Source organism: Buttiauxella sp. (assembly GCF_035271705.1).
Lineage (GTDB): Bacteria > Pseudomonadota > Gammaproteobacteria > Enterobacterales > Enterobacteriaceae > Buttiauxella.
This window is the reverse complement of sequence record NZ_DATERI010000166.1, coordinates 1-52289: the sequence shown is the minus strand read 5'-3', so window position 1 is coordinate 52289 and position 52289 is coordinate 1. Positions and strand designations below refer to the sequence as shown.

Here is a 52289-nt window from a genome sequence, read left to right as displayed (position 1 = left end):
CTCTTTACCCGCGACGACGGTAGAGACGATGTGGGCATTCTTCCACAGGTAATCACGCACTTTAGCGAGCAGGGCGGCGTCTTCAGAGAAACGCTCCATCAGAATGTAGCGCGCGCCGTCGAGGGCGGCTTTGGTGTCCGCAACGCCTTTGTAAGCGTCGATAAATTTCGCCGCTTCGGTATCGGGATCGTGGGACGGCTCGTTCCACAGCAGGTCGGCCAGCGGCTCAAGACCCGCTTCAATCGCAATCTGCCCACGCGTGCGGCGCTTCGGTTTATACGGCAGATAGAGATCTTCGAGTTCGGTTTTGCTCAGGGTGCCATTGATGGCGTTTTCCAGCTCGCTGGTCAGCTTGCCCTGTTCGCCAATGGATTTGAGGATTGCCTGCCGACGTTCTTCCAGCTCGCGCAAATAACCCAGGCGCGTTTCCAGGTTACGCAGCTGCGTGTCATCCAGACCACCGGTGACTTCCTTACGATAGCGTGCAATAAACGGCACGGTATTGCCTTCATCCAGCAGGCGAACGGCAGCATCCACCTGTTCGTTTCTGGCATGAAGTTCACTTGCAATAATGCGGCAGAGAGAATCATTCATCATGGGTTTGTCATCTGGTGAATTCAAAATTTCAGGGGATAGTTATACGGATTGAAGGGTAAAAATACCAGCCACAGCACCTTGTCGACGAGGAATCGGACAGTTCTGTTGTTGGCCTGTGGCCTATTTCTACCCTTCATACTTCAAGTTGCAGATGTGTTGGCTGCTCTCGTTCACCCGAATCACTTACCAGAGTAAGGTCATCGGGATTCTCGCTATTACCACCTTTCTGCATCTTGAATTATTTGGGTATCACATACTCGATTTCATTGATATACCACTGGGCTTCACCCGCTGGAGTTTGTACCACAGCCAGATCGCCCACTTCTTTTTTCAGTAGAGCTCGGGCCATAGGGGAGTCGATAGAGATGTAATCTCTGCGCCCAAAGATTTCGTCGTACCCAACGATGCGAAAACGCAGTGTATTTCCTTCATCATTTTCAATCTCGACCCATGCGCCAAAAAACACTTTGCCTTCTTGTTGTGGCGAATAGTCGACAATCTTTAATTGTTCGAGGCATTTTGTGAGATAACGCACTCTACGATCTATTTCTCGTAGTCTTTTTTTGTTGTACTGGTAGTCGGCATTTTCACTGCGATCGCCAAGACTTGCCGCCCAGGTAACCTTTTTAGTCACCTCTGGACGCTCTTCTCGCCACAAAGTGTCCTTTTCTTGTTTTAGCTTTTCATAGCCTTCACGGGTTATTAATGGCGTTTTCATCATCAAGCCTTGAATGGGTAGCACAATTAAGGTGATTTAAACCGAAATATCAGGGTGATGGCAATCCCGGAGATTTGCGAATCGGCTCATTTTTTGGTTAAAAAGAGTCTATAACCATCTGTTTAATATGCTTTGTAACAATTTCGACTAGAATATATACCAGATTTAACTGGTCGTAACCTCGCAGTTTTTTAAGAATACGCACTCACTGTTCGAGCCTTTGGGAGTATAAGAATGCAAGAGAACTATAAGATTCTGGTCGTGGATGACGATATGCGCTTACGTGCGCTGCTAGAACGTTATCTCACCGAACAAGGCTTCCAGGTCCGTAGCGTTGCTAACGCAGAACAGATGGATCGCCTGCTAACTCGTGAGTCCTTCCATCTGATGGTGCTTGATCTGATGTTGCCGGGCGAAGATGGCTTGTCTATCTGCCGCCGTTTGCGCAGCCAAAGCAACCCAATGCCAATTATTATGGTCACCGCGAAAGGCGAAGAAGTTGACCGTATCGTTGGGTTGGAAATTGGTGCTGACGACTACATTCCTAAACCATTTAACCCACGCGAACTGCTGGCCCGTATCCGCGCGGTTCTGCGCCGTCAGGCTAACGAACTGCCAGGTGCGCCTTCTCAGGAAGAAGCGGTTATCGCCTTTGGTAAATTTAAACTGAACCTCGGTACCCGTGAGATGTTCCGTGAAGATGAACCTATGCCATTAACCAGTGGTGAATTTGCGGTGCTGAAAGCACTGGTGAGCCATCCGCGCGAGCCGTTATCACGCGATAAACTGATGAACCTGGCGCGTGGTCGTGAATACAGCGCGATGGAACGTTCTATCGACGTGCAGATTTCTCGTCTGCGTCGCATGGTTGAAGAAGACCCTGCACATCCACGCTATATCCAGACCGTTTGGGGCCTGGGCTACGTATTCGTGCCGGACGGTTCTAAGGCATGAAGCGAGTCCGCTTCTCCCCCAGAAGCTCGTTTGCCCGCACGCTGTTACTGATCGTTACCTTGCTGTTTGTCAGCCTGGTGACGACCTATATTGTGGTGTTGAACTTCGCTATTCTGCCGAGCTTGCAACAGTTTAATAAGGTTCTGGCTTACGAAGTTCGTATGCTGATGACCGATAAACTGCAACTTGAAGATGGCACGCAACTGGTGGTTCCGCCTGCGTTTCGGCGTGAAATCTACCGCGAGTTGGGGATCTCTTTGTATTCCGATGAAGCGGCGGAAGATGCGGGGTTGCGCTGGGCGCAGCATTACGAATTCCTCAGTCATCAAATGGCGCAGCAATTGGGTGGCCCAACAGAAGTTCGTGTTGAGGTTAACAAGAGTTCGCCCGTTGTCTGGCTGAAGACGTGGCTGTCGCCAAATATCTGGGTTCGTGTCCCACTGACTGAAATTCATCAGGGCGATTTCTCGCCGCTGTTCCGCTACACGCTTGCGATAATGTTGCTCGCGATTGGTGGTGCGTGGCTGTTTATTCGTATCCAGAACCGACCCTTGGTTGACCTCGAGCATGCCGCTTTGCAGGTCGGTAAAGGCATTATTCCGCCACCATTGCGCGAATACGGCGCCTCAGAGGTGCGTTCGGTTACCCGTGCTTTCAATCATATGGCCGCCGGTGTGAAGCAGCTCTCCGATGATCGCACGCTATTAATGGCGGGCGTCAGCCACGATTTGCGTACACCACTCACTCGTATTCGTCTGGCAACAGAAATGATGAGTGCAGAAGATGGTTATCTCTCTGAGTCGATTAACAAAGATATCGAGGAGTGTAATGCGATAATCGAGCAGTTTATCGATTACCTGCGCACCGGGCAGGAGATGCCATTGGAAACCGCCGATCTTAATAGTGTGTTGGGTGAAGTGGTGGCTGCAGAAAGTGGCTATGAGCGGGAAATTGATACCAACCTTCAGGCGGGCGAATTGCTGGTTAATATCCATCCGTTGTCCATCAAACGTGCGGTAGCCAATATGGTGGTGAACGCCGCGCGATACGGCAATGGCTGGATCAAGGTAAGCAGTGGCGGCGAGCTAAACCGCGCCTGGTTCCAGGTAGAGGATGACGGCCCAGGGATTAAACCCGACCAGTTGAAGCATCTGTTCCAGCCGTTTGTACGCGGCGATAGTGCGCGTAGCACCAGTGGCACCGGTTTGGGGCTGGCTATCGTGCAGCGTATTATCGACAACCATAATGGCATGCTGGATATCGGCGCCAGCGAACGCGGTGGTCTGCGGATAAGGGCTTATTTGCCGTTACCGATGAAGAAATCTCCTCAACCTCTCAGTAGCGAGAGGGAATAAAAAAAAGCCCTCTCGTTATTGAGAGGGCTTTAAACTTTCTAACGCCTGGGCTAATTAAATCTTCGGCCCTGCGCTCACCAGCGCTGCACCCGCAGGGGTGTCAGTGTATTTCTCAAAGTTTTCGATAAACAACTTAGCCAGTTGTTCTGATTTTTGCTGCCACAGTTCTGGGGACGCATAGGTTTTACGTGGGTCCAGAATGTGGGAGTCAACGCCAGCCAATGCTGTCGGAACGGCAAGTCCAAAGATCGGCAGTGTGAAGGTTTCGATGTCGTCCAGCGAACCATCCAAAATCGCATCAATAATCGCGCGCGTGTCTTTGATAGAGATACGTTTGCCTGTACCGTTCCAGCCAGTGTTAACCAGATAAGCCTGAGCGCCCGACGCCTGCATGCGTTTCACCAGCACTTCTGCGTACTGCGTTGGGTGCAAAGACAAGAAGGCGGCACCGAAGCAGGCTGAGAAAGTTGGAGTCGGTTCCGTCACGCCACGTTCAGTACCCGCCAGTTTAGCGGTAAAGCCCGACAGGAAGTGATACTGCGTTTGATTTGCCGTCAGGCGTGAAACCGGAGGCAGAACACCAAATGCATCAGCGGTCAGGAAGATAACTTTGTTAGCATGGCCCGCTTTAGAAACAGGTTTAACGATGTTATCGATATGGTAAATCGGGTAGGAAACACGGGTGTTTTCGGTTTTAGATGCATCATCAAAATCAATCGAGCCGTCGTCGAGAACGGTTACGTTTTCCAGCAGAGCATCACGGCGAATCGCGTTAAAGATTTCCGGTTCAGCTTCTTTGGATAAACGAATGGTTTTCGCGTAGCAACCCCCCTCGAAATTGAACACACCGTCGTCGTCCCAGCCATGTTCGTCATCGCCAATCAGGCGGCGTTTTGGATCGGTAGAAAGCGTGGTTTTACCGGTGCCAGACAGGCCAAAGAACACCGCGACATCACCTTCTTCACCTACGTTTGCTGAGCAGTGCATAGAAGCAATGCCTTTCAACGGCAGCAGGTAGTTCATGATAGAGAACATACCTTTCTTCATTTCGCCACCGTACCAGGTCCCGCCAATCAGTTGCACGCGTTCGGTAAGGTTAAAAGCGACGAAGTTTTCAGAATTCAAACCCTGCTCTTTCCATTGTGGGTTAGTGCATTTCGCACCGTTCATCACCACAAAGTCAGCTTCGAAGGTTTCTAACTCTTCGTCAGTAGGACGGATGAACATGTTCTTAACGAAATGAGCTTGCCAGGCCACTTCAGTAATAAAACGCACGGAGAGGCGGGTGTCTGGGTTTGCACCGCAGAAAGCATCAATAATGAAGAGGCGTTTACCAGAAAGTTGCTGGGTGACGAGGCCTTTCAGATGCTGCCAGGTCTCTTCACTGAGCGGTTTATTGTCGTTTTTGCCTTTGCCATTATCCGCCCACCAAAGGGTATCGCGCGTTGTAGCGTCACGGACAATGTATTTATCTTTTGGGGAACGTCCGGTAAAAATACCGGTATCAACAGAAATCGCACCGAGATTTGTTTCTATGCCGCGCTCAAAACCTTCCAGATTGGGATCTAATTCTTCGTGGTACAAGGTGTCGTAATCAGGGTTATAAATCACTTCACTTGCGTCATGAACTCCATAAGCCTTGAGATCTTGCGGGGTTATACCTTTAACTCGCATTTCACTACTCCTTAGCCAATTTGTACTGCTTGAGATTGTAGGGTTGTTTATTGGTTGTTAACCGCGACACCTATCATAGATTTGAGTATCCACTTGAATCTATCGCGCGGAAAACGCTGTGAATCGAGTCACAACGGGGGGAGAGTATGGCAGGAAATACTAGCAGGACAGGGATAATGTTCTGGAAATGTTAAAAAATAGTGCGATTAACGGACGGGGTGTGATTTAACACTCAAATATCAGATAAATGAAAGTAGAAGTGCCCTTCCATATGGGGAAGGGCAAAAAGTAATCAATGAACTTGCGGATTTGCCGGGGAGGCATTGTTGCGGATCTCAGCAATGTCCATTGCATTGAACACGTAGTGGCTGCCGCAGTAATCACAGTTCATGTCGATATCACCGTCTTCTGCAATGATGTTATTCACTTCTTCATCAGGCAGTGTTCTTAGGGCATCGGCACAGCGCTCACGTGAACAAGTACATTTAAATTCGACCATCTGCGGTTCGTAAAGTGTCACTTCTTCTTCGTGGTACAAACGCCACAGCACATCGTTGGCTGGTAACGTCAACAATTCTTCAGCCTTAATGGTTTCAGTCAGGGCCGCCAGGTGATTGAAATCATCTGCCTGAGCATCTTGCGCTGGAAGAACTTGCAACAGCATGCCGCCCGCAGCGGGTTTGCCGTCAACATCGCCGGTACGGATAAACAGACGTGTCGGTAGCTGCTCGGAACGTAAGAAGTAATCCTCCAGACAGGCTGCCAGAGTATCACCTTCAAGCCCAACTACACCTTGATAGCGCTCGCCTTCAGCCGGAGTAATCGTGATAACCAGATAGCCGTTACCCACCAGAGCTTTCAAATCCGCATCGGCAGGAATGTCACCTTTAAAACGCGCGACACCGCGCATTTGCTGGTTATTATTGCCGTTAATCACGGCAAGGTTCATTGGGCCATCACCCTGCAATTGCACGGTAATGTCACCATCAAATTTGAGGGTCGCAGTCAGCAGGCTAGTGGCGACCAGCAATTCACCGAGAATCGTTTTCACCGGGGCTGGGTAATCATGGTTTTCCATGATGTGCTGCCAGGTATCAGAAACCGTTACCAGTTCACCGCGGACGGCGAAGTTTTCAAACAGGTAACGATGTAATTGGTCTTGTTGAGCCATAATTTTCTCTCATGCATATGACAGCTATACCCGTCATCTTTCAAGTTGCAGATGTGTTAGCTGCTGTTGCTCACCCGAATCACTTACTTGAGTAAGCTCATCGGGATTCACTCGTTTGCTGCCTTCCTGCATCTTGAATTCTATTGGGTCTATTCGTTGCCACTGTGTTTAAATTTCATCAAATCACGACGCTCTTTTTTATCGGGGCGACGGTCGGGGTGGGGCATTGTCAGCGCATTCAGCTTGCGTGCCAGCGCCACTTTTTCCCGCTTAGTAATACTTTCTTCTGTCTCTTCATACAGCTGCGAGGCATCTGTGGCCGGGCGGCGTTGCTCGTTGATTGCCAGTACTTTGACGGTTTTCTCGTCATTGCCCTGACGTAGCGTCAACATGGCGTTCAGCTCAACGATTTTACTCGGCTTACTACGTTGGCCGTTGTAATGCACCTTGCCGCCTTCTACCATTTCCCGGGCAATCGCACGGGTTTTATAAAAACGCGCGGCCCACAGCCATTTGTCGAGACGTACACCTTCAGACGATTTTTCTTTCATCACGACTCCTTAAACATCAACTTCGGGAGTAGTCGGCGATAGTCGTTCAATGCCGGATGGCGTTGATAGGTTTTGTCGGCCTGGCCCGAATCGGGATTGGTCACGCCCAGGCAATAGCGAATGCCAAATTTTGCGGCGGAATCCAGAATCGGCTCGCTATCATCTATAAACAGCGTTTTTTCAGGTTCCAGTCCGGTATGTTTAGCAACAGCTTGCCACAACCGCTGATCTTCTTTAGGATAACCAAATGTGTGGGTGGAAAGTAATAAATCAAGGTGCTGAGCTAAACCGGTGTGTTCGAGTTTGACAGCCAGATTATGGGGATGCGCATTGGTCAGCAAAATACGGCGCTTACCGCAGGATTTCAGGGCGTCGAGGAACGGGACGGTATCTTCACGTAGTACCGCGTTTGGCCCTTGTGCGGTGGTCATCGCACAAATATCCAAACCCAGACGCTCACTCCAGTAATCCAGACAGTACCAGTTTAGCGTATGTTGCACGGCGTGATATTCCCGGGCGATCAGCTGATGTGCTTCATCAAGTGGAATCGCTCTTTGCTGGCTGACGCTTTCTGGTACCAATTTCTGCCAGAAGTGATTATCGAATGCGAGATCCAACAACGTGCCATCCATATCCAGCAAGACGGTATCGACATCTTGCCAGGCTATATCAATATGCATAGGGTTCGGGCCTGATAATAAAAGAAACTGCGTGACAGGTTAGCACAACCTGACACGCGAAGTTTAGAACAGCGGGCGTACAGCGGAGATCGCGGTAAGTGATGGATTCATGCAGTTGTCATAGTACTGCTGGATTTGCACCAGACGGTTGCGATTGCGGCGATAACGACGAATGGCCAGCGCACCGTTGACGAGCAGGCAAACAATCATGCTGATAAGCAACACAGTGGTACTGATATAACTCCACAAACTGCTGCTGTCCGGGACTCGATGCAGGGAAATATGCTTGGTACCGTTCGCATCCTGACGAATGCCGGTAATAATCCCTTCGGCTTTGAAAGGTGTTTTGAGGAGCATTTCGGCTAGCCGCTGGAACTCAGTCCATTGCTCTTGCGCCGGAATATCGTACAACGGAACGGGCGGTAAGGGCTGGTCCACCAGGTCGCCACCTTCGTCACTAATAATCACATATCCACCAGGTGCTGGGCTATTGAGAGCCTGTGCCGCGCGAGATGTTTCACGGACAATGAAGGGTGCCGTCGATGTGGTAACCAGATTGTCCAGCGACTCGGCACTGACTGGACGCAGCAAAACATTCACACCTGTGAGTTTTCCTGAATCCGCTTTTTTGGTCAGCGTATCCCAATCTTTAGTATTGCCCAGGTTCACCAACGCATTTTTCAGACGGATACATTCGTCATCATTGGTGCAGAGCGCCTGAGTTTTCAGAACAATACCGGCGAAATCATCCAGCAACACCATGCCTGATTTCTGAATGGCGCTGCGTAGCTGTGGGTTAACTTTTGAATCATCGCTGGTTTGCGGATGGATTTGCCCACCGACTGCCTGCGTCAACGCCGCGGCTTTATCTGTGATATCTGAATCCGGTACCGGCAGAGGCTGGGCGGTATTCCAGATAATTTGCGAACAGTCGAACGGCGTAAACGGGTAAGTCTGTCGCGTGCTGTAGGTATCTGGCGTGTGGATATTACACATACCCGTGCCGTTGACTTTTAACGTGTCACCCACTGTGAGTGTTGTTTTATCGAGCTCAGCCACTGTCTTTGCTTCGATAGTTTGCGCACCCGCCAACCAGGACATACTCAGTTTGAGTGGCATTTCTAACGGCACCCAGATTGCCAACATCGTCAGCACCAGTAAACTTCCAGCTGCAATCACCAGATTGCGCACCCAATGCTGAATAGGGAAGTTGCGAACTTCGTCATGCAACGAAAGAAAACGCCCCTGGCGAAGCACTTGGCGGTCGAGATAAATATCAATATCTGTTTTTTGGCCAAGATCCTGATTAACGTATGGTTGCCAGTGGGCGGGGTAGATCAGGTCGATTATGCCTAACGAGATATTGTTAATCTGCTCTTGATTAGATTCACCAAAAAGCCCCCAACGTTTTGGGGTGCCGCGCAAACAGTGAACTTCACGCAGTGCATTTTTTGCCGGAGGAGCAAATAAACCCCACAGACTCGCGGCCAGCAGCATAAAGGCGCCACCCACTAACCAGGGTAAAACGACCGATGGAGTCACCAGACACAAAAACAGCATCACAAATGCCACACAGATGAGGATAGCCTCGCGTAATCCATCGGGGCGGCTTAGCGCGTACTCTTCAGGTGTTTCCTGACGGATGTTCAGCAGCTCTATTTGTTCGCTTTCTTCGCCACGAATCGACGCCTGGCTATGAGGGCTCTTTTCCAGAGCGAAACCAAAGTTTTCACTGCTGTAGTCGATAAGTGTATGCCCGTTAAGGGAAATCACTAACGGCATGGATTCAGTACGAATCAGCTCAACGTAGTTATCGTTGGTAATGTACTGTTCCCAGAATGGAGGAAGATGCACCTCTACAGAATCGAGGTAGTAGCGCCACTTATTGGGATCGTCTGTGGATAAGCCATATCGGGTGATGGAACGGGTAAGCGAGAGCGCAGTGTTACTCAGCGCATTGAGGACCAGTTTGGTCGGCGCAGCACTGGCGCCAGAAGGCCCTACGATATCCTGGGTGCGGGCTAAAGAATCGATATAGTTTTCAATAGCGACACGTTCATCAGCGGTCAGCTTACGCGAGGTCGCGCCACTAAAAGATTGTGCTTGTGAGGCACGACTGCGTAAACGCAGGCTTCGCCAGATTAGCCACCCCGCAATTAAGATGCAGGCCAGCATAGCAGCTAAAAGAAGTAATAAGGTGCTCATGCTTTCCCCATCAAACACTCGTTTTTTTTATTAAAACGTAGCAAGTTGCACCCCGTACAGCATTCGGGCGTTCACTTACCCAAATCGCTTAACTACCTAAGTTCATCGAGACTTGTTCTCTTGCTGCCTCGCTGACACTCAAATTATGTTGGGCATAGAAGTAAATATCGGCAACTATGGCATCAATCTTGAGATATTTTTTTGCGCATAGACTGCTGTAACATAATGTTAGCAAAGCGACTTTGCGAGAAATATCAGCAAATTCCTATTTCAATTGCAACCTATTGACATGTAGCAGAGACTTTGAAAAATCATTTAAAGTTACAGGAATGTAAATAATATCGAATGTTCGTTGCGTGAGATATGTGGCATAACGCACAATGACGTACCTGCATTTACTTTTAGCCCAGCCACGATGAGTAAACCCTTACAAAAACCGACCATTTTACATGTTGAAACCGTGGCCCGTTCACGGCTGTTTAATGTCGAAACGGTGGACCTGGAATTTAGCAACGGTGTGCGCCGTGTCTATGAAAGGATGCGCCCGTCTGCGCACGAAGCTGTAATGATAGTGCCTATCATCGATAACCATTTGATTTTGATCCGTGAATACGCGGTTGGAACCGAATCCTATGAGCTTGGGTTCTCTAAAGGGTTAATCGATCCGGGTGAGACTGTCTTTGAAGCAGCGAATCGCGAGCTGAAAGAAGAGGTAGGATTTGGCTCTAATCAACTGACCTTCTTGAAAAAGTTGACGATGGCGCCCTCCTATTTTTCCAGCAAAATGAACATCGTTATTGCTGAAGATCTCTATCCTGAATCGCTGGAAGGTGACGAACCAGAAGAGTTGCCGCAAGTCCGTTGGCCGCTGGAATCGCTACTTGATTTGCTCGACGAAGAAGATTTTAGCGAAGCGCGAAATGTGAGTGCGCTTTTCTTGGTACGTGAATGGCTTAAAGAGAAGGGGCGTTTGTAAACCCGTTGATACAAGCATACCCAAACAACTTCAAGCTGCAGGAAGGCGGCAAGACCATCAGTCCCCAGGAACATAGATAATCATGTGACTGGGGCGAATGGGTGTTGCCAACTCATCTGCAGCTTGAAAGGCGACGGGTATATTAGAACAATTCGTGGCTTTCGCCGTTATCAATTAGCGTTGTACCCACTTCATGCACTGCTTGCTGTGTCGGTTGGGTACCTTCAATAAAGAACTCCGGACGACTACTCCCGCCATTGGCCAATTGCCCGGTATAACGGTCAATATTTACAGTGACGACGCCCGGTGGTGGTGTTAACGGTTCTTCCGGTACTCCTTCCAGAACAGCTTTCATAAAATCATCCCATGCAGGCTGAGCACTCTTTGCTCCACCCTCATAACCTGAGATTTGATCTTTAATCGCACCTGATGCGGATGTCCGTCCAAGGTCACGACGATGGTCATCAAAACCAATCCATACGGATGTCACGACACCCGGCCCGTAGCCTGAGAACCATGCGTCTTTTGAACTGTTGGTGGTACCTGTTTTGCCGCCAATATCATTCCGTTTCAGGTCACGGCTCGCACGCCAGCCGGTGCCTTGCCAACCGGGTTCGCCATAAATATTGGAGTTAAGCGCACTTTTGATCAGGAATGCCAATGGCGTGTTGATGACGTGCGGTGCGTATTCAGGCGGGCTGCTCTGCGCAACCAACTCGCTGTTCGCTTGTTCAAGCTTTGGCATTGGAACGTTGGCGTTCTGTTGTCCCTGAGACTGCGCGACGTCTTCGACATCCTGGTTTTCCAGCACGTTAGACTTCGGCGTGTCGCCGTAAATCACGGGGATATCACAATCCGGGCAGGCGACTTTCGGTTTCGCTTCAAAGATAGTGCCACCGATTTCATTCTCAATTTTTGAGATGTAATACGGGTCTACCAGGAAACCACCGTTAGCCATGACAGAATAACCGCGAGCGACTTGCATTGGCGTGAATGAGGCTGAGCCTAATGCCAGGGATTCGGTGTGAACAATGTTCTGCGCAGGGAAGCCAAAACGCTGTAGATATTCAGCCGCGTAGTCAACCCCCATCGCTCGCATCGCACGCACCATCACCACGTTCTTCGACTGGCCAAGACCCTGACGCAATCTGATTGGACCTGCATATTCTGGCGGTGAGTTTTTCGGACGCCAGTCGGAGCCCGCGCCCGCATCCCAGCGCGAAATAGGCACATCGTTCAGCACGCTCGCAAGCGTCAGGCCCTTATCCATCGCCGCGGTGTAAAGGAACGGTTTGATGTTGGAGCCCACCTGACGTAATGCTTGGGTGGCTCGGTTGAATTTGCTCTGATTGAAGTCAAAGCCACCAACCAACGCTACAACGGCACCGTCGTGTGGATTGATAGAAACCAGCGCGGAGTTCACATCCGGAACTTGCCCAAGCCACCAATTTTCATCAACTTTACGCACCCAGATTTGTTGCCCCGTTTGCACGACATCCGTCACTTTGCGTGGCGTTGGGCCTTGCGCGGTGTCTGAACGATATGGGCGCGCCCAGCGCATACCATCCATATCGATGGAAACGGCGCTACCGTCAGCCATCAATGCAGTCGCTTCTAATGGGGTTGCCTGGGTAATCACGGCAGGGAACAGCGGGCCGTAAGCGGGAAGATTCTTTAACGAATCGACAATCTTAGTTTTTTCCCACGGCGTTTCGCCCACTTTCCACAGCGCATTAGATGGGCCACGGTAACCATGACGCATATCGTAATCTATGACGTTATTGCGTACAGCTTGTTGAGCGGCTTGCTGAGTTTTACGCGTGATGGTGGTGTAAACCTTATAACCATCTTCGTAGGCTTTCTCGCCATAACGCGCCACCATATCCTGACGCACCAGCTCAGAAAGATACGATGCAGAGAAGGCGATTTCTGGGGCGTGATAGTTAGCCTCAATGAGCTGATTACGCGCTTCGTTGTACTGTGTTTGGGTAATATAGCTTTCGCTCAACATCCGCGATAACACGACATTACGACGAGAAACGGCACGTTCCATTGAGTAAAGTGGGTTAAAGGTTGACGGTGCTTTTGGCAAACCAGCAATGACCGCCATTTCGCTCAGCGTCAGTTGATCAATCGACTTACCAAAATAGACCTGGGCCGCGGCACCGACACCATATGCGCGGTAACCGAGATAAATCTTGTTGAGGTATAACTCGAGGATTTCATCTTTGGTCAGCAACTGCTCAATACGAATCGCCAGGAACACTTCTTTTATCTTACGAGTCAGAGTGCGTTCAGGGCTCAGGAAGAAGTTACGTGCCAATTGCTGCGTGATGGTACTTGCACCTTGAGATGCATGACCAGAAAACAGTGCCACACTGGCAGCACGGAAGATCCCAACAGGATCAACACCATGGTGCTCGTAGAAACGGCTATCCTCGGTCGCAATAAAAGCTTTCACCATAACGGGTGGGATTTGATTGAGCGTCACTGGAATACGGCGCTTCTCACCGTATTGAGCCATTAACTCACCATCAGCGCTATAAACCTGCATTGGGATCTGGAGCCGCACGTCTTTAAGCGTGGCGACATCAGGCAACTGCGGTTCAATAAATTTGTAGAGCCCGAAGATCGAGCCTGCTCCCAGCAGAATGCAACATACTGCAAGGATTAATAAATACTTTACGAACTTCACCTTAAATTTCCCATTACGTTTCCATTGGGCAGTTTATAAACAACCGCGCGGTAGTATAAAGGCAAGCCAGTGGCATTGGTATGGCATTTTCCTCGCAGGGCGATAAGGAGATCGTAATCATGATGTTCGCAACCTGGCAAATAGGCCTGGATATTCAACATGAAAGCATTCGTGCTGTGGCTGTTCAACGTCAGCGGCAAGGATGGCAGCTTCGGCATTGGTGGCAACTCCCCTTGCCCGAAGGAACCTTTCGCGACGGCTTGTTAACCAATGCTGAAGCATTCACTAAAGCTATGCTGGACTGGCGAAAAGAATTGCCGGTGCGCCATCAATTACGTGTTTCTTTCCCCACTCAGAGAACATTGCAACGCCCCGTTCCAGCCCCTGATAAACATCTGGCTGAATCTGCAAGTGAAGCGTATATCGCATCAGCAACCGCCCGGCAGCTGCAAATGACACCGGCGCAATTGTGCTGGGATTATTTAGCGTCACAAGATGTTGCTGACCCGCATCTGATCATAGCTGCGCGCCAGACAGATGTCGCCGCGTTGATAAAAAGTCTGGCCGCGGTAAAGCTCTATCCGGCCACGCTGACTCCAGGGGCGAGTGCATTACCGCTACTTATTGCACCGTGTCATTTGGAGAAGTGTGAGTATCTAGTGCATCGCGAAGGGAATCACTGGTTGTGGGCGTCTACCGAAATAACGCCACGCTGGGGATGGGCTGATACCCATACCGTGCCAACGATTATCGATTTTTGTCAGCAATTTAAAACCGAGCCGGAGAGGGTGGCACTGAGTTTCGCGCAACCGGAGTCACAGCCGGCGGGTTTTTTACCGTTGGATGCTTGGTCTGCACTATCACGCTTTCAACCACCATTACCGCGCCATGGTGGGATGTTTACGGTTGCGATAGGGCTGGCAATAGGCAGGGTGTCCCGATGAACGTACTGATTAATTTGCTGCCCTGGCGCCAGACACTACGCCAGAAGAGGGTGCGCCATTGGAGTGTCTTACTTGCTCTGGTTTTAATACTCGCACCGCTTTTAACAACAGGTTGGCGGCTGTTATCGGTATGGAAATTAAGCCAGCAGCAGACTCAACGTGAATACATGGCAAATATGCTCCCCGCATTGCAGTCCCTCTATCAGCAACGGTTGGGCTTAGATGAGCTGCGAAGAAAACGCCTGCGGTTGCAGCAAATTCGTGATGGGCAGCAACAGGCCGTGCAGATATGGGAGCAGCGATTGATCCGGCTGGCAGGTGGCTTACCTACTGGAGCCTGGCTGTCTTCTCTGAGCCTGCAAAAGGGGCGAATTGAGATTAAGGGGCACGCGACTGAGCTGGAAGACATGCGGAGGTTCGAACAGGAGCTCGCTCAGCTTGACGGTATTGCTGAAGTTAAGGCTGGCGCGCTTGAGCATGAATCACAAGGTGGATTTGGCTTCGGTTTCACACTCACGCTGTCTGAGGTGGTAAATGCCCTGGCTAATTGAACGCTGGTTGAGTGGGGCGCGTTGGGTTCGCGTCGTAACCTTTGCTTCCATAACCAGTATGGCCACGCTTGCCGCGGGGCTGTTGCTGTTACTGCCGCAGCACTCTCAAATTCAACAGCTGCAAGCGAACAGCGAGCAAATGGGTCAACAACTGGCGGAGTTAAGACACAAAATTCGGCAATTGACTGCACTTGAACAACCGATTTCCCCGTCGAATCCACCGTTGTTTTCCGTGACTGAGTTTGTCAGGCAAGCGGGCGGGCAATTAGTGAAGTGGCAGCCTGACGATAAAAGCGCTGTTCTGAACATACTGGTTCCATGGGAAAAACTGCCGGAATTATTCATACGGCTCGCTGAATATCGGATTGTGGCAGAACACTCGTTCACCATTACGGCACAAGGGGAGTTACTCAATCTGGTGCTGACCATGGAGTTTACCGATGATTCGTAGCATGGGTGGGTTGATATTGCTGGTCATCTCCTCGGCTTGGGCTCTACCTCCAAACCCGTTTCAGCCACATATTTCACCTTGCGACAGTCTGGCTGCCCAGCTTGGGAGTTGGGGACTAAAGGGCGTTATCAATTCAACTGAGACCAGCACGGCTTTGATGCTCAGCCCGCAAGGTGCATGGCGGCGAATTAAGTCAGATAGCGAACTCTTTAAAGGTGTGCAGATTGAAAGTGTGGGTGAGGGATTCGTCGTCGCAAAACTCGACCCTGGCTGCCCACTCTCTTCTTACCGCTGGGAAATCAAAGGAAAAGTACATGCAATGGATGCGGGCATTACTACTGACGCTGGTGCTGCCAATCACCAGCCAAGCCGATAAAGGTATTTCACTGGTGCTTGATGACGCACCCATAACCCAGGTGTTGCAGGCGCTGGCTGAAACTCAACACGTTAACCTGTTGATTGCCCCCGGAGTTGAAGGGGTGTTGTCGCTAAACTTAATCAATGTGCCGTGGAAACAAGCGTTTCAACTGGTGCTCAATAGCGCGGAGCTCAGCCAACAACGGGACGGCAACGTTATACAAATTCAGCCTAAGGCTCGCCAGCGGGAGCAGCAAATGCTAGCGATGGAACAGCGCAAACAACACATCCTCAATCAACCGATTTTGCAGCAGGTATTTGCCCCTCATCATGCCGAGGTTGAAGAGTTAGCCGCTGCGTTGAAGTCGGCAGGAACTAAACTGATAAGTCCCTTAGGCTACATCACGGTGGATAAACGAACTAACCGATTGATTGTGCATGATAATAAAGATGTGTTGAAACAGGTCGGTGCCTGGATTGCTGAAATGGATTTACCGATTGGGCAGGTCGAGATCGAAGCCCATATTGTGACCATCAACAAGGATAAGCTGCGTGAACTGGGCGTGAAATGGTCAACGGCGGAGCAAACCGGAGAAAGTAAAATCTATCAACCCACAGGAATCTCGGCCGATCTCTCAGTCGCAAGTGCGACGACAAAAATCGGCTTCAATATTGCCCGCATTGATGGTCGAATGTTGGAACTTGAGCTTTCAGCTCTGGAACAACAGCAACAACTGGAGATTATTGCCAGCCCTCGCTTGATGGCGGCGCATCAGCAGCCTGCCAGCATTAAACAAGGTACTGAGATCCCTTATCAGGTTTCTAGCGGTGAAAGTGGGGCAACTTCAATCGAATTTAAAGAGGCGGTTCTGGGGATGGAAGTGACGCCAACTATTCAGCCGTATGGCAACATTCGTCTAAAACTACGTATCAGCCAAAACATGCCGGGCAAAAGTATTCAGCAGGCTGATGGCGAAGTGTTGGCGATAGACAAGCAAGAGATAGAAACTGTGGTTGCCGTGAAAAATGGCGAAACCCTCGCACTGGGCGGGATTTTCCAGCAGCACAACAAAGACAGTAGTGATAGTGTCCCTCTGCTGGGCGCACTACCTCTAGTCGGTAGTCTGTTTCGCCATGATGCTAAAAATCATCAACGCCGAGAATTAGTGGTATTTATTACACCGCGGCTTATCCCTGTTCCGTAGTATTTTCGTTCAGCGGAGTGGAGTTTTTTTTTGAAACAGTGTTCAGGTGTTTGACGGCGGAGAGGAATTAGCTTACAAGGTGTACCGTTTCGAGAGGCTGGTTGCACAATACTTGTGACAGATAACCCTGATTGATGCATTTTCTTCTTCATGAGAACGCTGGGGAATATAATCGGTTGCCAAACTACCTTGAGTATTGAGATAATTTTCAGTCTGACTCTCGCACTATCGCATATGAGGTTTCAGTTCATGTCCCGCTGCACCTGGTTTTAACAGGGCGGGTTTATCATCAACGAATTGTCTTAGTAGTACCGAAAAAATGGCAGAGAAACGCAATATCTTTCTGGTTGGGCCTATGGGTGCCGGCAAAAGCACTATTGGGCGTCAGTTAGCTCAGCAACTCAATATGGAATTTTTCGATTCTGATCAAGAGATTGAGAAACGTACCGGAGCTGATGTGGGCTGGGTATTCGACGTTGAAGGCGAAGACGGCTTCCGCGATCGCGAAGAAAAAATCATCAACGAACTCACTGAAAAACAGGGCATTGTGCTGGCAACTGGCGGCGGCTCTGTGAAGTCTCGTGAGACCCGTAACCGTCTCTCCGCCCGTGGAGTTGTGGTGTATCTTGAAACCACAATCGAAAAACAGCTTGCTCGTACACAGCGTGATAAAAAGCGCCCACTACTGCAAGTTGAGACTCCACCGCGTGAAGTTCTTGAAGCATTAGCTCAAGAGCGCAATCCTCTTTATGAAGAGATTGCTGATGTGACGATTCGCACTGACGACCAAAGTGCCAAAGTGGTTGCTAACCAGATTATTCATATGTTGGAAAGCAATTGATTCTGGCTTAATCGAAAAAAACGCCTGCGGGCTAAGCAACATCAAGGTGGACTTCGCGTTATGGAGAGGTTAACAGTCACTCTCGGGGAACGTAGTTACCCTATCACCATTGCTGCTGGGTTATTTAGTGACTCGGCATCTTTTGGGCCGTTGAAAGCTGGCGACCAAACGATGCTGGTGACCAATGAAACCCTGGCGCCGCTCTACCTGGATAAGGTGCGTGGCGTGCTTGAGCAAGCGGGCGTTAAAGTCGATTCCGTCATCCTTCCGGATGGCGAACAATTTAAAAGCCTCGCAGTATTAGACACTGTCTTTACCGCGTTGCTTAAAAAGCCACATGGTCGTGACACGACACTCATCGCCCTTGGCGGCGGTGTCGTCGGTGACCTGACTGGCTTTGCGGCCGCGAGTTATCAACGCGGCGTACGTTTTATTCAAGTTCCGACCACATTGCTTTCGCAAGTGGACTCTTCTGTTGGCGGAAAAACAGCCGTTAACCATCCCCTCGGTAAAAATATGATTGGTGCGTTCTACCAGCCAGCTTCGGTTGTGGTGGATCTCGACTGTCTGAATACTTTACCGGCGCGAGAGTTAGCATCTGGCCTGGCAGAAGTGATCAAGTACGGCATTATTCTCGACGGTGAGTTTTTCGATTGGCTTGAGGAAAACCTGGATGCATTGCTTGCGCTTGATGGCAAAGCTTTGGCCTGGTGTATTCGCCGTTGTTGTGAGCTGAAAGCAGAAGTCGTTGCGGCTGACGAGCGCGAAAGTGGCTTACGTGCTTTACTGAATTTGGGTCACACCTTTGGTCATGCTATCGAAGCTGAAATGGGTTATGGTAACTGGTTGCATGGTGAAGCTGTTGCCGCTGGTATGGTCATGGCGGCGCGTACAGCACAGCGTCTTGGTAACTTCAGTGAAGCCGATGTACAGCGAATCATCAAGCTGCTGCAACGTGCTGGGCTGCCCGTGACGGGGCCGAAAGAAATGCTTGCTGCCGCGTATATGCCCCACATGATGCGTGACAAGAAAGTTTTGGCTGGTGAGCTGCGATTAGTGTTGCCACTGGCTATTGGGAAGAGTGAAATGCGTGGCGGAGTGCCACATGATGTCGTTTTGTCCGCCATTGCTGATTGTCAGCAGGCTTAATTATTAGAAATTTCGGTCGCTGCAGCCAGGCGATTTTTAACTTCGGGTGATGTGCTGAGTTCGTATCGCTGGCATAAGCCTTTGAGTGGGGTGTTAAATGGATGATTTTAAACCGGAAGATGAGCTGAAGCCCGATCCCAGTGATCGTCGTTCAAGCCGTACCCGTAGAGCTGATGATCGCGACAGTGAACCACACATCAATGTCGATGATGTTGAATTAGACGCCGACGAGTCTCGTCCAGCGCGTTCCCGCCGCACTCGTGACGAAGAAGAAGAGTACGAAAGCGAAGATGAACTGCAAGTTGATGCAGAAGAACGTCGTCCGGCACGTGCTCGTAAAAAATCCGCTAAACAGAAAGCCCCAGTTTCCCGCCAGCATCTGATGATGGGCGTTGGTATCCTGGTACTGCTGCTACTCATCATTGGGATTGGTTCAGCGCTGAAAGCCCCTTCTACGACTGAAACTGCAGATCAAAAATCAGGTGCTGAGAAAAACATCGATTTGTCTGGTTCCGCGAGCACTGCCGCCGATCAGACTAATGGTGCGCAACCGAAACTTGGTTCGACATCAGCAGTTAATCAGACAGAAAACGCAGGCAATCCTCAAGAAGTGACTCTTCCTGCAATTTCTTCAACTCCTACTGACGCACAAACTCAGCCTGCACCTCAGGGCCAGCAACGTGTTGAAGTTCCGGGTGATCTGAATAATGCACTGACCCAACAATCGGGCCAGATTGACAATGTTGTGAGCAATTCAACGTTGCCAACAGCACCAGCTACCGTCGCGGCAGTTGCGGGTAGCAATAGCGCAACGACAGCTCCACGTCCGGTCGCGAAATCAGAGCCTGCGAAGCAAGCAGCGCCACGTCAAGAACGTAAAACTGCAGTGATTGAGCCGCAAAAAGCTCAACCGGCTAAGCAACAGCCAGTGGCGAAAAGCACAGTAGCGGAACCCAAACCGGTAACGACTGCGAAACGTAGCGAGCCAGTGACGGCGCCAACGGCGACCGCACCTGTTAAAGTCCCAGTGACCGTCGTTGCACCAAAAGCAACGGCCACTGAAACCGCAGCGGTCCCAGCACCAGCAGCACCAGCACCGAAAGCAGCCCCTGTGACTGCTGCCACTGGCGCGGTAGCGGGTGATAGCGGCGCAATCAAAGGCGCTCCTGGTAGCAATTACACCTTACAACTCAGCTCCTCTTCTAACTCAGATAACTTGAATGCCTGGGCGAAGAAAGAGAAACTGCAACACTATATGGTCTACCAGACAGTACGAAATGGTCAGCCATGGTACGTGTTGGTTAGCGGTATTTACGCCAGCAAAGATGAGGCAAAGCGTGCTGTTGCAACATTGCCAGCTGATGTACAGGCCAAGAACCCATGGGCAAAACCTATCCATCAGGTTCAGTCTGATCTGAAGTGATGAACAAGCGCAGCCGCTGTTGGAACCTTTCCACAGCAGGAAAAGGTGTAAATAGTTAGGCAGCATGAAAAAAAATCGCGCTTTTCTGAAATGGGCAGGGGGTAAATACCCCCTGCTCGAAGACATTAAAAAGTATCTGCCGAAAGGTGACTGTCTGATTGAGCCGTTTGTCGGTGCTGGCTCAGTCTTTCTGAATACTGATTACTCCCGTTATATCCTCGCAGATATTAATAGCGATCTGATTAATCTATACAACATCGTCAAAACCCGTACGGATGAGTACGTTGAGGAGTCCCGAAAACTCTTCACCGCTGCACAAAACGACGAACAAGCGTTCTACCTCAATCGAACTGAATTTAATCTATGCAAAGATGAATTCCGTCGCGCACTGCTGTTTTTATATCTGAACCGCCATTGTTACAACGGCCTTTGTCGTTATAACCTACGTGGTGAATTCAACGTCCCGTTTGGCCGCTACATCAAACCCTACTTCCCAGAAGAGGAGTTGTATCATTTTGCCGAACGGGCACAACACGCCACATTCCTGTGTCAGTCGTATGATGTCAGCATGGCGAATGTAGCCGCGGGATCTGTGGTCTATTGCGACCCGCCGTACGCGCCATTGTCTGCTACTGCTAATTTTACGGCGTACCACACTGATAGCTTTAATATGGTGCAGCAACAGCATCTGGCTCAATTAGCTGAAAACCTGCGAGGAAATCGCATCCCGGTTCTGATTTCTAACCATGACACAGAGCTTACCCGGGTGTGGTATCAGCAAGCCAAACTGCATGTGGTACAAGTGCGACGTAGTATTAGCCGGAATGGCGAGAAACGTAACAAGGTGGACGAACTGCTGGCGCTTTACAAAGTAGGTGCCTAGGCTGTTTCGCCCGCAGTCGTTTTTGATTTGCTATTGGAGAAGCGGATGAAACAGTTTTTGATTGCCCCATCAATCCTCTCTGCCGACTTTGCCCGCCTGGGTGAAGACACAGCTGCGGTATTGGCTGCTGGTGCGGATGTCGTCCATTTTGATGTTATGGATAACCACTACGTCCCGAATCTCACCATCGGCCCGATGGTATTAAAAGCCCTGCGTGATTATGGGATTACCGCGCCTGTTGATGTGCATCTGATGGTGAAACCCGTTGACCGTATTATTCCGGATTTCGCCGCGGCCGGTGCCAACATCATCACCTTCCATCCTGAAGCGTCCGAGCATGTTGATCGTTCCCTGCAACTGATTAAAGAACATGGCTGCAAAGCGGGGCTGGTGCTAAATCCGGCTACGTCGCTGAGTTGCCTTGATCATGTGATGGATAAGCTGGATGTGATTTTGCTGATGTCGGTCAACCCAGGTTTTGGCGGGCAATCTTTCATTCCTCATACGCTGGAAAAACTGCGTCAGGTGCGTGAGCGCATTGATGCTTCCGGTTATGACATCCGCCTGGAAGTTGATGGTGGCGTGAAGGTTGACAACATCGCTGAAATTGCTGCAGCAGGCGCAGATATGTTTGTCGCCGGTTCTGCTATTTTCAATCAGCCGGATTACAAAACTGTTATTGACCGTATGCGCAGTGAGTTGGCAAGGGTAAGTCATGGATAAGTTAAATAAAATTCGCGGCATCGCCTTTGATTTAGACGGTACGCTGGTTGACACCGCATTGGGGCTAACCGAGGCTTTGGACCAGGCGCTGTATGCACTGGAGTTGCCGGCTGCGGGTGAAGAAAAAGTGGTAAAGTGGATCGGCAATGGGGCTGATATCCTGGTTCAGCGAGCGCTGACCTGGGCGTTAAAAGGCGAAGAGCCACAAGAAGATCAATGCCGCATTGCACGTAAAATTTTTGACTCCTTCTACGCGCAAACCGCGGAAGAAGGCAGTTATTTGTTCCCTGAAGTGGCTAACACGCTGGCAGCTTTGGCCGAGAAAGGTCTGCCTATGGGGCTTGTGACGAATAAGCCGACACCATTTGTGCTGCCAATGCTGGAAAGATTGGGTATCGCGCATTACTTCCAAATCATTATTGGCGGCGACGATGTGGAAAATAAAAAACCGCATCCCGAAGCGCTGCACAAAGTGATGGAACAGTTGAATTTGAGTGCTGAAGAGCTGTTGTTTGTTGGGGATTCCCGCAATGACATTCTCGCAGCGCAGGCGGCGGGATGCTGTTCTATTGGCCTGACCTACGGTTACAACTATGGTGAAGCCATCGCGTTAAGCAAACCTGATTACGTGTTTGACCACTTCAACGATTTATTGCCCGCATTAGGGCTCTCTAACAAAGAACATCAGGAATCGAAACATGAGTAAACCCATTGTCTTTAGTGGCGCACAGCCATCAGGTGAATTGACCATTGGTAACTACATGGGTGCGCTGCGTCAGTGGGTCCATATGCAAGATGATTACCATTGCATTTACTGCATCGTTGATCAGCACGCAATTACTGTGCGTCAGGATGCGACTCAACTGCGTAAAGCGACGTTAGATACCCTGGCGCTTTACCTCGCCTGCGGAATTGATCCGGCAAAGAGCACTATCTTCGTACAGTCTCACGTGCCAGAGCACGCGCAGCTAAGCTGGGTGCTGAACTGCTACACCTATTTCGGTGAGCTGAGCCGCATGACTCAGTTTAAAGACAAGTCTTCCCGTTACGCGGAAAACATTAACGCCGGTCTGTTCGATTATCCGGTTCTGATGGCGGCTGATATTCTGCTGTACCAAACCAACCTGGTACCGGTCGGTGAAGATCAGAAACAGCACCTGGAACTGAGTCGCGATATCGCTGCCCGTTTCAATGCGCTGTATGGCGATGTGTTCAAAGTGCCAGAGCCGTTTATTCCGAAATCAGGCGCACGCGTCATGTCGCTGCTTGAGCCGACGAAGAAAATGTCTAAATCAGACGATAACCGCAATAACGTTATTGGCCTGCTGGAAGACCCGAAATCGGTAGTGAAGAAAATCAAACGTGCGGTAACCGACTCTGATGAGCCGCCTGTCGTTCGCTATGACACCGCTAATAAAGCGGGTGTTTCAAACATGCTGGATATTCTTTCTGGAGTCACGGGTAAATCAATCCCTGAACTAGAACAGCAGTTTGAAGGAAAAATGTATGGTCATCTGAAAGGTGATGTTGCTGATGCGGTTTCTGGCATGCTGACTGAGTTGCAGGAACGTTATAACCGTTTCCGTAACGACGAAGCGTTGTTGCAGCAAGTGATGAAAGACGGCGCTGTAAAAGCTCGCTCTCACGCAGCCGCCACGCTGAAGAAAGTTTATGACGTCATTGGTTTTGTGGCACAGCCTTAATTTTTAAAACCATTCTCACCCTGACCCTCTCTTTCGAGAGAGGGTTTTGCAACGTATGATTCGTATTAATTCCAATCGCAGTAGTGCACAGACGGTGCTGAGAATATTGCAGCAAAGTGGTGAAGGGTTATAAAGTAAAACACCCTCACTGGGAGGGCGTATTAAAAATTTGTGGCTATTATTATTTTTGTGGAGTTGCTGGGCCACAACCACCAATAATTTTAGAAATAGAAATGGCTGGGTGCAGTAAATAATCATAACCGCAAGATTTGTCTTTGTTCTCAATATGACCAGTACAGCCAGACAACAGAGCCAGGACAGCCAGTGCAGATGCAGCTTTTACGAACTTGTTCATTGATATTCCCTATCATTAATTACTTGGATGTAATGAGGCACTTCAAAAAGGCCATTAAGTATAGGGGCTGCTTGCCATATCACTAAGTCTGAAACCAGACGCATGGTTACATGAAATAAATATTGCCTATAATGATTGGTAAAATAATTAATAACTTATAAATAAAAAGGCTTGCCGGAATAATCTGACAAGCCTTTTTTTTATCTTAAATTAGAATTAGTGGTTCGAGAACCAATTCAACCTATCGCGCAATGCCACCACTCGCCCAACAATAATCAGCGCCGGGCTTGCAACCTGTGTCGATAATTCACCGAGTTCGCTTAATACGCCACTGACTACACGTTGTGTCACTGCGGTGCCGTTTTCTACCAGCGCGACCGGCATATCAGCAGACATACCGTGCTCAATCAGTTTTGCCTGAATCGCTGGGGCTTGGTTCAGGCCCATATAAAACACCAGAGTCTGTTTTTCTGCCGCCAGGTTTTCCCAGTCTAACTCGCCACCTGTCTTCAAATGACCTGTTACCAGACGGACACTTTGCGCGTAATCGCGGTGAGTTAATGGAATACCTGAATACGCGGAACAGCCGGACGCCGCAGTAATACCAGGAACCACAGAGAATGGAATGCCACCGTCACACAGCGTTTCTAACTCTTCGCCACCACGACCAAAGATAAACGGGTCGCCACCTTTCAGACGCACAACGCGTTTACCGCTTTGCGCTTCTCGCAGCAAAATCTGATTAATCTCTTCTTGCGGGACACAGTGATAACCCGCACGTTTACCCACGAATACACGGTCAGCATCGCGACGAACCAAGTTCATGATGTCATCGGAAACCAGGCGGTCATACACCACGACATCGGCCTGTTGGATTTGCTGTAACCCTTTTAAGGTCAGCAATCCGGCATCACCAGGGCCTGCGCCGACCAAGACCACTTCACCTCGATGATCCAGTGGTGTCGCGAACATCGACTCCGTTTCTTTGTCGATGGCTAATGGGTCTTCGTTGGCCAGATACTGTGCCAGACGATCATTGGTGAAGAACTTCTCCCAGAAGCGACGGCGCTCGCCCATGGTTTTGAAATTGGTTTTCACTCGGCCACGCAGCGTGCCAGCGTAAGAGGCGATTTTCCCCAAATGCAGCGGCAGAATGGCTTCGAGTTTTTCACGTAGCAGGCGGGCAAGGACGGGAGATGTCCCACCTGAAGAGACAGCAACCATTAGCGGTGAGCGGTCAATAATCGATGGCATGATGAAGCTGGCTTGCTTGGGCGCATCAACGACGTTGCAGAAAATACGGCGGGATTCGCACGCATCACTGACGGATTGATTGACAGCATCGTTGTCTGTCGCGGCAATTGCTAACCAACTCTCATCAAGCAATGCTGGAAGGAATTCACCCTGAACCAGGGTAATCATGCCCTGTTCAGCCCACACCTGAAATTGTGGGGAGAAATCCAGGGCATTTACAGTGACTTTTGCACCTGCCTCCATCAACAAACGCGCTTTACGTTCTGCAACGTCGCCACCACCGACAAGTAGGCAGGCACGGCCTTGCAATTGACAAAATATAGGCAGGTGATCCACAGTGAATCCTCACAAGAAGTTAGTTGCGTGCAGTCTCCGGCGCGGCGATTCGCTCAGGCTGTGGACGTTCGGCTTTCGGAGTAGCATACCAATAACCCAGACCCATGAATACTACACCAGAAAGGGTATTCCCAAGCGTTACCCACAGCAGGTTGTGACCGATACCAGTAAGGGTATAAGCGTCGCTGTGATGACCAAACCAGGAAAGGGCAAACAGGGTCATGTTGGCAATGGAGTGTTCGTAACCGGAAGCGATAAACGCCAGCAGACACCACCAGATAGCGATGAATTTCGCTGCACCTTCAGTGCGTACAGCCATCCAGATTGCAAGACAAACCAACCAGTTACACAGTGCCCCTTTAAAGAACAGCACCATGGCCGGAGCGGTGGTTTTTGCAAGTGCAGCGGTATGTACCAGGCTGGTATCTAACGGCAGAAGGCTACCGCCACCCCATTTATAGAGCAGTGCAACAAACACAGAACCCACCAGGTTACCTAACCAGGTTTTCGGCAATATGCCCCACATCTGGCCGTGGGTAATGGTGCCGGCTTTCACACCAAACGTCAGGAACATCGTGTGTCCGGTGAATAATTCAGAGCCAGCAATGATGACCAGCGTCAGGGCGATGCCGAAGGTCGCTCCCATAACCAGTGGACGCAGTGAAGGCTCGACTAAATTACCGAGAGTGAAAATCAGAATGATACCCAGGCCGACATAAGCCCCCGCCATTGCGGAGCTTATCCAGAAACCAAGAGGATTGTTATTCGACAATTTGGCAATGCGCGCGGCATTCGCCGCACATTTATTAATGGTATCGGTGAACATTTTTGTCATCCCAAGAAATGAAAAGAAAATAAGAATTTAATAGAACGTAGGGTGGAAAAGCGTAGCGTCTTCCACCGTCTGTAAATGGCGGATGACGCGTTGCTAATGCGCCCTACGTTGAAGCCTCAGGGGCTTTTTTTATGCTTTAATCTGAACCTGTCCATCTTGTACACGCGCTTTATAGTGCGCGATAGAGCGGCTCTCATCTTCCATGCACAATCCATCACGCAGTCTGAAACGCTGTTTTTTCAATGGACTGGCAACCCATAGTTCGTTCTGGTGTTCGGCAATTAACCCACGAGACAACACGCTGGCTTCAAAGAATGGGTCGATGTTGCTAATAGCGAAAACCTGATCGTCATGACGTGGGCGGAATATGGCGATCTGCTGATTTCCCACCAATGCGCAAACACCGGTAGCAGGCAGGATGTCGTTTAACTGGCAAACAGTATTCCACTGGCTCATACATTTTCCTCCACTTCTTCTACCAGGGTGACCGGGATACGCTCGTAAGGTGTCGCCGGACGGTGTTGCTCACGCTCAGGGACAATCTGCACATTCGGGTCACGCTGCGGACTATTGATAAAGTGTTTGAAGCGAACTTGAGCTTCTGGGGTATTTACCGTTTCAGTCCACTCGCAAATCACTTTCTCGCGCAGGCGCGCCAGCTCAGCTTCGAGTTGATCGTTCAGACCCAGTTTGTCGTCGATAATGACTTGTTTCAGGTATTCGATGCCGCCTTCCAGGCTGTCGAGCCAAGGTGCGGTACGGGTCAGTTTGTCTGCAGTACGGATGTAGAACATCATGAAACGGTCGAGGTATTTGATCAGCGTTTCACTGTCTAAATCTGCAGCCAGTAAATCAGCGTGGCGTGGCTTCATGCCGCCATTGCCGCAGACATACAGGTTCCAGCCCTTTTCGGTGGCGATAATGCCCACGTCTTTACCCTGTGCTTCAGCACATTCACGAGTACAGCCCGAGACACCGAATTTCATTTTGTGCGGGGTGCGAATGCCTTTGTAACGGTTTTCCAGCTCAACGCCGAAACCGACGCTATCGCCGACACCGTAACGACACCAGGTGCTACCAACACAGGTTTTCGCCATACGCAGCGCCTTCGCGTAGGCGTGGCCGGTTTCAAAACCAGCCTCAATCAATTGACGCCAGATTTCTGGTAAATCGTCTTTCTGAGCACCAAACAGGCCGATACGTTGGGAGCCGGTAATTTTGGTGTAGAGATTGAATTCGCGAGCGATCCGGCCAACTTCCATCAGGCCTTCTGGGGTGATTTCGCCCCCTGCAGAACGTGGAATGACTGAGTAAGTCCCATCTTTCTGGATGTTACCGAGGAAGTTATCGTTAGTGTCTTGCAGCGGCGTATGCTGCGGCGCCAGCACATAGTCATTCCAGCAAGAAGCCAGCAGCGAACCGACAGTCGGTTTACAGACTTCACAACCGTAACCTTTACCGTATTTTCCCAGTAACTCGTCGAAGGATTTAATGCCTTCAACGCGGATCAGGTGGTACAACTCCTGACGAGAAAACGCGAAGTGCTCACACAGGTTATGGTTCACTTCGATACCTTGCTTGCTCAGTTCGGCATTCAAGACTTGGGTAATCAACGGAATACAACCGCCGCAGCCAGTGCCGGCTTTGGTTTCTGTTTTCAACGCGGCAACGGTATGGCAGCCTTTGTTGATAGCTTTAATCAGATGGCCTTTGGTGACATCAAAGCAGGAACAGATTTGCGCGCTGTCTGGCAGTTTGTCGACACCCATCGCTGGCTTACCTGAGCTGGCATGCGCAGGCAGAATCAGAGCATCTGGGTTTTCTGGCAGCTCGATGTTATTGAGCACCAGTTGCAGCAGGTTGCCGTAGTCGCTGGTGTCGCCCACCAGAACCGCACCGAGCAGGGTTTTGTTGTCAGCGCTGACAATCAGGCGCTTATAAACTTCTTTGCTTTCATCCAGATAAACATAGCTGCGGCAATTTGGTGTGCGGCCCTGTGCATCACCAATCCCGCCAACATCCACGCCCAGCAGTTTCAGCTTGGCGCTCATGTCTGCGCCTTCGAAGGCGTTTTCGCTACCGATCAGGTGGTCAGCAGTGACCTGCGCCATTTTGTAGCCAGGAGCTACCAGGCCAAAGGTACGGTTATTCCAGCTGGCGCATTCGCCAATGGCGTAAATGTCCGGGTCGGAAGTCTGGCAGGTGTCGTTGACGGCGATGCCGCCGCGTTGCCCTGTTACCAGGCCACACTGAGTGGCGAGTTTATCGCGTGGGCGGATACCCGTTGAGAAGACGATAAAGTCCACTTCCAGGTCGGTGCCGTCAGCAAAACGCATGGTTTTCCGCGCTTGGTGACCTTCTTGCACGATTTCCTGGGTGTTTTTGCTGGTATGAACCCGTACGCCCATGCTTTCGATTTTATTGCGTAGCTGTTCGCCGCCCATGCGGTCGAGCTGCTCGGCCATCAGCATTGGGGCAAATTCGATAACGTGGGTTTCGACGCCGAGGTTTTTCAGTGCGCCAGCAGCTTCAAGGCCCAGCAAACCGCCACCGATAACGGCACCGCGTTTACTACGACGGGCGCACCCTTCAATGGCTTTTAAATCTTCGATGGTGCGGTAGACGAAACAGTCTTGTGTTTCTGAGCCTTTGATCGGTGGGATCCACGGGTAGGAACCGGTCGCCATCACAAGTTTGTCGTAATACACGGTGCGACCGGTATTCGAGTGGATAACTTTTTCCTGGCGGTTAATGGTGATGGCGCGTTCGCCAACCAGCACTTTTACGCCATGTTTTTCGTAAAAGCCGTCACGAACCAGGGATAACTCTTCAGCGGTATGATGAGAAAAATAGGAAGAGAGGTGGACGCGATCATAGGCTTTACGCGGCTCTTCACAAAAAACAGTAATATCGAATTGGCCTGGCAGGGCTTTATCAAGTAGGTCTTCGATAAAGCGATGGCCAACCATGCCATTACCGATGATTGCGATTTTGACTTTGCTCATAATTGCCTCAATTTCTTTTCTATTACTGCCTACCTTAACGATTCAGCCATGGCGCTTATTGATACAAATCAAATACACCTTTATATACCTCTTAATGGGTATATGTATGATTTTAGTGAGTTTTTCTAAGTTGTGGAATTGTTTGGCTATTCGGAAATAGACAATAAATGTCCTCATTTTGATGGGGGTGCCAGGAAGCAGGTGCAGTTAATCAAGAAGAGGTGGGTAGGAACAACAAAGTGTTGGAGTTAATTCAAAATGTGCGTGGGTCGGTGCGGGCAGGGAAGGTGTTTGCCGTTTGCCGTGCCGCAAGCCAGGACGAAGTTAACCCGTTTTGCTGAGGCAATTTTGGTCTGCAATGAACCCAGTACTTTGGCAGCGTTCGAGAAGAATGGGTTTTAGTTAAAGTGTGGCTCATTCATACAATTTATGAATTTTTGACCTTCAAGTGCGCTTTTTAGGTGATCTAAGTCACATTAAATGAGCTGTATGACGCCTCGTACATTTAACTTATTGATTTGTGTGAAAGTAAAAAACAGTAAATGGCTGGCGCATAGCTTAGTGCCTCTTTAGAATCTAGCAACTTGGTTCATTTACTGCCTTCGTAAGGAATTATTCATGCTCAAATCGACTCTGGCGGCCGTAGCAACAGTGTTTGCTCTTACCGCGCTATCTCCTGCGGCACTTGCTGCTAAAGGTGACCCACACGTCCTGCTGACAACTTCATCAGGTGAAATTGAGCTTGAGTTAAACAGCCAAAAAGCCCCTGTCTCTGCGAAAAACTTCGTGGATTATGTGAACAGCGGCTTTTACAACAACACCATTTTCCACCGAGTGATCCCAGGTTTCATGCTTCAGGGTGGTGGCTTTACTGAAGATATGAATCAGAAACAGCCAAATCCACCAATCAAAAACGAAGCGGATAACGGCCTGCGCAATACTCGCGGCACCATTTCCATGGCACGCACCGCAGATAAAGACAGCGCAACCAGCCAGTTCTTCCTCAACGTGGCAGACAATGCTTTCCTCGATCACGGCCAACGCGACTTCGGTTATGCGGTATTTGGTAAAGTTGTGAAAGGGATGGACGTCGCCGATAAGATCTCTCAGGTGCAGACGCATGATGTCGGTCCATACCAAAATGTTCCGTCAAAACCTGTCGTTATCCTCTCCGCAAAAGTCCTGCCGTAAAAAATTCCTGCGCGGGTATTCTCTACCTGCGCAATCTTCTCCTTCCTGCACTTCCACCGATTGCTGCTTATACTTGTGGCAAGAAAGGGTCATGTTAGGGAGGCACCATGGCAAAGAAACTTACCGACAAACAAAAGTCCCGTCTTTGGCAGCAGCAGCGAAGCCGTTCATTTCAGGCCAGTAATCGGCTGGAAGGAATTGAAATCCCGTTGATTACCCTCACGCGTGACGAGGCCCTGATTCGTATTACTGAATTACGGGGGCACTATGAGCGATAAATTCGGTGAAGGACGCGACCCTTATTTTTGGTCGGGTATTCATGTTTTGCGTAACCGGCTTGATATTCGTGAAGCGGAACGTTTGCAGCAGGCTGAGGGGGAGCTGACGGCACTGAGAGCCGCGACTATCGAACTTGGTCCTGCACACATGGGGTTGCCATGGTTGTGCTCAATCCATCAGCAACTTTTCCAGGATGTATTTGATTGGGCGGGGGAATTGCGCCAGATCGATATCTATCAGGGAGAAACGCGTTTCTGCCATTTCGAGTACATCGAAAATGAAGGTAACGATTTGATGCAGGAGCTGGAAGACGAGCATTACCTTACGGGACTTGCCAGAAACGAGTTCATTTCTCGTGTGGCGCATTATTATTGCGAGATAAATGTTCTGCATCCTTTCCGTATTGGCAGTGGTCGCGCACAACGTGTTTTCTTCGAGCAGCTAGCGATTCATGCCGGTTATGTTTTGGACTGGAAGAGTGTTGTACCTGAGGCTTGGGAAGCAGCCAATCAGGCCGGGGCGTTGGGTGATTTGGCCCCGCTAACGGAGATTTTCACTAAAGTGGTGAGCGAAGCGTGCGAAAGCGAATAGAATAGCGCGGTTCTTTTTTACCCCGGAGCCGCGATGCTACTGCTTATCGACAATTACGATTCATTCACCTGGAACCTTTATCAGTATTTTTGCGAGTTAGGCGCTGAAGTCCTGGTGAAGCGTAACGATGAGCTGACCCTTTCTGAAATCAGCGCGTTGGCACCAGAACATCTGGTTATCTCACCCGGACCTTGCACGCCTACTGAAGCGGGTATTTCTCTTGCGGCAATTACCCACTTCGCCGGAAAGCTACCGATCCTTGGTGTTTGTCTGGGGCATCAGGCTATTGCGCAAGCATTTGGTGCAACGATTGTCCGTGCCCAAAAGGTCATGCACGGTAAAACTTCGGCTATTTCCCATAATAATACCGGTGTTTTCAGCGGCCTGAACAATCCTCTTACCGTGACGCGTTATCACTCTTTGATTATCGACCCGGCAACTTTACCCGCGTGTTTCGACGTGACGGCGTGGACGGATAAGCAAGAAATTATGGGCATCCGCCATCGTGAACTCGCGCTGGAAGGTGTGCAGTTTCATCCGGAAAGCATTCTCAGCGAGCAGGGGCATCAACTGCTAGCCAATTTTCTGAAGTATTGATTTTTTATTGCCAATAAATGATTTTTTATGCATATTTCATGATTATATTTTCATGCGTCTTTTATGAAGTATTTATGCGTAAAAAGGGGATAGGCAATAAATGATCACTGAACAATCAGCAATTACCCGCGCAACTTTCGATGAAGTCATTCTGCCGATTTATGCACCGGCAGAATTTATTCCGGTAAAAGGCCTGGGAAGCCGCATTTGGGATCAACAAGGGAAAGAGTATGTTGATTTCGCAGGCGGGATTGCGGTAACGGCATTGGGCCACTGCCATCCCACGCTCGTGGAAGCGTTAAAAAGCCAGGGTGAAACGCTGTGGCATACCAGTAATGTTTTCACCAACGAACCCGCGCTGCGTCTTGGACGTAAGTTGATTGACGCCACTTTTGCTGAACGCGTGCTGTTTATGAATTCCGGCACTGAGGCGAATGAAACCGCATTTAAACTGGCGCGTTATTACGCATCCACTCGCCATAGCCCGTATAAAACCAAAATTATTGCCTTCCATAACGCCTTCCACGGTCGTTCACTGTTTACCGTTTCTGTGGGTGGTCAGCCGAAATATTCCGATGGTTTTGGTCCGAAACCTGCCGATATTATCCATGTGCCATTTAACGATTTGCATGCGGTAAAAGCGGTGATGGACGATCACACCTGCGCGGTGGTGGTTGAGCCCATTCAGGGTGAAGGCGGCGTAATGGCGGCAACGCCTGAATTCCTGCAAGGCTTACGCACCCTGTGTGACGAGCATAAAGCGCTGTTGGTGTTCGATGAAGTTCAGTGTGGCATGGGGCGTATCGGTGAGCTGTTTGCGTATATGCATTACGGCGTGACACCGGATATTTTGACCAGCGCTAAAGCGTTGGGTGGCGGTTTCCCTGTGAGTGTCATGTTGACGACACAAGAAATAGCCTCGGCATTCCATGTGGGGACACACGGTTCAACTTACGGCGGAAATCCGCTAGCGTGTGCCGTTGCGGGTGCGGCGTTTGATATCATCAATACCTCTGAAGTATTGAATGGCGTAACGGAAAAGCGTCAGCAGTTCGTGAAGCATTTGCAGCAAATTGATGAGCAGTTTGACGTATTCAGCGATATTCGCGGCATGGGCTTGTTGATTGGCGCAGAGCTGAAACCACAATACCAAGGCCGTGCCCGTGAATTCCTCCACGCTGCTGCTGACGAAGGCGTGATGGTTTTGAATGCCGGGCCTGATGTCATGCGCTTTGCACCAGCCTTGATCGTTGAAAATGCTGATATCGACGAAGGTATGACGCGCTTCGCTAAAGCGGTGGCGAAAGTCGTATCCCAGGCCGTTTAAGCCCCAGCGTCATCCGGTAATAATGGCGGATGACGCGGTTTTATTTACTCTCTGGCCGCCGTAAACGGTTCAGCCAAATACCATGATGTGGGCGCTGACGCCATGCAACCGAAGAAATGGTGTGCATGGTGCTGAGGTGGCCCAAAATTCGCTGTAAATGTTGTTCCATCGTGCTTAAAGGCCCACTCGGAAGCCCTTCCAGGGGGTCGAGAATATTCGCGTCGTTAGTCTCACCAGGCCCATCGTACTGAAGCCGCTGTTGGCATCGTTGCAGCGCAATTTCACATGACTGCAAATAACGCTGGGCTAAATCCGGGGTCAGCATATTATGCTCGCGGGCTAGAGTCGTCATTGCATTAATGTGTTCGACAATAAACTGGCTGTGCGTCACCCACAGTTTCATATCTGACAGATAATGCGAGTTGAAACCGGGTTCCTGCATCGCCTGATTCAGTGAGTTAAACAGCGCATTATGGGCTTGATTGACTTTCATCCGTTGGTAGGCCAACGGTGTGGACTCAGGGTCGTTGCTCAGGATAAGACGAATGGCCTCCTGGTCTGTCTCCAGTGCATCGTGGGCGTTCTGGCGCAGCAAGCCACTTTGCCATTGCGGCCACAGCCACACCATGCCGCCGAAGGCAATCAAACAACCCAGCAGGGTATCTATCAAACGCGGAACGATAAATTGCTCGGCGCTGAGCGTTAACAATTGCAGGGTATAGACCGCCGTCACGGTAAAGCCAATTGTCGCCCAGCCGTAGCTCTGACGAATAAACAAATAGCTGACGAGCGTAATGACCAGCATCGCGGCCAACGCAATATCTTGCGGAAAGTGAAAGTGCAGGGCGATGCCCGCAATGGCCAGACCGGCAATGGTCCCGACCGAACGGTGCAGAATGCGTACCCGCGTGGCGCCGTAGCCATTTTGCGTCACAAACATCACCGTCATTAAAATCCAGTAGGGTTTTGGCAGCTGTAAAAATAGCCCAAAAAGACTCGCGATAGTTAGCATCACGCCTAACCGGGCGGCGTTGCGCAGGGCTGCTGATTTCAACGACAAATAGCTTTTCAGTGCTGCCCACACAGGCAAGCGGCGTTGTCGGTCTTCCATCAAGTCACGGATGTACAACGGACGTTGGATACGTAAAACTCGCGCGATACGGCTGAAGTGATAATGGCAAAACTGCCCGACCGGGTTATCCGGGTTCCGACGAGCGATTTTCTCGAGAGCTTCAATTTGCATCTCCATCGTAAAACGCTGCGGGTAACGATGGTAAAGAATGTCATCGGCCAGAACACGCAAGCGCGCTGCAATGGTCTGCGCATTCCAGCGAATCACTGCTTCCGCATGGCTTTGCGCGACAAGTTTTTGCACTTCGGCAGGTTGATGCAAACTGACGGAAATGTGCTCTTGTAAATCTAATGCGACCTGAAAAGAGCGTAACAAATGCTTGTAACCGTTTTGCTGATTTATCGGCAGCATATGCAGTTGTTGGTAGCAGATAGTGATCAGATCGACAGCTTTTTGCTGGAGAGCGAGCAGCGGTGGGAGTGAGGTTTCGGGATCAGCATGCTGAGTCAGCATGCTGTATTTGGCTTCACAGTAATCTGCTAATTGGCGATAGAGCAGGCTTAACGATTCGCGCAACGGCTGCTCGCGCCACATCCAGAACCAAAACCAGTTAAATACCCCATACCAAATCGTGCCGGAGACATACAACGCCATCGGCTTCCAGATAGGCATACTTCCGGCCATGCTCAGCGTAAAGATGGCAGCAATAAGCGAGGCAGGAAGCAAACGAGCGTGTAGGGTACTGATTTCAGCGGTGACACCCAGCAAGAGCGCCATAACGACGAGAATAAGGGGCAATGGCACGGCAGAGTACAGCAGCAAAAGCTGCATGATGAAACTGCTGACTGCAAAAAGAGTGCTGCCAACAATCAGGCGTTTAAAGAAGCGCTTATGGGGGGTATCCAGACCGGCAATGTTGCAACAAGCGGGTACTAACGAGAAAAGCAGTCCTAACTGCAAATTTCCAAGCAGTAAACCTATCCCCACAGGAAGGCACAGCACCAGCGTTTGCCGCAGGGCGTAGTTAACTTCGGGATGGTAGATCAGTCTTCGCCACATATACCCTTCTTACTTGAAGCCGCAACGGCGTTGGCTGCACTCGCTTACCCAAATCACTTACTCAAGTAAGCTCATCGGGATAAGCTCACTTGCTGCCTTGTTGCAACTCCAATTAATCGGGTGTAGAGCACCGCAAATTGCAAATAAAAAAGGCGTGTTACCGGAGTGACACGCCATTTTTTAAGACGGAGATTAACGAGTGCCGTAAACGACGATCGTTTTACCGTGAGCGGAGATCAGGTTTTGATCTTCCAGCATTTTCAAGATACGACCCACGGTTTCACGTGAGCATCCCACGATCTGACCGATTTCCTGACGGGTAATTTTAATCTGCATACCGTCCGGGTGGGTCATTGCATCAGGTTGTTTCGCCAGATTGAGCAGCGTCTGTGCGATGCGACCAGTCACATCCAGGAATGCCAGGTTACCGACTTTCTCAGATGTAACTTGCAGACGGCGAGCCATCTGGGAAGACAGGCGCAACAGAATGTCTGGGTTGACCTGAATAAGCTGGCGGAATTTTTTATATGAAATTTCAGCCACTTCACAGGCAGATTTAGCACGAACCCAGGCACTACGTTCCTGGCCTTCTTCGAACAGCCCTAACTCACCAATAAAATCGCCCTGATTCAGATAGGAGAGGATCATTTCCTTGCCCTCTTCATCTTTAATCAGAACAGCCACAGAGCCCTTGACGATGTAATACAGCGTCTCAGCTTTTTCACCTTGGTGAATCAATGTGCTCTTCGATGGATACTTATGAATATGGCAATGAGACAAGAACCATTCGAGAGTCGGGTCTGTTTGCGGTTTGCCAAGCACCATGCGCGGTTATCCTCTGTTTATAACTGGCTACCAACGACAGGACGCTAAACATCCTGTCTGGCGTTGCAAGTATTAGAATATTCCCCACCTTGGGGAGACGGCATGCAAGTCATTCTTGCTGCCTGTAATTAGTGACGTCCTCTGCATACATGTATAACGTCAAAGTATCAATGAAGCATCTGGATTGTTTTAGCATAGCTTTTGACAAGTGTCTCCTGTTGTCTCGTTTCAGCATGACGTAGGTCGCCTTCCGTTGCCAGTTTTGCTGCATCCGCGTACTCTAGAAGGTAATTATCTCTATTGGAGAAGCACCATGCAGGCACGTGTGAAATGGGTTGAAGGGTTAACCTTCCTTGGGGAATCTGCGTCAGGGCACCAGATTTTAATGGATGGCAATTCTGGTGATAAAGCACCAAGTCCGATGGAAATGGTTCTGATGGCTGCGGGGGGGTGTAGTGCCATTGATGTGGTTTCTATTTTGCAAAAAGGTCGCTACAACGTGACTGATTGCGAAGTAAAACTGACCTCGGAGCGTCGCGAAGAAGCCCCTCGTCTTTTTACCACCATCAATTTGCATTTCATCGTGACAGGCAAAGAGCTGAAAGATAATGCGGTTTCCCGCGCAGTGGATTTATCTGCTGAGAAGTATTGTTCTGTTGCTCTGATGCTGGAAAAAGCCGTGAATATCACTCACAGCTATGAAGTGATTGAAGGCTAATATCCTCGTCATCCTTCAAGTTGCAGGAGTGTTGGCTGCAACTCGAATGCTAACGGGCATAAATAGAATAATGGCGAGGGCGGTGATTAGCCGCCCTGGTTATTGATATTTCTTCCTTCCGCCAGGCGCTTAACTAATGGCGTCATGATCAATTCCATCGCTAACCCCATCTTGCCGCCCGGCACCACTAATGTATTGATGTGTGAAATGAATGAGCCTTGCAGCATGGCGAGCAAATACGGAAAATCGATGTTATCCAGCCCACGAAAATGAATCACTACAAAGCTTTCATCCAGTGACGGGATACCTCGTGCTGCAAATGGGTTCGACGTATCAACGGTTGGCACTCGTTGGAAGTTGATATGGGTGCGGGAAAATTGCGGCGTGATGTAATTGATATAATCGTCCATCGAGCGCACGACCGAATCCATCACCGCTTCTCTGGAATGACCGCGTTCGCTGGTATCTCGCACCAGTTTTTGTATCCATTCCAGGTTCACAATCGGCACTACGCCAACCAGTAAGTCGACGGCATTCGCCACATCATGTTGCGAGGTGACCACTCCTCCGTGCAAACCTTCATAGAACAAGACATCGGTCGGTTCCGGCAAGGGTTGCCACGGGGTAAATGTGCCAGGAATTTGGTTCCAGGGTACGGCTTCATCATAAGTATGCAGATACTTACGAGACTTGCCTTGCCCGGTTTTCCCGTACTCCAGAAATGTTTGTTCAAGTAAACCGAAGTCGTTCGCTTCCGGGCCAAAGTAGCTGATATGTCGACCCAGATCGCGAGCCTTACGGATAGCCATATCCATTTCAGGGCGAGTGAAACGATGGAAACTGTCACCTTCAACTTCGGCTGCGCGAAGATTGAGTTGCTGGAATATTTTACGGAAGGCAAGACTGGTGGTGGTCGTTCCCGCGCCGCTGGAACCTGTTACGGCAATAACCGGATGTTTGGCTGACATAAGGCAACAACTCCATGGGTAATCACTACGGTCTTGTTAAAAAGAGATGAGCTTTATGCAGTATAGGTGACAACCCTGGCGGTGAGTGTCTAGCCGCGAAATTGCCCGCGAGCCATGATATTCACCGTTTCATGGAGTTCAGACCAAACCAATACGGCCTCACCACTTTGCAGTTGGCGCTTAACATCGGCCACCTTTTGCTCCAGTGAGCGTTCTTGCTCACCATAATCTGTACCTTCACGTAATACAAAGGATTCAATCAGATTATCAAGCGTTTCGGGAGGGAGATCTTGCCATGGAATCATCATATTACTGGTCCAAAAATTGAGTCAGCCACTGGGGGATGCGTTGCTCTAGCCACATTTCAGGGCGCAGGAGCGTTCCGCCAACAAATCCAACATGGCCGCCGTAGCGAGTCAGTTGGTACTCAATGTTGTCAGGCAATATCGCTTTATCAGGGATAACATGGTGATCCATAAACGGGTCATCTTTAGCGTGAATGATGAGCGTCGGTTTTTTGATTTGTGGCAGAAGGGGCATGGCGCTGCATTGACGATAATAGTCGAGGGCATCAGCGAAACCGTGAATCTTCGAGGTAATCAAATCGTCAAACTCACGTAGACGGCGCATTCCTTTGAGCTGACGCATATCGACAGGGAGGGTCCCTGGATAACTTCTCAGTTTACGAGCCGCGTTTTTCTTCAGTAGATTCAACAGATAGTGTTGATAAACACGCGAGAACCCTTTTTCGATATGTTTGCTGCAATGTTCAAGCATGAGTGGGGCAGAAACCACAACACCGGCCTGTAGCATGCAATCTGCACCTTGTTTAGCCATTAAACAGGCGAGCATATTTCCACCGAGTGAAAACCCGACAGCCGCCGTTGGCGCTTTGCCATAACGCGTGCTGAGCCAGTTGAGGAAATAGCTACCATCTTCGGTTTCACCGGAGTGATAGATTCGCTTCATGCGATTCGGCACGCCGCTGCAACCACGAAAATGCATCACCACACCTAGCCAACCTTGCTTACGTGCTGCATCAATTAATCCATGCGCATACGGACTGTGTAGGCTTCCTTCCAGACCATGAAAAACAACTAAACGCGGTTTATGTGTTGCCAGACGGGGGTCTTCGCTCCAGGCAAGATCGACAAAATCACCATCCGGCATGTCCAGACGTTGCCAGTGAGGCTTGAAATTGAGACGGCGGCGAATTAAGCGTGGGAGCATAGTTTGCAGGTGCGGATTACTGACACCCTTTAGCGGACGAAATTGTTCATCGTCTACGTGATTAAAATTCAATGCTGCGGGACTTGTCGTAGCCATATCACACTGTTAGTTTCATTTAGTTTGCTAATTAACTTCCCGGGTGTGGATCACCCATTTCATGGAAACGCTTTTTTTCTCAATGCTTGGTTTTCTTTGGGTCGCGGCAATTACACCCGGCCCAAACAATATGTTGCTGACTTCTTCCGGTGCCAATTACGGCTTTATGCGCACTATACCTTTGATGATAGGCATCATGCTGGGTATGCAATGCATCTTATTGCTGGTGGCCTTTGGCGTCGGTAGCTTAATCCTTTTATATCCTGCTTTGCACCTTATCCTGAAGGTTGCCGGGAGCGCTTATCTCTTGTGGCTGGCATGGAAAATCGGCTCAGCAACTTATGAAAAGCTGGAAACCGATGCGCCCCCTCCGGCACCGATTCCATTCTGGCAAGGGGGTTTATTACAGGTTATCAACCCGAAAGCGTGGTTGATGGCGCTAGGAGCGGTGGCAAGTTTTAGCCTTGCCGGTTCTCAGTATCTGCATTCTGTGGTGTTAATCAGCATCGGTATCGCGCTGGTCAACATTGTTGCAGGTATCATCTGGATTGCGTTTGGCAGCATGATTGGCAAGCTACTTCATAGTCGCCGTGCCTGGGCAATCTTTAATATCTTTATGGGCTTGCTGACTGCGGCGTGTGTGTTGCTTATCTGGCATTGAGTCACCTGGCCTCACTTTGGGTGAGGCCAGACTGTCATTCGGCCTGCATCATCTGTTCTAACTGGTCATGCGCATCCAGCCATTCCATCTCACACTCTTCTAGCGCCGCCTTTACCTTCACCTGAGTTTGCAGGCATTCGGTCATTTCCGCTTTACGACTTTGGTCGTAAATGGCGCTGTCAGCCAACTTCTCTTCGACTTCTGCAAGTTGTGCATTCAGCTTTTCCATCTGCTTTTCAATCTTGGTGATTTGTTTACGCAGCGGTTGGGTTTGTGTGCGTAACTCTGCTTCCCGGCGTTTTTGATCTTTACGCGCCTGTGCACTGTTGGCGTTATCTTTGGCTGAATCTTGTGGCTGGTTTTCCTGCTTTTGTAGGTCAACAAGCCATTGTTGGTAATCTTCGAGATCGCCATCGAACGCTTCGACTTTGCCGTCGTGGACCAAATAAAGATCGTCAGTCGTCGAACGCAGTAAGTGACGGTCGTGCGAAACCACCACTAATGCACCTTCAAAATCAATCAATGCTTCGGTCAGTGCCTGACGCATGTCGAGATCAAGGTGGTTGGTCGGTTCATCGAGCAGCAGCAGGTTAGGGCGCTGCCAGACAACCAGTGCCAATACCAGGCGTGCTTTCTCGCCACCGGAGAACCGCGCGGTATGCTCGGTGACTTTATCGCCACGGAAACCAAAACCGCCCAGATAGTCGCGAAGTTGTTGCTCGAGTTCTTTTGGCGCAATGCGAGCCAGATGTTGCAACGGAGACTCGTCAGCACGCAAATATTCCAGTTGGTGCTGTGCGAAGTATCCCAGCTTAACGCCTTTCGCCAGGCCAATATCGCCCTTCAATGGCTGAATTTCTTCCGCCAGTAGCTTGATTAGGGTCGATTTACCGGCACCGTTGCGGCCCAGCAGGCCGATGCGAGAACCCGGAACCAGATTTAGCTTGATGGAATCAAGGATCGCGCGGTCGCCATAGCCAGCACTGACTTTTTCCATGCGCAGCAATGGGTTTGGCAAACTTTCCGGGGCACGGAAGCTAAAATGGAACGGGTTATCGACGTGTGCCGGAGCAATCAACTCCATGCGCTCAAGCATTTTCACACGGCTTTGCGCTTGCTTCGCTTTGCTGGCCTTAGCTTTGAAACGATCGATAAAACTTTGCAGATGCGCGACACGCTCCTGCTGGCTTTCAAACATCGATTGCTGTTGAGCAAGACGAGTGGCGCGTTGCCCTTCAAACGACGAATAGTTACCGGTGTATTCAAACATCGACTCTTGCTCGATATGAATAATTTTCCCAACGACTGGGTCAAGGAAATCACGGTCGTGGGAAATTAGAATCAACGTCCCCGGGTAGTTTTTCAACCAGCGTTCCAGCCAAATAACGGCATCTAAATCCAGGTGGTTGGTCGGTTCATCGAGTAACAGTAAATCTGAGCGGCAAATTAGCGCTTGTGCCAGGTTCAGGCGCATACGCCAGCCACCCGAAAAATCGCTAACCGGGCGTTCGAGCTGTTCATTGCTGAAGCCTAAGCCGTGCAGCAAGCTGGATGCGCGGGAGCGAATCGTCCAGGCATCAACCGCATCCAGTTTACCGTGAACCAGCGCGATAGCATGGCCGTCATTGCGCTCATTGGCCTTTGCCAGTTCGGCTTCAAGCTGGCGGAATTCGCGGTCGCCATCAATGACATATTCAATGGCTGGCATCGCCAGCGCAGGTGTTTCCTGATTTACCCAGGCTAAAGCCCAATTTCCAGGGAAAGTCATACTTCCACCATCGGCGCTGATCTCGTTCTTCAGCAGCGCCAGCAGCGTGGATTTACCGCAGCCGTTTTTACCCACCAGACCCACTTTTTGGCCCGGATTGATGGTAGCGGTGGCGTTATCCAGCAGAACGCGAGTACCGCGACGAATTTGTAACGAGGAGAAAACAATCATAAAGCGCCGTATGTTCAGAGTATGTTAAATTGTCATTATATTTAGGTAACGTGAAGCATCAGCCTTCGCGTCGGGCTGCATGGTAGCCCAAAATAAAGACTATGACGACGCCCTGGAGGGTAATGATGTTGCAGCCGCCGAAAGTTTTGCTGCTATATGCCCATCCGGAGTCACAAGACTCGGTCGCAAACCGCGTCTTACTCCAGCCGGCGCAAAAGCTTGCTAATGTCACTGTGCATGACCTCTATGCGCACTATCCTGACTTTTTTATCGATATCTATCATGAGCAGGCATTGCTGCAAGAGCATGATGTCATCGTCTTCCAACATCCTCTTTATACCTATAGCTGCCCGGCGTTACTCAAAGAATGGCTGGACCGTGTGCTGAGCCGTGGTTTTGCCAGTGGTGTTGGAGGTAATGCTCTGGAGGGAAAGTATTGGCGCAGTGTGATTACCACCGGAGAACCGGAAGGTGCCTATCGGCATGACGGTTTTAATCGGTTTCCGCTGACTGATATTTTGCGTCCGTTTGAACTTACGGCGGCGATGTGTCGTATGCACTGGATGAATCCCATCATTGTGTACTGGGCGCGCCGTCAGTCTCCCCAAGAGCTTGCCAGCCATGCGAAGGCCTATGGCGAGTGGTTGGCTGCACCGTTATTGCCGGGAGGTCGCTAATGGAAGGTTCAGGCGTTTTGCTGGCGGGTGTGCTGTTTCTGTTTGCGGCGGTGGTTGCTGTACCGATTGCTGCCCGTTTAGGGATTGGCGCGGTGCTGGGATATTTATTGGCCGGTATCGCCATTGGCCCGTGGGGGTTAGGTTTTATCAGTGATGTGGATGAAATTCTGCATTTCTCTGAATTGGGTGTCGTGTTCCTGATGTTTATCATCGGGCTGGAGTTGAATCCCTCCAAACTTTGGCAACTCAGGCGCTCCATTTTTGGCGTCGGTGCGGCACAAGTGTTGCTCAGTGCGGTGGTGTTGGCCGGTTTGCTGATGCTGACGCAGTTTTCCTGGCAGGCGGCAGTGATTGGCGGTATCGGACTGGCGATGTCATCGACCGCGATGGCGTTGCAGTTGATGCGCGACAAAGGGATGAATCGCAATGAATCCGGGCAACTCGGTTTTTCTGTACTGCTGTTTCAGGATTTAGCGGTGATCCCCGCGATCGCGTTAGTGCCGCTATTGGCCGGCGATGACGATGGTCATACGGATTGGGTAAAGATCGGCTTCAAAGTGCTGGCCTTCGTTGGCATGTTGATTGGCGGGCGCTATTTGCTCAAACCAGTCTTCCGGTTTATTGCCGGTTCCGGCGTGCGCGAAGTGTTTACCGCCGCCGCGTTATTGCTGGTGCTGGGCTCGGCGTTGTTTATGGATGAATTGGGCTTTTCGATGGCACTAGGGACCTTCATCGCCGGCGTGTTATTGGCAGAAAGCGAATACCGGCACGAACTGGAAACGGCTATCGATCCTTTTAAAGGATTATTGCTGGGACTGTTCTTTATTTCCGTGGGCATGGCGTTAAATCTGGGCGTGCTCTACACCCATATTTTTTGGGTCATTTTAGGTGTACTGGTGCTGGTCGCCGTTAAAGCCGTTGTGTTGTACGGCCTGTCGTGGTTTTTTGGCTTGCGCAGCTCAGAGCGTTTGCAGTTTGCCGGCGTGTTAAGCCAGGGAGGGGAGTTTGCTTTCGTACTTTTCTCAACGGCTTCATCGCAAAAGCTATTTAGTGGCGACCAAATGCCGCTGTTACTGGTGACCGTCACGCTTTCTATGATGACGACACCACTACTGATGAAAGGCGTCGATGCCATTCTTGCGCGGCGTTTTAATGTTGCTGGCGATGAAACAGATGAAAAACCTTACGTGGAAGACGATCAGCCGCAGGTCATTATTGTTGGTTTTGGGCGGTTTGGGCAGGTCATTGGTCGTTTGCTGATGGCGAACAAGATGCGTATCACGGTACTTGAGAGAGATATCAGTTCTGTAAGCCTGATGCGTAAATACGGCTATAAAGTTTATTACGGCGATGCGACAGAGCTTGAGTTGCTGCGTTCAGCGGGCGCTGAAACAGCAAAGTCTATCGTGATTACCTGTAACGAACCGGAAGACACAATGAAAGTGGTTCACTTGTGTCAACAACACTTTCCACATCTGGCGATACTGGCGCGAGCCAGGGGGCGTGTAGAAGCTCACGAGTTGTTGCAAGCTGGGGTGACCCAATTTTCACGTGAGACCTTCTCCAGTGCGTTGGAGTTGGGGCGCAAGGCCTTGATGTCGCTGGGTATGCACCCGCATCAGGCGCATCGTGCACAACTCCATTTCAGGCGGTTGGATATGAGTATGCTGCGCGAATTAATGCCAATTCATACCGATAACGCACAAATTTCCAGGGTGCGTGAAGCGCGTCGTGAACTGGAAGATATTTTCGAACGTGAGATGCAGCAAGAGCGTCGCCAGTTCGATGGTTGGGATGATTTTGAATAATTAAGGTGAAACCAATGCCGGTGCGTAAACGATTTATTGCCGGGGCAGTTTGTCCCGAGTGTCAGACAAGAGATTCTCTCGCGATGTGGCGTGAGAATAATGTCGATATTGTTGAGTGTGTTAAGTGCGGTCACCAAATGCATGAGGCAGACAAACAACCGCGAGACCATGCTCGCGAACAAGAACAAGTCATTGGGATTTTTCATCCAGACTAGCGAGATGCGCCAGCTTTTTTTAAGCTTAGGGGTACACCGGCGCTAAATTCCGCTACAATCGGCGCCAGTTTTTTTCCCATGCTCGCTCAGGAGATATCATGAAAGTAGCAAAAGACCTGGTGGTCAGCCTGGCTTATCAGGTACGTACAGAAGACGGTGTGTTGGTTGATGAGTCTCCGGTGAGTGCGCCGCTGGACTATCTGCATGGTCACGGCTCCCTGATTTCAGGCCTGGAAACAGCGCTGGATGGCCACGTAGTGGGTGATCGTTTCGACGTGAACGTTGGCGCAAATGACGCTTACGGCCAATACGACGAAAATCTGGTTCAGCGCGTTCCTAAAGACGTGTTCATGGGCGTTGATGAGCTGGAAGTAGGTATGCGCTTTATGGCTGATACCGACCAGGGTCCAGTACCTGTTGAAATCACCGCTGTTGAAGATGAGCACGTTGTTGTTGATGGCAACCACATGCTGGCAGGCCAGAACCTGAGCTTCAACGTTGAAGTTATCGCTATTCGTGAAGCTACTGCTGAAGAACTGGCTCATGGCCACGTTCACGGTGAGCATGATCATCACCACGACCATGACCACGAAGGTGGTTGCTGTGGTGGTCAAGGTCACGATCACGGCGACCATGAACATGGTAAAGGTGGTTGCGGCGGTAACGGTGGTTGCGGTTGCCACTAATCCGTTAAGGATGCCATTAAGAATAAAAAAGGCGTGTCACTGACACGCCTTTTCTTTTTGTACGACTAGTAATGCGGAGGCGGCGTTTCTTCGGCTTCTGAGGCGACCATTGACGGTTGGCTAGCTTTTAACTTTTCAACCAGTAATCGGAAATGCTCACGTAGTTTGACCATCTCTAATTCGTGCGCTGTTACCGTCTGATTTAACTCTTCTATCGTAATCTCCTGAAAAGCGAGACGACTCTCAAGTTCTTCCAGCCGTTGTTCGGTCGATTTTTGGTGCATGGTTAATCTCTCCTGGTCTGCGGATGGACAATTTCCGGCGATTCTACTGAAAAATCCCGTGCGATACAGCGCAGTTTTGCGCTGGACGAAACTTCTTTAAACAAAAAGAGTCTGAAATTGTCTCGATAAGACGCGGAGAGATTGTGTAGATTTCTTCCACGACGTTATAGTACGTCTCTTAGTTGATAATAACCTTGGGGTTTGAGGCCCCGGCCCTGGAGAAATGGATGAAATCACTGTTTAAAGTAACGCTACTGGCGGCCACGATGGCCGTTGCCCTGAGCGCCCCGGCGTTCGCAGCTCCAGCCACTGCAACTAAAGATGCTGCTGCACCTGCTGCAAGCAACGCTGCATTCAAAAATGACGACCAGAAATCTGCGTATGCATTAGGTGCTTCGCTGGGCCGTTACATGGAAAACTCTCTGAAAGAACAAGAAAAACTAGGGATTACGCTGGATAAGAACCAGCTTATCGCTGGTGTTCAGGATGCTTTTGCTGACAAGAGCAAATTATCCGACCAGGAAATTGAGCAGACTCTGCAAGCTTTCGAAGCTCGCGTGAAATCTTCCGCTCAAGCGAAAATGGAAAAAGACGCTAAAGAAAACGCGGATAAAGGCAAAGCCTTCCGTGATACTTTCGCAAAAGAGAAGGGTGTTAAAACCTCCGCTACTGGCCTGATGTATCAAATCGACAAAGCGGGTACGGGTGAAGCGCCGACTGATAGCGACACTGTAGTAGTTAACTACAAAGGTACGCTTATCGACGGTAAAGAGTTCGATAACTCTTATACCCGTGGCGAGCCACTCTCTTTCCGTCTTGACGGTGTTATCCCTGGCTGGACTGAGGGCCTGAAAAACCTCAAGAAAGGCGGGAAAATCAAGCTGGTCATTCCACCAGAACTGGCTTATGGCAAAACTGGCGTCCCAGGTATCCCTGCTAACTCCACACTGGTATTTGACGTTGAGCTGCTGGATATCAAACCAGCACCTAAAGCAGACGCTAAACCAGATGCCGCTCCGGCTCCAGAAGCTGATGCAGCGAAGAGCAAATAAGGCATTATTAACCGCCGCCCTCAGGGCGGCGGTTTTTTATTTGAGGCAAGATATAATAAAAGCTGGAAAGCGCATCTGACGCTGTATTACCTTAGCAGGCTGCGCAACAACTGAGTATGAGTCTGCCCTGACCCCAATTAAGCGCGACAGGCTCTCTGTAGAGGGTGGTATCTTTAAATGTCCAATTCGCTTTTAACCAATGAAACCAGTGAGCTCGACTTACTGGACCAACGTCCATTTGAACAAACCGACTTTGAAATATTAAAATCCTACGAAGCGGTCGTGGACGGGTTAGCGATGCTGATTGGTTCTCATTGTGAAATTGTGTTGCACTCGCTGCAAGATTTGAAATGTTCTGCTATCCGGATTGCGAATGGTGAACATACCGGGCGTAAAATCGGCTCGCCAATCACTGATCTTGCCTTGCGTATGTTGCATGATATGACTGGTGCGGATAGTAGCGTCTCCAAATGCTATTTTACGCGTGCTAAAAGTGGCGTTCTGATGAAGTCAGAAACTATCGCCATCCGTAATCGTGACGAACGCGTTATCGGCCTGCTGTGTATCAACATCAACCTTGATGTGCCGTTCTCACAAATTATGTCGACGTTTATTCCGCCGGAAACGCCGGAAATTGCTTCGTCTGTTAACTTCGCCTCATCCGTAGAAGATTTGGTGATGCAGGCTCTGGAATTCACGATTGAAGAAGTGAATGCCGATCGCAATGTGTCCAACAATGCTAAGAATCGACAGATTGTGCTTAACCTCTACGAGAAAGGTATCTTTGATATTAAAGATGCTATCAACCAGGTTGCTGACCGTTTGAATATTTCCAAGCACACGGTTTATCTCTACATACGTCAATTCAAAAACGGTGATTTCCAGGGGCAGGATAAGTAATGCGTTTTGCCATCCTGGTGACAGGCCCGGCGTATGGCACGCAGCAGGCGAGCAGTGCGTTACAGTTTTCTCAGGCCGTCATCGCCCAAGGCCATACGTTAGAAAGCGTGTTTTTCTATCGTGAAGGGGTCCACAACGCGAACCTTTTGACGTCCCCTGCGAGTGACGAATTTAATGTCGTACAAGCATGGCAACAATTGCATCAGCAACATGGCGTTGAGCTGCATATTTGTGTTGCAGCGGCGCTTCGTCGCGGTGTGACGGACGAAGAGCAAGCCACTCAGCTCGGTTTACCGAGCCATAACTTGCAGCCAGGATTTACTCTTAGTGGTCTGGGGGCGCTGGCGCAAGCAACGCTGACTTGCGATCGAACGGTGCAATTTTAATGAAGCGTGTCGCATTTGTATTTAAATCGGCCCCTCATGGGAGTGCCGCCGGTCGAGAAGGGTTAGATGCCTTACTGGCAACCTCGGCGTTAACTGAAGATGTTGGAGTGTTTTTCATTGGTGATGGGATATTACAACTGATTCCAGGGCAACAGCCCGGTCTTATCCTTGCCAGGGATTACATCGCAACGTTTCGCGTATTGCCGTTATATGACATTGAGCAGTGTTATCTCTGTGCGGCTTCTATCCGCGAGCGGGGATTACCAGTAGACAATGCGTGGGTTCTCGATGCAAAACCTCTAGAACCGGATGCGCTGAGCGAAATGTTGCATCAGTTTGATGTCGTGCTAACCTTCTGAGGCTACATGCTGCATATTTTACAACACTCACCTTTTCAAACTGATCTGGAATCGATGCTGCGCTGTGTAAAGATTGGCGATGAGTTGTTATTGATCCAAGATGCGGTTATTGTCGCCCTCTCAGGAACGAAGGCCTTTGATTTGCTGTGCGCAGCCCCCATTTCTATTTATGCTCTGCAGGAAGATATTGAGGCTCGTGGCTTAACTGCTCAAATTTCAACCAGTATAGGCAAGGTCAGCTATACTGACTTCGTCAGATTGACAGTTAAACACGAACAGCAGATTACCTGGTAAAATCCAGGATTGTTGTATATTTCTTGACACCTTTTCGGCACAGCCCTAAAATTCTGCGTCCTCATATTATATGAGGCCGTTTTATTACGTGTTTACGAAGCAAAAGCTAAAACCAGGAGCTATTTAATGGCAACAGTTAACCAGCTGGTTCGCAAACCACGCGCTCGCAAAGTTGCAAAAAGCAACGTGCCTGCGCTGGAAGCCTGCCCGCAGAAACGTGGTGTATGTACCCGTGTATATACCACCACTCCTAAGAAACCAAACTCCGCACTGCGTAAAGTATGCCGTGTGCGTTTGACTAACGGTTTTGAAGTTACCTCCTACATCGGTGGTGAAGGTCACAACCTGCAGGAACACTCCGTGATCCTGATCCGTGGTGGTCGTGTAAAAGACTTGCCAGGTGTTCGTTACCACACCGTTCGTGGTGCACTTGACTGCTCCGGCGTTAAAGACCGTAAGCAATCTCGTTCCAAGTATGGCGTGAAACGTCCTAAGGCTTAATGGTTTCCGTTAAGTAAGGCCAAACGTTTTAAATAAATGTCAAACTCAATAGAGTTTTGGACAACCCTGAATTAACAACGGAGTATTCCCATGCCACGTCGTCGCGTCATTGGTCAACGTAAAATTCTTCCAGATCCTAAGTTCGGATCAGAGTTGCTGGCCAAATTTGTAAACATTCTGATGGTAGATGGTAAGAAATCTACTGCTGAAACTATCGTGTATAGCGCGCTGGAGACCCTGGCTCAGCGTTCTGGTAAACAAGCACTGGAAGCTTTCGAAGTCGCTCTGGACAACGTTCGTCCGACTGTCGAAGTTAAGTCCCGCCGTGTTGGTGGTTCTACTTATCAGGTTCCAGTAGAAGTACGTCCGGTTCGTCGTAATGCTCTGGCAATGCGTTGGATCGTAGAAGCTGCTCGTAAACGCGGTGATAAATCCATGGCTCTTCGCCTGGCGAACGAACTTTCTGATGCTGCAGAGAACAAAGGTACTGCAGTTAAGAAACGTGAAGACGTTCACCGTATGGCTGAAGCCAACAAGGCGTTCGCTCACTACCGTTGGTAATCCCTTCGGAGTGTTAGTCACCAAGCGGGCGCTTCACATAAGCTGCCCGCTTTGGGTTACTTAAATGAACGTCCCAGGATATAGAGGAATAAAATGGCTCGTAAAACACCCATTGAGCGCTACCGCAACATTGGTATCAGTGCTCACATCGACGCCGGTAAGACAACTACTACCGAACGTGTTCTGTTCTACACCGGTGTAAACCACAAAATCGGTGAAGTTCATGATGGCGCAGCCACCATGGACTGGATGGAGCAGGAGCAGGAACGTGGTATTACCATCACGTCCGCTGCGACCACCTGTTTCTGGTCAGGTATGGCTAAACAGTTCGAACCACACCACATCAACATCATTGATACCCCAGGGCACGTTGACTTCACCATCGAAGTTGAACGTTCCATGCGTGTTCTTGATGGTGCGGTAATGGTTTACTGTGCTGTTGGTGGTGTTCAGCCACAGTCTGAGACCGTATGGCGTCAGGCAAACAAATATAAAGTTCCACGTATCGCGTTCGTTAATAAAATGGACCGTATGGGTGCTAACTTCCTGAAAGTTGTTGATCAGATTGAAAAACGTCTGGGCGCAACTCCGGTGCCTCTGCAACTGGCTATTGGCGCGGAAGAGAAATTCACCGGTGTTGTTGACCTGGTGAAAATGAAAGCGATCAACTGGAACGAATCCGATCAGGGCGTGACCTTCGAATACGAAGAGATCCCAGCTGATATGCAGGAACTGGCCGAAGAATGGCGCCAGAAACTGGTTGAAGCCGCTGCTGAAGGTTCTGACGAACTGATGGAGAAATTCTTTGGTGGCGAAGAGCTAACTGAAGAAGAGATCAAAGCTTCTCTGCGTAAGCGCGTACTGAACAACGAAATTATCTTGGTTACCTGTGGTTCTGCATTTAAGAACAAAGGTGTTCAGGCGATGCTGGATGCGGTTGTTGAATACCTGCCAGCTCCAACTGATGTTACTGCGATTAACGGTATGCTGGACGACGGTAAAGACACTCCGGCAGTTCGTCACTCTGACGACAATGAGCCGTTTGCTGCTCTGGCGTTCAAAATCGCAACTGACCCGTTTGTTGGTAACCTGACCTTCTTCCGCGTTTACTCTGGCGTGGTTAACTCTGGTGACACCGTGTTCAACCCGGTGAAATCAGCACGTGAGCGTTTGGGCCGTATCGTACAGATGCACGCCAACAAACGTGAAGAGATCAAAGAAGTTCGCGCGGGCGACATCGCTGCAGCTATTGGTCTGAAAGAAGTGACTACCGGTGATACCCTGTGTGACCAGGACAATGTGATCATTCTGGAGCGCATGGAGTTCCCTGAACCGGTAATCTCCATCGCAGTAGAACCAAAAACCAAAGCTGACCAGGAAAAAATGGGTCTGGCTCTGGGTCGTCTGGCTAAAGAAGATCCATCATTCCGCGTATGGACTGATGAAGAAACTAACCAGACCATTATCGCTGGTATGGGTGAACTGCACCTCGACATCATCGTTGACCGTATGAAACGTGAATTCAACGTTGAAGCTAACGTTGGTAAACCTCAGGTTGCTTACCGTGAAGCGATTCGCGCGAAAGTTACCGATATTGAAGGTAAACACGCTAAGCAGTCTGGTGGTCGTGGTCAGTACGGTCATGTTGTTATCGACATGTACCCACTGGAGCCGGGTTCGAATCCGAAAGGTTACGAGTTCGTCAACGACATCAAAGGTGGTGTAATCCCAACGGAATACATCCCTGCTGTTGATAAAGGCATCCAGGAGCAGCTGAAGTCTGGTCCTCTGGCGGGTTACCCAGTAGTAGATCTCGGCGTGCGTCTGCACTTCGGTTCTTACCATGACGTTGACTCCTCCGAACTGGCGTTTAAACTGGCCGCTTCTATTGCCTTCAAAGATGGCTTTAAGAAAGCGAAACCAGTTCTGCTTGAGCCTATCATGAAGGTTGAAGTTGAAACTCCAGAAGAGAACACTGGTGACGTTATCGGTGACCTTAGCCGTCGTCGTGGCCAGCTGAAAGGTCAAGAATCTAACGCTACTGGCGTTCAGATTCACGCTGAAGTTCCGTTGTCTGAAATGTTCGGTTACGCAACTCAATTGCGTTCTCTGACCAAAGGTCGTGCATCTTACTCCATGGAATTCCTGAAGTATGATGACGCACCAAACAACGTTGCTCAGGCCGTAATCGAAGCCCGCGGTAAATAAGCCCAGGGTTTAAAAAACATTGATCCCGTGCTCTCTCCTTGAGGGGAGAGCGCAACAGTAAGGAATATAGCCGTGTCTAAAGAAAAATTTGAACGTACAAAACCGCACGTCAACGTCGGTACTATCGGCCACGTTGACCATGGTAAAACCACTCTGACTGCAGCAATCACTACCGTTCTGGCTAAAACCTTCGGTGGTTCTGCTCGTGCATTCG

Annotated in this window: 55 protein-coding genes; 35 read left to right on the top strand and 20 right to left on the bottom strand. The window is 49.9% G+C overall.

Features of this window, described 5'->3' with window-relative positions; translation table 11 throughout:
• Both VJY99_RS15205 and greB read right to left on the bottom strand, forming a co-directional pair.
• Positions 1 to 597: Tex-like N-terminal domain-containing protein (locus tag VJY99_RS15205; protein ID WP_324119912.1), on the bottom strand; the 597-nt coding region annotated here is incomplete at its 3' end.
• A gap of 238 nt (positions 598 to 835) precedes the next feature.
• Positions 836 to 1315, bottom strand: a complete 480-nt coding sequence (gene greB / locus VJY99_RS15200) for a transcription elongation factor GreB (RefSeq protein ID WP_324119910.1) — start codon at positions 1313 to 1315, stop codon at positions 836 to 838.
• Between the two features lie 234 nt (positions 1316 to 1549).
• Here greB and ompR point away from each other — a divergent pair, with 234 nt between their 5' ends.
• A complete protein-coding gene (gene ompR, locus VJY99_RS15195; RefSeq protein WP_001157751.1) occupies positions 1550 to 2269 on the top strand; it encodes a two-component system response regulator OmpR in 720 nt (239 codons plus the stop codon).
• Entirely contained in the window at positions 2266 to 3624 is a 1359-nt protein-coding gene (gene envZ / locus VJY99_RS15190) for a two-component system sensor histidine kinase EnvZ (RefSeq protein ID WP_324119908.1), read from the top strand. The genes ompR and envZ overlap by 4 nt, the downstream gene beginning before the upstream one ends.
• A 54-nt stretch (positions 3625 to 3678) precedes the next feature.
• Here the strand turns inward: envZ and pckA are convergent, their stop codons facing one another.
• The 5 genes from pckA to VJY99_RS15165 form a co-directional block, all read right to left on the bottom strand.
• Positions 3679 to 5298, bottom strand: coding sequence for a phosphoenolpyruvate carboxykinase (ATP) (pckA, locus tag VJY99_RS15185; protein WP_324119906.1), 1620 nt, complete (start codon positions 5296 to 5298; stop codon positions 3679 to 3681).
• A 292-nt stretch (positions 5299 to 5590) separates the two neighbouring features.
• Complete coding sequence (gene hslO / locus VJY99_RS15180) at positions 5591 to 6469, bottom strand: Hsp33 family molecular chaperone HslO (RefSeq protein ID WP_324119904.1); 879 nt, start codon at positions 6467 to 6469, stop codon at positions 5591 to 5593.
• 149 nt (positions 6470 to 6618) lie between these two features.
• On the bottom strand, positions 6619 to 7020 hold the full coding sequence (gene hslR / locus VJY99_RS15175; RefSeq protein ID WP_324119902.1) for a ribosome-associated heat shock protein Hsp15: 402 nt from the start codon (positions 7018 to 7020) through the stop codon (positions 6619 to 6621).
• On the bottom strand, positions 7020 to 7700 hold the full coding sequence (gene yrfG / locus VJY99_RS15170; RefSeq protein WP_324119900.1) for a GMP/IMP nucleotidase: 681 nt from the start codon (positions 7698 to 7700) through the stop codon (positions 7020 to 7022). Before yrfG ends, hslR begins: the two co-directional genes overlap by 1 nt.
• 63 nt (positions 7701 to 7763) lie before the next feature.
• Complete coding sequence (locus VJY99_RS15165; protein WP_324119899.1) at positions 7764 to 9905, bottom strand: intracellular growth attenuator family protein; 2142 nt, start codon at positions 9903 to 9905, stop codon at positions 7764 to 7766.
• Between the two features lie 415 nt (positions 9906 to 10320).
• On the opposite strand from VJY99_RS15165, the gene nudE reads away from it, so the two are divergent.
• Positions 10321 to 10881 (top strand): ADP compounds hydrolase NudE, encoded by a 561-nt coding sequence (nudE, locus tag VJY99_RS15160; protein ID WP_324119897.1) that lies wholly within the window; start codon positions 10321 to 10323, stop codon positions 10879 to 10881.
• 142 nt (positions 10882 to 11023) lie between these two features.
• Here nudE and mrcA read toward each other — a convergent pair whose 3' ends face one another.
• Positions 11024 to 13576 (bottom strand): peptidoglycan glycosyltransferase/peptidoglycan DD-transpeptidase MrcA, encoded by a 2553-nt coding sequence (gene mrcA, locus VJY99_RS15155; protein WP_324119895.1) that lies wholly within the window; start codon positions 13574 to 13576, stop codon positions 11024 to 11026.
• Positions 13577 to 13695: 119 nt separating this feature from the next.
• Between mrcA and VJY99_RS15150 the strand changes: the two genes are divergently transcribed.
• From VJY99_RS15150 to trpS, 12 genes are all read left to right on the top strand, one after another.
• Positions 13696 to 14520: a pilus assembly protein gene (locus VJY99_RS15150; protein ID WP_324119893.1), complete on the top strand. Its 825-nt coding sequence runs from the start codon at positions 13696 to 13698 to the stop codon at positions 14518 to 14520.
• Positions 14517 to 15071 (top strand): PilN domain-containing protein, encoded by a 555-nt coding sequence (locus tag VJY99_RS15145; protein ID WP_324119891.1) that lies wholly within the window; start codon positions 14517 to 14519, stop codon positions 15069 to 15071. Before VJY99_RS15150 ends, VJY99_RS15145 begins: the two co-directional genes overlap by 4 nt.
• Entirely contained in the window at positions 15055 to 15522 is a 468-nt protein-coding gene (locus VJY99_RS15140) for a hypothetical protein (protein WP_324119890.1), read from the top strand. The genes VJY99_RS15145 and VJY99_RS15140 overlap by 17 nt, the downstream gene beginning before the upstream one ends.
• A complete protein-coding gene (locus VJY99_RS15135; RefSeq protein ID WP_324119888.1) occupies positions 15512 to 15898 on the top strand; it encodes a HofP DNA utilization family protein in 387 nt (128 codons plus the stop codon). Before VJY99_RS15140 ends, VJY99_RS15135 begins: the two co-directional genes overlap by 11 nt.
• Complete coding sequence (gene pilQ, locus VJY99_RS15130) at positions 15837 to 17084, top strand: type IV pilus secretin PilQ (RefSeq protein ID WP_324119886.1); 1248 nt, start codon at positions 15837 to 15839, stop codon at positions 17082 to 17084. The genes VJY99_RS15135 and pilQ overlap by 62 nt, the downstream gene beginning before the upstream one ends.
• Before the next feature lie 319 nt (positions 17085 to 17403).
• Complete coding sequence (gene aroK, locus VJY99_RS15125) at positions 17404 to 17925, top strand: shikimate kinase AroK (RefSeq protein WP_064542836.1); 522 nt, start codon at positions 17404 to 17406, stop codon at positions 17923 to 17925.
• 60 nt (positions 17926 to 17985) lie between these two features.
• Entirely contained in the window at positions 17986 to 19074 is a 1089-nt protein-coding gene (aroB, locus tag VJY99_RS15120) for a 3-dehydroquinate synthase (protein ID WP_324119883.1), read from the top strand.
• A gap of 97 nt (positions 19075 to 19171) precedes the next feature.
• A complete protein-coding gene (damX, locus tag VJY99_RS15115) occupies positions 19172 to 20497 on the top strand; it encodes a cell division protein DamX (protein ID WP_324119881.1) in 1326 nt (441 codons plus the stop codon).
• A gap of 64 nt (positions 20498 to 20561) precedes the next feature.
• Positions 20562 to 21380, top strand: a complete 819-nt coding sequence (dam, locus tag VJY99_RS15110; RefSeq protein ID WP_324119879.1) for an adenine-specific DNA-methyltransferase — start codon at positions 20562 to 20564, stop codon at positions 21378 to 21380.
• 45 nt (positions 21381 to 21425) lie between these two features.
• Positions 21426 to 22103: a ribulose-phosphate 3-epimerase gene (gene rpe, locus VJY99_RS15105; RefSeq protein ID WP_324119877.1), complete on the top strand. Its 678-nt coding sequence runs from the start codon at positions 21426 to 21428 to the stop codon at positions 22101 to 22103.
• Positions 22096 to 22809 carry a phosphoglycolate phosphatase gene (locus tag VJY99_RS15100; protein ID WP_324119876.1) on the top strand — a complete coding sequence of 238 codons (714 nt, stop codon included), beginning with the start codon at positions 22096 to 22098 and terminating at the stop codon, positions 22807 to 22809. The genes rpe and VJY99_RS15100 overlap by 8 nt, the downstream gene beginning before the upstream one ends.
• On the top strand, positions 22802 to 23806 hold the full coding sequence (gene trpS / locus VJY99_RS15095) for a tryptophan--tRNA ligase (protein WP_324119874.1): 1005 nt from the start codon (positions 22802 to 22804) through the stop codon (positions 23804 to 23806). The genes VJY99_RS15100 and trpS overlap by 8 nt, the downstream gene beginning before the upstream one ends.
• A 181-nt stretch (positions 23807 to 23987) precedes the next feature.
• Here trpS and VJY99_RS15090 read toward each other — a convergent pair whose 3' ends face one another.
• The 5 genes from VJY99_RS15090 to nirB all read right to left on the bottom strand — a co-directional run bounded on the left by VJY99_RS15090 (position 23988) and on the right by nirB (position 29591).
• The gene (locus VJY99_RS15090) at positions 23988 to 24161 is read right to left on the bottom strand and encodes a DUF4223 family protein (RefSeq protein WP_064542878.1); all 174 of its coding nucleotides are present in this window, start codon (positions 24159 to 24161) and stop codon (positions 23988 to 23990) included.
• Positions 24162 to 24377: 216 nt separating this feature from the next.
• On the bottom strand, positions 24378 to 25751 hold the full coding sequence (cysG, locus tag VJY99_RS15085; RefSeq protein ID WP_324119871.1) for a siroheme synthase CysG: 1374 nt from the start codon (positions 25749 to 25751) through the stop codon (positions 24378 to 24380).
• Positions 25752 to 25770: 19 nt separating this feature from the next.
• Entirely contained in the window at positions 25771 to 26577 is an 807-nt protein-coding gene (nirC, locus tag VJY99_RS15080) for a nitrite transporter NirC (protein WP_324119869.1), read from the bottom strand.
• A gap of 138 nt (positions 26578 to 26715) precedes the next feature.
• Entirely contained in the window at positions 26716 to 27042 is a 327-nt protein-coding gene (gene nirD, locus VJY99_RS15075; protein ID WP_324119867.1) for a nitrite reductase small subunit NirD, read from the bottom strand.
• Positions 27039 to 29591 carry a nitrite reductase large subunit NirB gene (gene nirB / locus VJY99_RS15070; RefSeq protein WP_324119865.1) on the bottom strand — a complete coding sequence of 851 codons (2553 nt, stop codon included), beginning with the start codon at positions 29589 to 29591 and terminating at the stop codon, positions 27039 to 27041. The genes nirD and nirB overlap by 4 nt, the downstream gene beginning before the upstream one ends.
• A 618-nt stretch (positions 29592 to 30209) precedes the next feature.
• Here nirB and ppiA point away from each other — a divergent pair.
• From ppiA to argD, 5 genes are all read left to right on the top strand, one after another.
• The gene (ppiA, locus tag VJY99_RS15065) at positions 30210 to 30782 is read left to right on the top strand and encodes a peptidylprolyl isomerase A (RefSeq protein ID WP_324119863.1); all 573 of its coding nucleotides are present in this window, start codon (positions 30210 to 30212) and stop codon (positions 30780 to 30782) included.
• A 107-nt stretch (positions 30783 to 30889) separates the two neighbouring features.
• A complete protein-coding gene (locus VJY99_RS15060; protein ID WP_324119861.1) occupies positions 30890 to 31060 on the top strand; it encodes a YhfG family protein in 171 nt (56 codons plus the stop codon).
• On the top strand, positions 31050 to 31652 hold the full coding sequence (locus VJY99_RS15055) for a putative adenosine monophosphate-protein transferase Fic (protein WP_324119859.1): 603 nt from the start codon (positions 31050 to 31052) through the stop codon (positions 31650 to 31652). Before VJY99_RS15060 ends, VJY99_RS15055 begins: the two co-directional genes overlap by 11 nt.
• A 33-nt stretch (positions 31653 to 31685) precedes the next feature.
• Positions 31686 to 32249, top strand: a complete 564-nt coding sequence (pabA, locus tag VJY99_RS15050; protein ID WP_324119857.1) for an aminodeoxychorismate synthase component 2 — start codon at positions 31686 to 31688, stop codon at positions 32247 to 32249.
• 100 nt (positions 32250 to 32349) lie between these two features.
• Entirely contained in the window at positions 32350 to 33576 is a 1227-nt protein-coding gene (gene argD / locus VJY99_RS15045) for a bifunctional acetylornithine/succinyldiaminopimelate transaminase (RefSeq protein ID WP_324119855.1), read from the top strand.
• A 40-nt stretch (positions 33577 to 33616) separates the two neighbouring features.
• Here argD and VJY99_RS15040 read toward each other — a convergent pair whose 3' ends face one another.
• Both VJY99_RS15040 and crp read right to left on the bottom strand, forming a co-directional pair.
• Positions 33617 to 35707, bottom strand: a complete 2091-nt coding sequence (locus tag VJY99_RS15040; RefSeq protein WP_324119853.1) for a YccS/YhfK family putative transporter — start codon at positions 35705 to 35707, stop codon at positions 33617 to 33619.
• A gap of 192 nt (positions 35708 to 35899) precedes the next feature.
• On the bottom strand, positions 35900 to 36532 hold the full coding sequence (crp, locus tag VJY99_RS15035) for a cAMP-activated global transcriptional regulator CRP (protein ID WP_324119851.1): 633 nt from the start codon (positions 36530 to 36532) through the stop codon (positions 35900 to 35902).
• Between the two features lie 313 nt (positions 36533 to 36845).
• On the opposite strand from crp, the gene VJY99_RS15030 reads away from it, so the two are divergent.
• Positions 36846 to 37250: an OsmC family protein gene (locus VJY99_RS15030; protein ID WP_183272338.1), complete on the top strand. Its 405-nt coding sequence runs from the start codon at positions 36846 to 36848 to the stop codon at positions 37248 to 37250.
• Between the two features lie 86 nt (positions 37251 to 37336).
• Here the strand turns inward: VJY99_RS15030 and VJY99_RS15025 are convergent, their stop codons facing one another.
• The 3 genes from VJY99_RS15025 to VJY99_RS15015 form a co-directional block, all read right to left on the bottom strand.
• Positions 37337 to 38218, bottom strand: a complete 882-nt coding sequence (locus VJY99_RS15025; RefSeq protein WP_324119849.1) for a phosphoribulokinase — start codon at positions 38216 to 38218, stop codon at positions 37337 to 37339.
• 89 nt (positions 38219 to 38307) lie between these two features.
• Positions 38308 to 38526 (bottom strand): YheU family protein, encoded by a 219-nt coding sequence (locus VJY99_RS15020; protein ID WP_034460225.1) that lies wholly within the window; start codon positions 38524 to 38526, stop codon positions 38308 to 38310.
• Between the two features lies 1 nt (position 38527).
• Positions 38528 to 39544, bottom strand: a complete 1017-nt coding sequence (locus VJY99_RS15015; RefSeq protein WP_324119846.1) for a hydrolase — start codon at positions 39542 to 39544, stop codon at positions 38528 to 38530.
• A gap of 61 nt (positions 39545 to 39605) precedes the next feature.
• Here VJY99_RS15015 and VJY99_RS15010 point away from each other — a divergent pair, with 61 nt between their 5' ends.
• The gene (locus VJY99_RS15010; protein ID WP_324119844.1) at positions 39606 to 40205 is read left to right on the top strand and encodes a LysE family translocator; all 600 of its coding nucleotides are present in this window, start codon (positions 39606 to 39608) and stop codon (positions 40203 to 40205) included.
• Between the two features lie 34 nt (positions 40206 to 40239).
• Here VJY99_RS15010 and VJY99_RS15005 read toward each other — a convergent pair whose 3' ends face one another.
• Positions 40240 to 42144 (bottom strand): ABC transporter ATP-binding protein, encoded by a 1905-nt coding sequence (locus tag VJY99_RS15005; protein ID WP_324119843.1) that lies wholly within the window; start codon positions 42142 to 42144, stop codon positions 40240 to 40242.
• Between the two features lie 122 nt (positions 42145 to 42266).
• Here VJY99_RS15005 and kefG point away from each other — a divergent pair, with 122 nt between their 5' ends.
• From kefG to slyD, 4 genes are all read left to right on the top strand, one after another.
• Positions 42267 to 42821 carry a glutathione-regulated potassium-efflux system ancillary protein KefG gene (kefG, locus tag VJY99_RS15000; protein ID WP_074388511.1) on the top strand — a complete coding sequence of 185 codons (555 nt, stop codon included), beginning with the start codon at positions 42267 to 42269 and terminating at the stop codon, positions 42819 to 42821.
• Positions 42821 to 44629 (top strand): glutathione-regulated potassium-efflux system protein KefB, encoded by a 1809-nt coding sequence (gene kefB, locus VJY99_RS14995; protein WP_324119841.1) that lies wholly within the window; start codon positions 42821 to 42823, stop codon positions 44627 to 44629. The genes kefG and kefB overlap by 1 nt, the downstream gene beginning before the upstream one ends.
• A 14-nt stretch (positions 44630 to 44643) precedes the next feature.
• Positions 44644 to 44844: a YheV family putative zinc ribbon protein gene (locus VJY99_RS14990; protein ID WP_324119839.1), complete on the top strand. Its 201-nt coding sequence runs from the start codon at positions 44644 to 44646 to the stop codon at positions 44842 to 44844.
• A 98-nt stretch (positions 44845 to 44942) separates the two neighbouring features.
• Positions 44943 to 45530 (top strand): peptidylprolyl isomerase, encoded by a 588-nt coding sequence (slyD, locus tag VJY99_RS14985; protein ID WP_324119837.1) that lies wholly within the window; start codon positions 44943 to 44945, stop codon positions 45528 to 45530.
• A 65-nt stretch (positions 45531 to 45595) separates the two neighbouring features.
• On the opposite strand, the gene VJY99_RS14980 is transcribed toward slyD, so the two are convergent.
• On the bottom strand, positions 45596 to 45814 hold the full coding sequence (locus tag VJY99_RS14980) for a protein SlyX (RefSeq protein WP_120065555.1): 219 nt from the start codon (positions 45812 to 45814) through the stop codon (positions 45596 to 45598).
• Positions 45815 to 46041: 227 nt separating this feature from the next.
• On the opposite strand from VJY99_RS14980, the gene fkpA reads away from it, so the two are divergent.
• The 9 genes from fkpA to VJY99_RS14935 form a co-directional block, all read left to right on the top strand.
• Positions 46042 to 46866, top strand: a complete 825-nt coding sequence (fkpA, locus tag VJY99_RS14975) for an FKBP-type peptidyl-prolyl cis-trans isomerase (protein ID WP_324119835.1) — start codon at positions 46042 to 46044, stop codon at positions 46864 to 46866.
• A 177-nt stretch (positions 46867 to 47043) separates the two neighbouring features.
• Entirely contained in the window at positions 47044 to 47766 is a 723-nt protein-coding gene (locus VJY99_RS14970; RefSeq protein ID WP_324119833.1) for a transcriptional regulator, read from the top strand.
• The gene (gene tusD, locus VJY99_RS14965) at positions 47766 to 48152 is read left to right on the top strand and encodes a sulfurtransferase complex subunit TusD (RefSeq protein WP_324119832.1); all 387 of its coding nucleotides are present in this window, start codon (positions 47766 to 47768) and stop codon (positions 48150 to 48152) included. The genes VJY99_RS14970 and tusD overlap by 1 nt, the downstream gene beginning before the upstream one ends.
• Positions 48152 to 48511, top strand: coding sequence for a sulfurtransferase complex subunit TusC (gene tusC, locus VJY99_RS14960; RefSeq protein WP_324119831.1), 360 nt, complete (start codon positions 48152 to 48154; stop codon positions 48509 to 48511). The genes tusD and tusC overlap by 1 nt, the downstream gene beginning before the upstream one ends.
• Positions 48512 to 48517: 6 nt before the next feature.
• Positions 48518 to 48805: a sulfurtransferase complex subunit TusB gene (tusB, locus tag VJY99_RS14955; protein WP_324119829.1), complete on the top strand. Its 288-nt coding sequence runs from the start codon at positions 48518 to 48520 to the stop codon at positions 48803 to 48805.
• A gap of 126 nt (positions 48806 to 48931) precedes the next feature.
• Positions 48932 to 49306, top strand: coding sequence for a 30S ribosomal protein S12 (rpsL, locus tag VJY99_RS14950; RefSeq protein ID WP_003023654.1), 375 nt, complete (start codon positions 48932 to 48934; stop codon positions 49304 to 49306).
• Between the two features lie 90 nt (positions 49307 to 49396).
• Positions 49397 to 49867 (top strand): 30S ribosomal protein S7, encoded by a 471-nt coding sequence (rpsG, locus tag VJY99_RS14945; protein ID WP_324119827.1) that lies wholly within the window; start codon positions 49397 to 49399, stop codon positions 49865 to 49867.
• A gap of 93 nt (positions 49868 to 49960) precedes the next feature.
• On the top strand, positions 49961 to 52075 hold the full coding sequence (fusA, locus tag VJY99_RS14940) for an elongation factor G (RefSeq protein WP_324119825.1): 2115 nt from the start codon (positions 49961 to 49963) through the stop codon (positions 52073 to 52075).
• Between the two features lie 72 nt (positions 52076 to 52147).
• Positions 52148 to 52289, top strand: a 142-nt coding sequence (locus VJY99_RS14935; protein WP_324119914.1) for a GTP-binding protein, incomplete at its 3' end; no start/stop codon positions are given.

Excerpts from the sequence above, each read along its gene's own strand:
- greB (WP_324119910.1), bottom strand. The coding sequence starts at position 1,315 with ATGAAAACGCCATTAATAACCCGTGAAGGCTATGAAAAGCTAAAACAA.
- ompR (WP_001157751.1), top strand. The coding sequence starts at position 1,550 with ATGCAAGAGAACTATAAGATTCTGGTCGTGGATGACGATATGCGCTTA.
- envZ (WP_324119908.1), top strand. The coding sequence starts at position 2,266 with ATGAAGCGAGTCCGCTTCTCCCCCAGAAGCTCGTTTGCCCGCACGCTG.
- pckA (WP_324119906.1), bottom strand. The coding sequence starts at position 5,298 with ATGCGAGTTAAAGGTATAACCCCGCAAGATCTCAAGGCTTATGGAGTT.
- hslO (WP_324119904.1), bottom strand. The coding sequence starts at position 6,469 with ATGGCTCAACAAGACCAATTACATCGTTACCTGTTTGAAAACTTCGCC.
- hslR (WP_324119902.1), bottom strand. The coding sequence starts at position 7,020 with ATGAAAGAAAAATCGTCTGAAGGTGTACGTCTCGACAAATGGCTGTGG.
- yrfG (WP_324119900.1), bottom strand. The coding sequence starts at position 7,700 with ATGCATATTGATATAGCCTGGCAAGATGTCGATACCGTCTTGCTGGAT.
- VJY99_RS15165 (WP_324119899.1), bottom strand. The coding sequence starts at position 9,905 with ATGAGCACCTTATTACTTCTTTTAGCTGCTATGCTGGCCTGCATCTTA.
- nudE (WP_324119897.1), top strand. The coding sequence starts at position 10,321 with ATGAGTAAACCCTTACAAAAACCGACCATTTTACATGTTGAAACCGTG.
- VJY99_RS15150 (WP_324119893.1), top strand. The coding sequence starts at position 13,696 with ATGATGTTCGCAACCTGGCAAATAGGCCTGGATATTCAACATGAAAGC.
- VJY99_RS15145 (WP_324119891.1), top strand. The coding sequence starts at position 14,517 with ATGAACGTACTGATTAATTTGCTGCCCTGGCGCCAGACACTACGCCAG.
- VJY99_RS15140 (WP_324119890.1), top strand. The coding sequence starts at position 15,055 with ATGCCCTGGCTAATTGAACGCTGGTTGAGTGGGGCGCGTTGGGTTCGC.
- VJY99_RS15135 (WP_324119888.1), top strand. The coding sequence starts at position 15,512 with ATGATTCGTAGCATGGGTGGGTTGATATTGCTGGTCATCTCCTCGGCT.
- pilQ (WP_324119886.1), top strand. The coding sequence starts at position 15,837 with ATGCAATGGATGCGGGCATTACTACTGACGCTGGTGCTGCCAATCACC.
- aroK (WP_064542836.1), top strand. The coding sequence starts at position 17,404 with ATGGCAGAGAAACGCAATATCTTTCTGGTTGGGCCTATGGGTGCCGGC.
- aroB (WP_324119883.1), top strand. The coding sequence starts at position 17,986 with ATGGAGAGGTTAACAGTCACTCTCGGGGAACGTAGTTACCCTATCACC.
- damX (WP_324119881.1), top strand. The coding sequence starts at position 19,172 with ATGGATGATTTTAAACCGGAAGATGAGCTGAAGCCCGATCCCAGTGAT.
- dam (WP_324119879.1), top strand. The coding sequence starts at position 20,562 with ATGAAAAAAAATCGCGCTTTTCTGAAATGGGCAGGGGGTAAATACCCC.
- rpe (WP_324119877.1), top strand. The coding sequence starts at position 21,426 with ATGAAACAGTTTTTGATTGCCCCATCAATCCTCTCTGCCGACTTTGCC.
- VJY99_RS15100 (WP_324119876.1), top strand. The coding sequence starts at position 22,096 with ATGGATAAGTTAAATAAAATTCGCGGCATCGCCTTTGATTTAGACGGT.
- trpS (WP_324119874.1), top strand. The coding sequence starts at position 22,802 with ATGAGTAAACCCATTGTCTTTAGTGGCGCACAGCCATCAGGTGAATTG.
- VJY99_RS15090 (WP_064542878.1), bottom strand. The coding sequence starts at position 24,161 with ATGAACAAGTTCGTAAAAGCTGCATCTGCACTGGCTGTCCTGGCTCTG.
- nirC (WP_324119869.1), bottom strand. The coding sequence starts at position 26,577 with ATGTTCACCGATACCATTAATAAATGTGCGGCGAATGCCGCGCGCATT.
- nirD (WP_324119867.1), bottom strand. The coding sequence starts at position 27,042 with ATGAGCCAGTGGAATACTGTTTGCCAGTTAAACGACATCCTGCCTGCT.
- nirB (WP_324119865.1), bottom strand. The coding sequence starts at position 29,591 with ATGAGCAAAGTCAAAATCGCAATCATCGGTAATGGCATGGTTGGCCAT.
- ppiA (WP_324119863.1), top strand. The coding sequence starts at position 30,210 with ATGCTCAAATCGACTCTGGCGGCCGTAGCAACAGTGTTTGCTCTTACC.
- VJY99_RS15060 (WP_324119861.1), top strand. The coding sequence starts at position 30,890 with ATGGCAAAGAAACTTACCGACAAACAAAAGTCCCGTCTTTGGCAGCAG.
- VJY99_RS15055 (WP_324119859.1), top strand. The coding sequence starts at position 31,050 with ATGAGCGATAAATTCGGTGAAGGACGCGACCCTTATTTTTGGTCGGGT.
- pabA (WP_324119857.1), top strand. The coding sequence starts at position 31,686 with ATGCTACTGCTTATCGACAATTACGATTCATTCACCTGGAACCTTTAT.
- argD (WP_324119855.1), top strand. The coding sequence starts at position 32,350 with ATGATCACTGAACAATCAGCAATTACCCGCGCAACTTTCGATGAAGTC.
- VJY99_RS15040 (WP_324119853.1), bottom strand. The coding sequence starts at position 35,707 with ATGTGGCGAAGACTGATCTACCATCCCGAAGTTAACTACGCCCTGCGG.
- crp (WP_324119851.1), bottom strand. The coding sequence starts at position 36,532 with ATGGTGCTTGGCAAACCGCAAACAGACCCGACTCTCGAATGGTTCTTG.
- VJY99_RS15030 (WP_183272338.1), top strand. The coding sequence starts at position 36,846 with ATGCAGGCACGTGTGAAATGGGTTGAAGGGTTAACCTTCCTTGGGGAA.
- VJY99_RS15025 (WP_324119849.1), bottom strand. The coding sequence starts at position 38,218 with ATGTCAGCCAAACATCCGGTTATTGCCGTAACAGGTTCCAGCGGCGCG.
- VJY99_RS15020 (WP_034460225.1), bottom strand. The coding sequence starts at position 38,526 with ATGATGATTCCATGGCAAGATCTCCCTCCCGAAACGCTTGATAATCTG.
- VJY99_RS15015 (WP_324119846.1), bottom strand. The coding sequence starts at position 39,544 with ATGGCTACGACAAGTCCCGCAGCATTGAATTTTAATCACGTAGACGAT.
- VJY99_RS15010 (WP_324119844.1), top strand. The coding sequence starts at position 39,606 with ATGGAAACGCTTTTTTTCTCAATGCTTGGTTTTCTTTGGGTCGCGGCA.
- VJY99_RS15005 (WP_324119843.1), bottom strand. The coding sequence starts at position 42,144 with ATGATTGTTTTCTCCTCGTTACAAATTCGTCGCGGTACTCGCGTTCTG.
- kefG (WP_074388511.1), top strand. The coding sequence starts at position 42,267 with ATGATGTTGCAGCCGCCGAAAGTTTTGCTGCTATATGCCCATCCGGAG.
- kefB (WP_324119841.1), top strand. The coding sequence starts at position 42,821 with ATGGAAGGTTCAGGCGTTTTGCTGGCGGGTGTGCTGTTTCTGTTTGCG.
- VJY99_RS14990 (WP_324119839.1), top strand. The coding sequence starts at position 44,644 with ATGCCGGTGCGTAAACGATTTATTGCCGGGGCAGTTTGTCCCGAGTGT.
- slyD (WP_324119837.1), top strand. The coding sequence starts at position 44,943 with ATGAAAGTAGCAAAAGACCTGGTGGTCAGCCTGGCTTATCAGGTACGT.
- VJY99_RS14980 (WP_120065555.1), bottom strand. The coding sequence starts at position 45,814 with ATGCACCAAAAATCGACCGAACAACGGCTGGAAGAACTTGAGAGTCGT.
- fkpA (WP_324119835.1), top strand. The coding sequence starts at position 46,042 with ATGAAATCACTGTTTAAAGTAACGCTACTGGCGGCCACGATGGCCGTT.
- VJY99_RS14970 (WP_324119833.1), top strand. The coding sequence starts at position 47,044 with ATGTCCAATTCGCTTTTAACCAATGAAACCAGTGAGCTCGACTTACTG.
- tusD (WP_324119832.1), top strand. The coding sequence starts at position 47,766 with ATGCGTTTTGCCATCCTGGTGACAGGCCCGGCGTATGGCACGCAGCAG.
- tusC (WP_324119831.1), top strand. The coding sequence starts at position 48,152 with ATGAAGCGTGTCGCATTTGTATTTAAATCGGCCCCTCATGGGAGTGCC.
- tusB (WP_324119829.1), top strand. The coding sequence starts at position 48,518 with ATGCTGCATATTTTACAACACTCACCTTTTCAAACTGATCTGGAATCG.
- rpsL (WP_003023654.1), top strand. The coding sequence starts at position 48,932 with ATGGCAACAGTTAACCAGCTGGTTCGCAAACCACGCGCTCGCAAAGTT.
- rpsG (WP_324119827.1), top strand. The coding sequence starts at position 49,397 with ATGCCACGTCGTCGCGTCATTGGTCAACGTAAAATTCTTCCAGATCCT.
- fusA (WP_324119825.1), top strand. The coding sequence starts at position 49,961 with ATGGCTCGTAAAACACCCATTGAGCGCTACCGCAACATTGGTATCAGT.